The sequence below is a fragment of the Selenomonadales bacterium genome, from assembly GCA_018335585.1.
Classification (GTDB): Bacteria; Bacillota; UBA994; order UBA994; family UBA994; genus UBA994.
This window is the reverse complement of sequence record JAGXRZ010000039.1, coordinates 1-57671: the sequence shown is the minus strand read 5'-3', so window position 1 is coordinate 57671 and position 57671 is coordinate 1. Positions and strand designations below refer to the sequence as shown.

59 protein-coding genes, 1 tRNA gene and 2 riboswitches are annotated in these 57671 nt (G+C 56.5%); of the genes, 6 read left to right on the top strand and 54 right to left on the bottom strand.

Going from position 1 to position 57671, the window contains the following annotated elements; genetic code table 11:
- Window positions 1–58: 58 nt before the first annotated feature.
- The 34 genes from KGZ66_06455 to KGZ66_06290 all read right to left on the bottom strand — a co-directional run bounded on the left by KGZ66_06455 (window position 59) and on the right by KGZ66_06290 (window position 31465).
- The gene (locus tag KGZ66_06455) at window positions 59–364 is read right to left on the bottom strand and encodes a nitrous oxide-stimulated promoter family protein (GenBank protein ID MBS3985226.1); all 306 of its coding nucleotides are present in this window, start codon (window positions 362–364) and stop codon (window positions 59–61) included.
- Between the two features lie 17 nt (window positions 365–381).
- Complete coding sequence (locus KGZ66_06450; GenBank protein ID MBS3985225.1) at window positions 382–756, bottom strand: YbaN family protein; 375 nt, start codon at window positions 754–756, stop codon at window positions 382–384.
- 208 nt (window positions 757–964) lie between these two features.
- The gene (gene thiT, locus KGZ66_06445; GenBank protein MBS3985224.1) at window positions 965–1723 is read right to left on the bottom strand and encodes an energy-coupled thiamine transporter ThiT; all 759 of its coding nucleotides are present in this window, start codon (window positions 1721–1723) and stop codon (window positions 965–967) included.
- Window positions 1724–1780: 57 nt separating this feature from the next.
- A riboswitch (TPP riboswitch) is annotated at window positions 1781–1887 on the bottom strand.
- 259 nt (window positions 1888–2146) lie between these two features.
- Complete coding sequence (gene argR / locus KGZ66_06440; GenBank protein ID MBS3985223.1) at window positions 2147–2614, bottom strand: arginine repressor; 468 nt, start codon at window positions 2612–2614, stop codon at window positions 2147–2149.
- A gap of 520 nt (window positions 2615–3134) precedes the next feature.
- Window positions 3135–4292: a hypothetical protein gene (locus KGZ66_06435; GenBank protein ID MBS3985222.1), complete on the bottom strand. Its 1158-nt coding sequence runs from the start codon at window positions 4290–4292 to the stop codon at window positions 3135–3137.
- Between the two features lie 7 nt (window positions 4293–4299).
- Window positions 4300–5841, bottom strand: coding sequence for a hypothetical protein (locus tag KGZ66_06430; GenBank protein MBS3985221.1), 1542 nt, complete (start codon window positions 5839–5841; stop codon window positions 4300–4302).
- Between the two features lie 82 nt (window positions 5842–5923).
- Entirely contained in the window at window positions 5924–6157 is a 234-nt protein-coding gene (locus tag KGZ66_06425) for a glycine/betaine/sarcosine/D-proline family reductase selenoprotein B (GenBank protein MBS3985220.1), read from the bottom strand.
- 27 nt (window positions 6158–6184) lie between these two features.
- The gene (locus KGZ66_06420; GenBank protein MBS3985219.1) at window positions 6185–7237 is read right to left on the bottom strand and encodes a glycine/betaine/sarcosine/D-proline family reductase selenoprotein B; all 1053 of its coding nucleotides are present in this window, start codon (window positions 7235–7237) and stop codon (window positions 6185–6187) included.
- A 30-nt stretch (window positions 7238–7267) separates the two neighbouring features.
- Window positions 7268–7591 (bottom strand): hypothetical protein, encoded by a 324-nt coding sequence (locus tag KGZ66_06415; protein MBS3985218.1) that lies wholly within the window; start codon window positions 7589–7591, stop codon window positions 7268–7270.
- Between the two features lie 15 nt (window positions 7592–7606).
- Entirely contained in the window at window positions 7607–7732 is a 126-nt protein-coding gene (locus tag KGZ66_06410; GenBank protein ID MBS3985217.1) for a hypothetical protein, read from the bottom strand.
- A gap of 231 nt (window positions 7733–7963) precedes the next feature.
- Window positions 7964–9247, bottom strand: a complete 1284-nt coding sequence (locus KGZ66_06405; protein MBS3985216.1) for a glycine/sarcosine/betaine reductase component B subunit — start codon at window positions 9245–9247, stop codon at window positions 7964–7966.
- A gap of 11 nt (window positions 9248–9258) precedes the next feature.
- A complete protein-coding gene (locus KGZ66_06400) occupies window positions 9259–9576 on the bottom strand; it encodes a hypothetical protein (protein ID MBS3985215.1) in 318 nt (105 codons plus the stop codon).
- 182 nt (window positions 9577–9758) lie between these two features.
- A complete protein-coding gene (locus KGZ66_06395) occupies window positions 9759–10991 on the bottom strand; it encodes an FAD-dependent oxidoreductase (GenBank protein ID MBS3985214.1) in 1233 nt (410 codons plus the stop codon).
- Between the two features lie 14 nt (window positions 10992–11005).
- Window positions 11006–11392: a GrdX family protein gene (locus KGZ66_06390; GenBank protein ID MBS3985213.1), complete on the bottom strand. Its 387-nt coding sequence runs from the start codon at window positions 11390–11392 to the stop codon at window positions 11006–11008.
- Entirely contained in the window at window positions 11367–11651 is a 285-nt protein-coding gene (locus tag KGZ66_06385) for a late competence development ComFB family protein (GenBank protein MBS3985212.1), read from the bottom strand. Before KGZ66_06385 ends, KGZ66_06390 begins: the two co-directional genes overlap by 26 nt.
- A gap of 146 nt (window positions 11652–11797) precedes the next feature.
- Window positions 11798–11899, bottom strand: a riboswitch (glycine riboswitch).
- A gap of 713 nt (window positions 11900–12612) precedes the next feature.
- A complete protein-coding gene (locus KGZ66_06380; GenBank protein ID MBS3985211.1) occupies window positions 12613–13737 on the bottom strand; it encodes a copper amine oxidase N-terminal domain-containing protein in 1125 nt (374 codons plus the stop codon).
- 3 nt (window positions 13738–13740) lie between these two features.
- On the bottom strand, window positions 13741–15813 hold the full coding sequence (locus KGZ66_06375) for a protein kinase (protein ID MBS3985210.1): 2073 nt from the start codon (window positions 15811–15813) through the stop codon (window positions 13741–13743).
- A gap of 22 nt (window positions 15814–15835) precedes the next feature.
- Window positions 15836–17731, bottom strand: a complete 1896-nt coding sequence (locus KGZ66_06370) for an ATP-dependent Clp protease ATP-binding subunit (GenBank protein MBS3985209.1) — start codon at window positions 17729–17731, stop codon at window positions 15836–15838.
- Window positions 17732–17735: 4 nt separating this feature from the next.
- Window positions 17736–18230: a 4Fe-4S cluster-binding domain-containing protein gene (locus KGZ66_06365; protein MBS3985208.1), complete on the bottom strand. Its 495-nt coding sequence runs from the start codon at window positions 18228–18230 to the stop codon at window positions 17736–17738.
- A gap of 69 nt (window positions 18231–18299) precedes the next feature.
- Window positions 18300–18782, bottom strand: coding sequence for an FHA domain-containing protein (locus tag KGZ66_06360; GenBank protein ID MBS3985207.1), 483 nt, complete (start codon window positions 18780–18782; stop codon window positions 18300–18302).
- Window positions 18775–20577 (bottom strand): hypothetical protein, encoded by a 1803-nt coding sequence (locus KGZ66_06355; GenBank protein MBS3985206.1) that lies wholly within the window; start codon window positions 20575–20577, stop codon window positions 18775–18777. The genes KGZ66_06360 and KGZ66_06355 overlap by 8 nt, the downstream gene beginning before the upstream one ends.
- Window positions 20578–20631: 54 nt before the next feature.
- On the bottom strand, window positions 20632–21600 hold the full coding sequence (gene selD / locus KGZ66_06350) for a selenide, water dikinase SelD (GenBank protein ID MBS3985205.1): 969 nt from the start codon (window positions 21598–21600) through the stop codon (window positions 20632–20634).
- Between the two features lie 71 nt (window positions 21601–21671).
- Window positions 21672–22604: a LysR family transcriptional regulator gene (locus KGZ66_06345; GenBank protein ID MBS3985204.1), complete on the bottom strand. Its 933-nt coding sequence runs from the start codon at window positions 22602–22604 to the stop codon at window positions 21672–21674.
- 124 nt (window positions 22605–22728) lie between these two features.
- Window positions 22729–22825, bottom strand: a tRNA-Sec gene (locus tag KGZ66_06340).
- A gap of 1 nt (window position 22826) precedes the next feature.
- A complete protein-coding gene (locus tag KGZ66_06335) occupies window positions 22827–23189 on the bottom strand; it encodes a nucleotidyltransferase domain-containing protein (protein ID MBS3985203.1) in 363 nt (120 codons plus the stop codon).
- Window positions 23186–23617 carry a nucleotidyltransferase substrate binding protein gene (locus KGZ66_06330; GenBank protein MBS3985202.1) on the bottom strand — a complete coding sequence of 144 codons (432 nt, stop codon included), beginning with the start codon at window positions 23615–23617 and terminating at the stop codon, window positions 23186–23188. The genes KGZ66_06335 and KGZ66_06330 overlap by 4 nt, the downstream gene beginning before the upstream one ends.
- A 12-nt stretch (window positions 23618–23629) precedes the next feature.
- Window positions 23630–25531, bottom strand: a complete 1902-nt coding sequence (selB, locus tag KGZ66_06325) for a selenocysteine-specific translation elongation factor (protein ID MBS3985201.1) — start codon at window positions 25529–25531, stop codon at window positions 23630–23632.
- Complete coding sequence (gene selA / locus KGZ66_06320; protein ID MBS3985200.1) at window positions 25528–26925, bottom strand: L-seryl-tRNA(Sec) selenium transferase; 1398 nt, start codon at window positions 26923–26925, stop codon at window positions 25528–25530. The genes selB and selA overlap by 4 nt, the downstream gene beginning before the upstream one ends.
- Window positions 26918–27859 carry a thioredoxin-disulfide reductase gene (trxB, locus tag KGZ66_06315; GenBank protein MBS3985199.1) on the bottom strand — a complete coding sequence of 314 codons (942 nt, stop codon included), beginning with the start codon at window positions 27857–27859 and terminating at the stop codon, window positions 26918–26920. The genes selA and trxB overlap by 8 nt, the downstream gene beginning before the upstream one ends.
- A 116-nt stretch (window positions 27860–27975) precedes the next feature.
- Window positions 27976–28128, bottom strand: coding sequence for a heavy-metal-associated domain-containing protein (locus KGZ66_06310; GenBank protein MBS3985198.1), 153 nt, complete (start codon window positions 28126–28128; stop codon window positions 27976–27978).
- A 69-nt stretch (window positions 28129–28197) separates the two neighbouring features.
- Window positions 28198–28461, bottom strand: coding sequence for a metal-sensitive transcriptional regulator (locus tag KGZ66_06305; GenBank protein MBS3985197.1), 264 nt, complete (start codon window positions 28459–28461; stop codon window positions 28198–28200).
- Entirely contained in the window at window positions 28451–29005 is a 555-nt protein-coding gene (locus KGZ66_06300; GenBank protein ID MBS3985196.1) for a transcriptional repressor, read from the bottom strand. Before KGZ66_06300 ends, KGZ66_06305 begins: the two co-directional genes overlap by 11 nt.
- Window positions 28977–30320 carry a response regulator gene (locus tag KGZ66_06295; protein MBS3985195.1) on the bottom strand — a complete coding sequence of 448 codons (1344 nt, stop codon included), beginning with the start codon at window positions 30318–30320 and terminating at the stop codon, window positions 28977–28979. The genes KGZ66_06300 and KGZ66_06295 overlap by 29 nt, the downstream gene beginning before the upstream one ends.
- 137 nt (window positions 30321–30457) lie before the next feature.
- A complete protein-coding gene (locus KGZ66_06290; protein MBS3985194.1) occupies window positions 30458–31465 on the bottom strand; it encodes a ThiF family adenylyltransferase in 1008 nt (335 codons plus the stop codon).
- A gap of 136 nt (window positions 31466–31601) precedes the next feature.
- On the opposite strand from KGZ66_06290, the gene KGZ66_06285 reads away from it, so the two are divergent.
- The gene (locus KGZ66_06285) at window positions 31602–32906 is read left to right on the top strand and encodes a nicotinate phosphoribosyltransferase (protein MBS3985193.1); all 1305 of its coding nucleotides are present in this window, start codon (window positions 31602–31604) and stop codon (window positions 32904–32906) included.
- On the opposite strand, the gene KGZ66_06280 is transcribed toward KGZ66_06285, so the two are convergent.
- From KGZ66_06280 to KGZ66_06270, 3 genes are all read right to left on the bottom strand, one after another.
- Entirely contained in the window at window positions 32899–34143 is a 1245-nt protein-coding gene (locus tag KGZ66_06280) for an MFS transporter (GenBank protein ID MBS3985192.1), read from the bottom strand. The genes KGZ66_06285 and KGZ66_06280 overlap by 8 nt on opposite strands.
- Window positions 34140–36212, bottom strand: coding sequence for a diguanylate cyclase (locus KGZ66_06275; protein ID MBS3985191.1), 2073 nt, complete (start codon window positions 36210–36212; stop codon window positions 34140–34142). The genes KGZ66_06280 and KGZ66_06275 overlap by 4 nt, the downstream gene beginning before the upstream one ends.
- 66 nt (window positions 36213–36278) lie before the next feature.
- Entirely contained in the window at window positions 36279–36788 is a 510-nt protein-coding gene (locus KGZ66_06270) for a MarR family transcriptional regulator (GenBank protein ID MBS3985190.1), read from the bottom strand.
- 110 nt (window positions 36789–36898) lie between these two features.
- Here KGZ66_06270 and KGZ66_06265 point away from each other — a divergent pair, with 110 nt between their 5' ends.
- Both KGZ66_06265 and feoB read left to right on the top strand, forming a co-directional pair.
- On the top strand, window positions 36899–37144 hold the full coding sequence (locus KGZ66_06265) for a FeoA domain-containing protein (protein ID MBS3985189.1): 246 nt from the start codon (window positions 36899–36901) through the stop codon (window positions 37142–37144).
- 7 nt (window positions 37145–37151) lie between these two features.
- Window positions 37152–39164 (top strand): ferrous iron transport protein B, encoded by a 2013-nt coding sequence (gene feoB / locus KGZ66_06260; protein MBS3985188.1) that lies wholly within the window; start codon window positions 37152–37154, stop codon window positions 39162–39164.
- A gap of 170 nt (window positions 39165–39334) precedes the next feature.
- Here the strand turns inward: feoB and deoD are convergent, their stop codons facing one another.
- Window positions 39335–40042: a purine-nucleoside phosphorylase gene (gene deoD / locus KGZ66_06255; GenBank protein MBS3985187.1), complete on the bottom strand. Its 708-nt coding sequence runs from the start codon at window positions 40040–40042 to the stop codon at window positions 39335–39337.
- Window positions 40043–40170: 128 nt separating this feature from the next.
- Between deoD and KGZ66_06250 the strand changes: the two genes are divergently transcribed.
- Entirely contained in the window at window positions 40171–40938 is a 768-nt protein-coding gene (locus KGZ66_06250) for a M15 family metallopeptidase (protein ID MBS3985186.1), read from the top strand.
- A 51-nt stretch (window positions 40939–40989) separates the two neighbouring features.
- Here the strand turns inward: KGZ66_06250 and KGZ66_06245 are convergent, their stop codons facing one another.
- The 13 genes from KGZ66_06245 to KGZ66_06185 all read right to left on the bottom strand — a co-directional run bounded on the left by KGZ66_06245 (window position 40990) and on the right by KGZ66_06185 (window position 53857).
- Window positions 40990–41184, bottom strand: a complete 195-nt coding sequence (locus KGZ66_06245) for a 4Fe-4S binding protein (protein MBS3985185.1) — start codon at window positions 41182–41184, stop codon at window positions 40990–40992.
- A gap of 14 nt (window positions 41185–41198) precedes the next feature.
- On the bottom strand, window positions 41199–41867 hold the full coding sequence (locus tag KGZ66_06240) for a 2-oxoacid:acceptor oxidoreductase family protein (GenBank protein MBS3985184.1): 669 nt from the start codon (window positions 41865–41867) through the stop codon (window positions 41199–41201).
- Complete coding sequence (locus KGZ66_06235) at window positions 41860–42723, bottom strand: hypothetical protein (protein MBS3985183.1); 864 nt, start codon at window positions 42721–42723, stop codon at window positions 41860–41862. Before KGZ66_06235 ends, KGZ66_06240 begins: the two co-directional genes overlap by 8 nt.
- Window positions 42716–43861 carry a hypothetical protein gene (locus KGZ66_06230; GenBank protein ID MBS3985182.1) on the bottom strand — a complete coding sequence of 382 codons (1146 nt, stop codon included), beginning with the start codon at window positions 43859–43861 and terminating at the stop codon, window positions 42716–42718. The genes KGZ66_06235 and KGZ66_06230 overlap by 8 nt, the downstream gene beginning before the upstream one ends.
- On the bottom strand, window positions 43861–44433 hold the full coding sequence (locus KGZ66_06225; protein ID MBS3985181.1) for a hypothetical protein: 573 nt from the start codon (window positions 44431–44433) through the stop codon (window positions 43861–43863). The genes KGZ66_06230 and KGZ66_06225 overlap by 1 nt, the downstream gene beginning before the upstream one ends.
- Window positions 44434–44559: 126 nt before the next feature.
- A complete protein-coding gene (locus KGZ66_06220; protein MBS3985180.1) occupies window positions 44560–45447 on the bottom strand; it encodes a hypothetical protein in 888 nt (295 codons plus the stop codon).
- Between the two features lie 33 nt (window positions 45448–45480).
- The gene (locus tag KGZ66_06215) at window positions 45481–46911 is read right to left on the bottom strand and encodes a DUF3048 domain-containing protein (GenBank protein ID MBS3985179.1); all 1431 of its coding nucleotides are present in this window, start codon (window positions 46909–46911) and stop codon (window positions 45481–45483) included.
- A 167-nt stretch (window positions 46912–47078) separates the two neighbouring features.
- On the bottom strand, window positions 47079–47963 hold the full coding sequence (gene ftsX / locus KGZ66_06210; GenBank protein ID MBS3985178.1) for a permease-like cell division protein FtsX: 885 nt from the start codon (window positions 47961–47963) through the stop codon (window positions 47079–47081).
- Window positions 47953–48648 (bottom strand): cell division ATP-binding protein FtsE, encoded by a 696-nt coding sequence (gene ftsE / locus KGZ66_06205; protein MBS3985177.1) that lies wholly within the window; start codon window positions 48646–48648, stop codon window positions 47953–47955. The genes ftsX and ftsE overlap by 11 nt, the downstream gene beginning before the upstream one ends.
- Before the next feature lie 29 nt (window positions 48649–48677).
- The gene (locus KGZ66_06200) at window positions 48678–49511 is read right to left on the bottom strand and encodes a DMT family transporter (protein ID MBS3985176.1); all 834 of its coding nucleotides are present in this window, start codon (window positions 49509–49511) and stop codon (window positions 48678–48680) included.
- A gap of 360 nt (window positions 49512–49871) precedes the next feature.
- Window positions 49872–51341: a carbon starvation protein A gene (locus KGZ66_06195; GenBank protein MBS3985175.1), complete on the bottom strand. Its 1470-nt coding sequence runs from the start codon at window positions 51339–51341 to the stop codon at window positions 49872–49874.
- A 110-nt stretch (window positions 51342–51451) separates the two neighbouring features.
- Window positions 51452–52177: a response regulator transcription factor gene (locus KGZ66_06190; protein MBS3985174.1), complete on the bottom strand. Its 726-nt coding sequence runs from the start codon at window positions 52175–52177 to the stop codon at window positions 51452–51454.
- Window positions 52178–53857 (bottom strand): sensor histidine kinase, encoded by a 1680-nt coding sequence (locus KGZ66_06185; GenBank protein ID MBS3985173.1) that lies wholly within the window; start codon window positions 53855–53857, stop codon window positions 52178–52180. It abuts the gene before it with no gap.
- 360 nt (window positions 53858–54217) lie between these two features.
- Here KGZ66_06185 and KGZ66_06180 point away from each other — a divergent pair, with 360 nt between their 5' ends.
- A complete protein-coding gene (locus KGZ66_06180) occupies window positions 54218–54742 on the top strand; it encodes a GNAT family N-acetyltransferase (protein MBS3985172.1) in 525 nt (174 codons plus the stop codon).
- Here the strand turns inward: KGZ66_06180 and KGZ66_06175 are convergent.
- A complete protein-coding gene (locus KGZ66_06175; GenBank protein ID MBS3985171.1) occupies window positions 54637–55395 on the bottom strand; it encodes a Uma2 family endonuclease in 759 nt (252 codons plus the stop codon). The two genes, KGZ66_06180 and KGZ66_06175, sit on opposite strands and share 106 nt — an antisense overlap.
- Window positions 55396–55511: 116 nt before the next feature.
- Between KGZ66_06175 and KGZ66_06170 the strand changes: the two genes are divergently transcribed.
- On the top strand, window positions 55512–55682 hold the full coding sequence (locus KGZ66_06170; protein ID MBS3985170.1) for a hypothetical protein: 171 nt from the start codon (window positions 55512–55514) through the stop codon (window positions 55680–55682).
- Between the two features lie 34 nt (window positions 55683–55716).
- Here the strand turns inward: KGZ66_06170 and KGZ66_06165 are convergent, their stop codons facing one another.
- Both KGZ66_06165 and KGZ66_06160 read right to left on the bottom strand, forming a co-directional pair.
- Window positions 55717–56349: a TetR/AcrR family transcriptional regulator gene (locus KGZ66_06165; GenBank protein ID MBS3985169.1), complete on the bottom strand. Its 633-nt coding sequence runs from the start codon at window positions 56347–56349 to the stop codon at window positions 55717–55719.
- A gap of 81 nt (window positions 56350–56430) precedes the next feature.
- On the bottom strand, window positions 56431–57510 hold the full coding sequence (locus KGZ66_06160) for an ABC transporter permease (GenBank protein ID MBS3985168.1): 1080 nt from the start codon (window positions 57508–57510) through the stop codon (window positions 56431–56433).
- Window positions 57511–57671: the final 161 nt, after the last annotated feature.

The window sequence follows — 57671 nt, the reverse complement described above, 5'->3', positions numbered from 1 at the left end:
CTCCTTTCTCGCAAGGCCAAAATGACTAAGACGCTGCCTAAGGGCGGCGTCTTGACTTTCAGTTCCTAATGTATCCTAACAGGTGCTCTATGGCCAGTATGGGGTGTGTGAGGAGCATGCGCGGACCGGCGTACTTCATGACAGCGCGCATCCGGCGGCGCATGTTCTGGTTGTAACAGCTCGTAGCGCACTTACTGCAGGGCGGCTTGTGCGGCTGATAGCGGCACTTCTGTAGCCGAATGTTGGCGTAATCGTATAGCTCCCGGCATTCAGGGCACAGGGACGTTCCAAAGTGATGGTGTCTTTGGCAGTAAAGGCGAACCATGAGGAAAAGCGTTTTCACTTGGCGATCTAGTTGCCCCACCTGCGCAACCCTCCTCCTTATGGTCGCAGCGTCTTTAGTTTTAAGATGTGCACGCTCACGGCGGCAGCAATGAAAAACAAGGCCAAACGCGCATGCAGAAGCCGCGTCGCAAAAACAGCTGTCACGATGATGCTTGGCCAAAGGAGAGCTAGGGCAAGGATTTTTGCCCGCAAGGGGACTCCTCGCCGCTCTAAGTAATCGCGGATGTATGTCCCAAGGACGGGGTGCTGCATCAGCCATGTATAGAGGCGTGGCGAGCTTCGCGCATAGCACCATGCACTAAGTAGCAGAAAAGGAGTGGTGGGTAACCCGGGCAAAAAAATGCCGACTATGCCCAAAGCAAGCGCGATTGTCCCGCCTACTGCCAGAAGTAATCGTGTGTATTGTTGCATGCTAAATTCCCCGCCTATGCCGTCACTTAGCCTACTAGAATCATTGTATTGCAAATGATAATCATTAGCAATACACGGGCTCCCCTGCCACAGGCGACAAGGGACAAGGGACAAGGGACAAGGGACAAGGGACAAGGGACAAGGGACAAGGGACAAGGGACAAGGGACATTCTACCCTGGCGGCTGGCGCCTGGCGGCCGGTGGCTAATCAAAAAACAGTAATAAGCAAATGCACTATATAGACGACGGCTGGGGGCACGGTTACGAGGAGCAGGCCGCGCTTAGCGGCGGAGAAGTCGCGGCGGAAGGTAAGAGCGTGGTGTGCGGCCAAAAGGCCCCAAAACGCTAGTGCGGCGTACGTTGCAGGCGTTGCTGCTTCTAATGTAAGCATAACAGCCATTGCAGCCAGCGGCACGACAAAGGACACGATTTCGACGAGGTTGCGGCGCAGGTCAAACTCCTGCGAAGCCATAGGCATAACTTTGGCCATAACCAGCGGAGCTACTATTAGCGCAATGAGTATCTCCGGGCCAATGTAGGTGATGTTGTAAACAAACGAATACAAATAGATACTCTGTCCCGCCGGTGCGTAGGCGGCAAAAAAGACTACGCCGGAGAGGAAATGGCAAAGCAGACGCGACAGGCCGCCCACGGTGATGCCCGCGAGCGGTTTATCTTTGAAGAACCCCGCAAGGCCAATCGAGGCAAAGGCTAGGGGGTAGTCTAGCAAAGCTTGGATGGGGTGCACGATGTAGGGTTCGGTGAGGAGCTTAGTTGCGCTAAACAACAGCCCGGCCACCATGCCCGGGACTCCTCCCCAGCGCAGGGCAATGACGAAGATAGGGAGCATGGCGAGCGAAACCGAGCCGCCCTGTGGCATCTCCACGACTCTAAACAAGCTCAACACATAAGCAAAGGCCACCATTACAGCGGTTTCGACTAGCATAAGCGTCTGTTTGTTCTTCATGTACTCGCCTCCGTTTGTTTTACTTCTTAACGCAACACGCGCCCCGGAAACAGGGCGCGCTAGGCGTCGCTGCTTCCCTACGCTGGCGTTACCCAGATCAGGTTCAAAGGGTCAGGGGTTATCCCCTTCTCAGCCCGATTTCACGGGCTCCCCTAGCTGAATATTGAAATGTGGCAGTGAGCTTTGAGCTATGAGCTGTGAGCTGTGAGCTGTGGGGCCATCGTGAATCATGAATCGTGAATCGTGAACTCGGGCTATCCGCTGTCCGCTTTGTGCTTGGGCTGTACGCTGCATGCTCTAAGCTGTAAGCACTTAGCCCCCCGATTCTACGAAGCACGAAGCACGGTCCCCTCTACCAAGAGGCCAAGTGCTAAGTGCCAATTGTGAAGCAAAAAGCTCCGTCCCTTTTGCTTCCCTTTTGCTTCAGCGGCGCGGGGGTAGCACCAACATGCGACCGAGGCGGTCTACAAGTGCTGGAGTATCGCTCGCTTCGCGGGCAATAAGCAAGATGGTGTCGTCACCCGCAATGGTGCCCATAACGCCTTCTAGTTCTAGGCTGTCAAGTGCGGCGGCGGCCGCGTTTCCTCCCCCGGCGAAGGTCTTAAGGACTACTAAGTTGCCGGTGTAATCGATGCCGGTGACGGCGTTACGCAAGATGCGAACGAGCCTGTCTGTAAGGTTATCGCTGCCGTTCCCGGGCGACTGTATATAGACTTGCCGACCGGAGCGGCCTTGGACTTTAATTAACCCGAGTTCCTTAATGTCGCGGGAAACAGTCGCCTGCGTGGCCTTGTGACCCTCAGCCTCTAACAGGCGACCTAACTCCTCTTGGGTCTCTACCTCTTGTCGAGTGACTATCTCTAAGATTCTCGCCTGCCGCTGCTCTTTCACCGCACACCTCCAGCGTCTTTCTGCATGAATATTTTATCATGAGAAGATGCATTTGCATATCGCACTTAGCACTTAGCACTTAGCACTTAGCACTTAGCACTTCGCACTTGGTACCGCGTGGAGGTGGGGGCGGCTGGCTCCTAGCATACAAGAGGCAAGAGGACAGAGGCAAGAGGCAAGAGTGACGCTCTGGGGAGGGCGTATTCGCTCGCCTCTACGTTGTAGGGACGTGCGTTCGCACGTCCGCGGACCTGCCATAGGCACGTCCCTACGCTCACCGCCCGTTCCCTAGTCAGCCAACAGCCCCTTCACCGCTCACCGCTCTACTGACGCCTAACGCCTAAAGCCTAACGCCTAACGCCTAATCCCCGGCCCCGAGTTCACGATTCATGATTCACGATTGCCCCACCGCTCACCGCCCGTTCCCCTCACGCCTAAAGCCTCAAGCCTAGAGCCTCTCCCCAAGCGACAAGCGACAAGCGACAATCCCCTGGCGCCTGGCGCCTGGCGGCACTCAACACTACGCGGTCACGTACCCTGCCTTGACCAAAATCTCGGTGGCGCGGGCAAGGTCTTCTTTGGCGACGAGGATTACGGGGCCGGTGCAACCCATGCCGGTGCTAGCGAAGATACCGGCTTGCCAAACTTCGCGCACGGCTGTTTCGAGGTCGAGAATCTCGATGCCGGCGATTTCTTCGGTAACTACCTTTGCGGGCGGCGGCGCAATGTCCTTGGCAGGCGCGGCTGCCTCTGTCTTTTGCTCCTTAGCCCAGAGCTCCATTAAGCCGGCTTTGCGGGCCGCGGCGAACTCCCCTGCCACCACGTCGAGCAACTTGCCCTGCGCTACATCGCCCGCGAATTTAATCGCGCCTGCGATTACCGGCGCACCTGAGGCGCGCGAGAGAATTAGGACAATCTTGTCGTACCCCTCGCCTACGCCGGGGCCATAGCCGTAGCCTAAGGCTTCGTAGTCGCCGCCGGTGGTGTAGGCCGAAAACACCTTCATTAGGACATTGCCGGTCAGTGTGTCTGTGACCATGACATCGGGCGCGCCGACCAAAAGGTCGTTGCCGCGCATAACGGAACCGCCGTCCTGGCGCACAGACTGGGCGAACTTAAAGCCATAGCCGTTGTCCTTTAGCTTTTGCAGATGCCGCTCTACGGCCCGCGCTCCGTCAAGGTTTAGGATGCCGACCGCAGGTTCGGCAATGCCGCTGGCCTTGGCCACGGCAATGCCGTAGATGGCGTTCTTAACCATGGCCAGGACGCGGTCGGTGTCGGACGTGCCGGTGGTCGTGGCCAAGAAAAGCTCCCTGCCCCGCCCCGGGGTGATGACCCGCCCTACCGTGGATACACCGATGGGGAAGTTGTAGTGCATGGTGACAGCCGCGGCAATGTCGCCGGCGAGCAGCATTTTCTCCATTAGGGCGTGCTGCTCTTTTTCCGTTTGGGCTAACACGTGTGTCAGTTTGCTGTCGACCGCCGGTCCAATTAGCACTACTTCTAAGTTTGGGTTAGCCTGCGCGGCTAGTTCTGCGCCGCGCACGACTTCCGCTACACCGTGTTCACTGCCAAGTAAGGTAATGCCTATGCGCGTGCGTGCCCCGAAAACACCTGTCTCCAGCGCATCGGCAATTTCGTTAAAGACTTTGGCGACCAGCTTTTTTGTCTCTTTCATGGCCGCACTACTCCTGCTCGGTCAGAGAAGTCGCCAGAGCGCGCATCGCTTGGCCGATAAGCTTACGCACTTCGGCTTCGTCTAAACCTGCCGGTTTGGCTTGTGCTAAGCCGGGGTTAGCTTCCATGACAAAGGATACGCCGTCAAAGAGGTTGGTCATGCGGGCTAAGAATAGGCTGCCTTTGCCGATAATCATGGCACGCTTAATCTCGCCCGCCAACATAGCATCGCGCGCAGGCCCGATTACCGGCATACCCGAGGGGATATGACCTTGTGTAGGCGCAAAGCCGGGCATGCCGTGCTTAGCCACAAAGTCCATAATCTGCGCGCGCTCGAGCTCGCCGCGCTTTACGCCAAGTGCGGCAATCATCTTGTAGTTAGCTTCGGGCACATTACCGGCACCCGCCGGAACCGTGATTTCCGGGTTCTGCATTTCCACGCCGTATTGGTCGACGTCGGTAATTTTAAGTTCCTTGCGCTCAAGCGGGTCAGTCACTAGGGCTTGGATTACGGCCTGCGGGCTCGCGCCGGAACCGATGGTGTGGCGCCCCACTATATCTGTCCGCACGACAGGGTTTATGCCGTCGTTTTCGGATACCCATACGGCGAAGCCGCCTAAGACATCCTCCAGCACCGGCAAGTTCTTGTTAACGTGGTCTTTGCCGTTCATGCCGAGCTTAGCGACCGCGCCGCCCGCCACGACGACTACGTTTTTAAAGACGCCAGACTGCACAAGCGATGAGGCGACAATCATGGCGTGAGCAGGTGCCGCACAGAAGCCGCGTGTGTCACTGCCGGTAGCGTTAACGCAGCCCACGACTTCGCCGATAGCCTTGGCAAAGTTGCCGCCACCGCGTTGGTTCATGTCGCCGCAGGCCTCTTCGCTGCACTCGACGATGTAGTCGACTTGCTTCGGGTCAAGTCCGGTCTTTAGGAACAGCTGGCGCATCGAAACGACTGCGGAAGCCATGGCGGAGAGATTCTCATAGATAATGTGCGCGGTTAAGGCTTTATCTGTGTCATGCGCTTGGCGCACACACCCGACAACCTTGTCGCCAAGGCGCAGCGGTTCGGCTACATGGTCAGCGACTAGTTGCGCGATGGTGGCCTGGTCGGAAGTTTTCTGTAGCTTGCTAAGGTCTGTCCCCTGGAAAGCGGGATGCACGGCCAGCTTTTCGCGCACAGCGGCGGCAAAATCTGTATCGAGCAGCACCAAATCGAAGGAGTCGACAAGCTTCATTACGCCGTAGAACTCGTCCTCGGGCATAATTTCGCCGTACTGGGCAAAGCGCGATGCGCCTTCAACGCCGTTTTGGTACCAGGGCTTAGGCAAAGCGTCAAGCTCCCGCACCGGCAAGCCACCGATATACGCCTGGTTTGGCGGGTAAGCAACGCAATCCTCGAAACTCCTTAACTGGGTGGGAAGCTTTTTTAGATACTCGCTGGCGGGGTTTTTCTCGCGCTCTACGGTTTGTGTCGTACCGTGGTCAAGCAGCACGTTAGGGCAATGAAAGAGCGTATACGCTGCACCTTTAATTACTGGAAACATGTTCCTCGGTCACCTCATTCTTGGATGTGGGGTCGCGTGAAGATTAAAAAGCGGGCGGGTTACCCGCCCGCAATCATAGCGGCTACTTGTCGAAAACTACCTGGCCGTGAATCTCGGTCTCGAGGGCGCGGAGGGCCTTCTGCACTAGGCGACGGCGCAGCTCCTTTTCCTCGGCGGGAGGCATCTGAGGATTGCCGAGCGGGTGCGGAATAGACACAGTCGGGACAATCCTATTGGCTCCTACAGTCAACGAAATGGGGACTACAGTGCACATATGCACTACAGGCAGGCCGGCGCGCTCAATTTCCTTTACCATCGTTGCACCGCAACGCGTACAGGTACCTCAGGTACTGGTAAGGATGACCGCTTGCACTCCGTCGTTAACTAGTTCCTGCGCAAACTTCTTGGCAAAAGCGGCGCAGTTGGCGACCGAAGTGCCGTTGCCGACGGTGGTGTAGAAGTAGCGGTGGAGTTCGCCGATTTCACCGGCTTGCTCCATTTCGCGCAGTACATCTACCGGGAGCACCCTGTCGGAATCGAGATTAGCGTAGACGGGGTCGTACCCGCCGTGCGCGGTGGCATACTTCTCCGGTGTTAAATCGGCTACGTCGCGAATGTCGTACTTGCCGTAGTGGCTAGCACTAGAGGACTCAATATGGTCGGGGTTGCCCTTAGGCACGATGCCGCCGGAGGTAACTAGGGCAATCTTTGCTTTCCTAGCGTCGGCAATCGGCATATTGGGGGCCACACGGTCAAAGTGCGGCATGGGGTACTCGGTGGTGAAGGGTTGCGCGTTGATTTTGGCTACCAGCATGTCCACGGCGCGCTTGGCACCGCGCTCAGTGTGGAAGTAATTCTTGCGCAAGCCTTGGGGTAGGTAGGCGTGCGTTTCGGGCGTTACTTCTTCACCTTTGCCGAGCGCCTTAACTAAGTTAGCGATAGCCGGGATAGCTTTGCGCATGTCGGCTGCGCTGTTGCCGGTCTTGGCAATGTAGGCAAAGCGGTGGTACATTTCTACGCCGGGGTTCTCATGGTACATGCCGCTGACAACGGGAATGTGCAGCTCCTCGAAAATGGCTTTAGCCACTGCGCCGCAAGCTACGCCATAGCGGCCGGCGTTAAACGCGGGACCGGTAACGACGATATCCGGGGTGTGGGCCTTAATCATCTTGAGGACGGTGTGCAAGGCTGCGTCAAGGTTCTCGGCGAAATAACCGTCGCCGCAAATGACGGTGGCCACAATCTCGGCCTCGGTGCCAAGCGCTGCCTGCAGCGCCTGTCCCGGGCCTAGCGCCCCCGCGCGCTCTTCCGGCTGATGGTCGGCTTTATCTTCACCGCCGATACCACCGTAGAACTGGTTCAGGTAGTGAACTACCTTGAGTTTCTGGTTGCTCATGTTCTTCCCCCCTTCTGATAGGAGCGACGGTTACTGTCCGTATTTGCTGTGTGCCTTACGCATGCCGCTGACTTCGGCCGTGATGGCGTCGACGTCAAGCACCATTTCCATCATGCTGATTTGCTCGTCGTAGACACCGGCGTCAACGTGGTCTTTAAGTTCGAAAATGTGATAAACTGCGAGTCCTAACTGGACTCCGGCCAAAGGACCTGCGTAGGTAGGGTCGCCGGCGGTAACGGTTTCGGCAGCAAGGCCTGCGGCCTCTGCTTCTGCGCCACCGAGAACCACGATCACGTTCTCGGCGCCGTTCTTCTCGGCAATTTCTTTTACCCTACGTTGATTCTCTAGGTCCATGGCACCTGCGGCCGTTCAGACAAAGCACTCGGTAACGGAAAACACCACGTCCCCGCCGGCGGACTTAACGCATTCTTCGATGGCGGGACCGGGCACTCCGTCGCGGTCACCGAGGATGACCACTTTCTTGCCCTTAAGCATTGGGTTGAACCTCCTTTGTTATACTGATGTCACTGGTCGCTTGTCGCTTGTCGCTTGCGGGAGCCGCCAGCCGCCGGCCGCCAGCCGCCGGGAGCGGCTGTGAGCTTTGAGCCATGAGCTGTGAGTGTAGGGACGTGCCTCTGGCACGTCCGCGGACGTGCGAACGCACGTCCCTACATCGCCGTGGGCACTCTCTACTAGGAGCCAGGAGCCAACTGCCCCCCGTTCTCCCTAAACTCCCTTCGCCGTCAACTTGCTAAAGCCCAGCTCATTCGTCGCGCCGGTAATCACTTGGATTTCGGCAGTAATGGAGCCGTCTGCGGCGAGCGAACCGTGCCAGCCGCCGGCGATGACATCGGCGACTTGCTTGTGCCCGATAACCTTCTGCATCGGCGGGAGAACGATTACCTCGTTGGCGTTGCCGGCGGTTACGACGGCGTCGGCGAGCGGGTCGGCGTCGGCTAAGGACTGCGAAGCGCCGTCTTGTCCGGCGTACTCGTCGGTCACCAATACGGTCTTAATGCCCTTCTTCTCGAGCTTGACGCAGTTCATCATCAGGTCGGCATCGGGGTTGCCGAAGCCTTCTTCAGAGATAATGGCGGCATCAACGCCTAACCACTCGATTAACTTGGCGGTAAAGTTAGAGGAGCGCTCTTTGTCGGAGAGAGTCACGTTCTCGTTGGTGACGACTACGCCGATAAAGTTGTAGTCCTTGCCGTGGCGCGCGAGCAGTTCGTGAATGACAGGGCTGTTCTGGTGGTGGAAAGTCGTGTTCTTGTCGCAGGCTGACACGCAGTTGCCCGAGATAATCGCGCCGTCCATAACTTCCGTCGGATAGATAAAGGTCGGCAGAGTGCGCTTGGCGTCGATGCCATAGACATAAGTATCGTGCAGTAAGCCTTGGCTCTGCAGCATGTACACGTAGGCAACCTTTGGGAGCGTCGGGAACTGCTTAAGCGCCAGCGGTAAGGGCGGGCAATCGAAGACTTCTGTTTGCGTCGGGTTAGCGTGCCTGCCTGCCTCGCCTAAGTAAGCGGCGGCCTTAAGCCCCATGGTGCGCAGTGCCGCCTCGTGGTCGTGCTGCAGCAAACCTTCTACGGGTTCGGCTACAACGACGACGTTAAGCGTTTCCGAGAACGGGGTGTACTGCGCGCCGGGTCCGCTCATGTCGATAATGCCTTCCTGGAAACCGACGATTTTGCCGGCAGTGACTACTGCCACGCCCTTAAGCACGTGAGTTACGCCGCTCCCGACCATGTCGACCTTGCTGACGAACCCCGGGAATACGCCGCCGCTGCCTTCGACTTTAACGCGCGGCTCAATCACGTCCTTCACCGGCACGATGCGGACAGACTCGTTAGGCTTAGCGAGGTCAACATCAATGGAAACCAGGCGCTCGTCTTTGAGATGGTCGACCATCTCTTGTTTGTTGACGTACAGCACATCTCCCTGTACTTCCGTGCGCGCGCCAAAGCGCACGTCTTTAATTGCGATGTTGCGTAATTCCAAACGCATGCCGTCACCTCCTAAATTAGTTCTTTGACTTTTGCTTCGATGCTTTCGGCACTGCACTCGGTCGGTCCGAGCTCGGCAATCTTCTCCCCGCCGCGATAGAAGGCGATTACGGGCAGGCCCAACACCTTCTGGGCAATAGCGAGACGGCGGTTGCCCGAGGTGTCGAGCTTGCAGAACTTAGCTTTGTCTGCGTAGGTCTCCGCGATGCGGGCGAAGTCCGGCATCAGCGCCAAGCATTTCTCGCACTTGGGTCCCCAAAAATCGACGACGATCAGGCCTTCGCTTTGCAGCACTTCTTGGTCAAAGTTATCTTTGTGGACTTCAATCAATTTTTTCACCTCCTTAGAGAAATCGTGAATCGTGAATCTTGAATCGTGAACTAGGTGGGGCGTGAGCGGTGGGCGGAAGGGTGGAAAGGTACAAGGTAAAAGGTCGAAGGGGAACGGGTGCCACTGCGACACGGCTCTACTGGGCACTGAGCACTGAGCACTAGGCACCTTCTCTCCAGGAGCTAGGAGCCAGCAGCCAGTAGCGCCCCAATCGCCTGCTCAATCGCCGCGGCGGTAATCTCTTGGTCGACGAGGCGGGCTGCGACTTGGCCCTTGTGGAACACTACAATCGTCGGGTTCTGAGTGACACCGTAGCGTGAAGCCACGCGGCGGTTGCGGTAAGTGTCTAGCTTCCAGGTCTTAACTTGGTCACCGAAGGCCGACAGCGCCGATTCTATGCCGGGCATCATCTCGAGGCAAGTCTGGCTCATCGGCGTCCAGAAAACGACGGCTACGGGGCGGGTTTCGGCGAGGACAGAATCCTTAAAGCCCTCTTCTTCGATAATATACTTCTCGGCCGCTACCGCCGCGACGGCACCGTCGGCAGCCGCAGTGATGACTTGGCGCAAGTAGGTAACGCGCGCGTCGCCTACGCCAAACACGCCGTCTACGTTAGTTTCCATCTGTTCGTTAGTAATAATGTAGCCGCGCTCGTCGAGGTTCACTTTACCCTTGAGGAAGCCGGTTTGCGGGATGGTGCCGACGTAGATAAACACGCCGTTTGTCTCCATCTCGGTAAGCTCGTTCGTTTTGACGTTACGCAACACTACGCTCTCGACAATGCCCTCGCCGCGAATCTCCTGCAGGGTGGAATTCCACACGAACTTCATTTTTGGGTTGCGGAAGGCACGCTCCTGCAGCATGGGGGCCGCATCTAGCACGCCCTCATCGTGAATGACGATTACGGTCACGGAATTAGCAAACTTCGTGAGGTAGTTGCCCTCTTCAATCGCGGCGTCGCCGTTGCCGATAACCACGATATCGAGGTCGGTAAAGAAGTCGGCATCGCAGGTCGCACAGTATGATACGCCTTTGCCACGCAGAGTGCTTTCGCCCTTCACGCCTAGCGTGCGGGGCACGGCTCCCGGCGCGAAGATAAGCGTGCGCCCATGGTGCTTTGTGCCATCTTTTAGCGTAACGACCTTCTCTTCTGCGTCTACGTCTACTACCTCGCCGCGCAGAATCTCCGCGCCGAACGAAGTAGCGTGGTCTGTAAAGGCCTGCATCAGCCCGGGGCCGGTGGTGCCTTTAGCAAACCCAGGATAGTTCTCCATATCCCAAGTCGTGGCAGCTTGTCCGCCTGTTTTGCCTTTCTCGATTAGCAAAGTCTTTTGCTTGGCACGCGCCCCGTAAATGGCCGCAGCTAACCCGCCCGGCCCGCCGCCCACGATTAAAATGTCCCACATGTCTGTCAATGAAGTCACACCCCTTAACTTAATATGCCTTTTCCTAATGAGTCTAGCGCGCTGTCTAAGAGCGATTTATCGATTAGCTGCAAGTCCGCGCGCACAGCGTCACTGCAGGTTCGATACGGTCGCTCCTGCAGCATGCGGCGCGCGACAGCGATAGCGCCTTCTACCAGTTGTACTGATTGGTAGTCTACGCCTAAGGCGTCTTTGGTAATCACGATGGAGCGGAATGGGTTTTCGTTAGGCTTTAGGCTGCCTGCCAAAGGATGCGTGAGCAAATTGTGACCAAGGTGGATGAGGTCGCGCACTCTCTCAAGCACCGGCAGCACACTCTCCGCGGGCACAAAGCAGTCGTCCGCGCTTAAGGAAACTTTGGGGTTATTACTGACGATCAGTATTTTCTGCATGTCTGGGTGCGCGGCTGACAATAGCTATGGCCTTAGTTAGTTCGAGCATGGTGTCGACAGAAATCTGAGCGTCAAGGGTGCCGGTGCGCGTGATAACTTCTCCGATGTCGGTGACTACATAGCGCGGCGGCAAGTGATTAAGGGCAATCGCGGCCATATCTAGCTGGCAACGCGCGCAGGGGCAAATCTCCGGGTGGCAGCGCAGGATTTCGCCGAGTTTCTCGAACACAATGTCTTGGGTGACGTTTCTAAGTAACACGAGCAGACCGCCTTTCGCACGTGAAATAAAAAATGAACGGCAAAGCCTGCCGCCCATTCTCTGTCCTGACTGACCTGAGAGATTTCGCGGGGTAGAACAGTGCCCGCTTGCTCCTTCGGTGCCACCCATTGGCTTTCCAGAGTGCTGTCCGCTGAGCGGTCCTTTTGCCTGAGAGTTTAGCTGTGCAACTGGCGAGCTGCAAGCGTGCTCCTTCGGCGCCCCGCCGGGGTCTCTTCCGCTAGCTTCATTCAGCAGATATTCGGTTGTTGTGATTAGCATAACATTACAAGAAGCAAGAGGCAAGAGGCAGGAGGCAAGAAGTAGGAAGCAGGAAGTGCGTAGTGCCTAGTAGAATGAGGGGCTGCTGGCTCCTGGCTCCTGGTAGAGGGGGTGCTCAGTGCCCAGTAGAGCGGGGGGCTGCCGGCTGCTGGCTCTTGGAAGAGGGGATCGCACTTAGCACTTTGCACTTTGCACTTTGTAGCCACGTAGGCTGTAGGGACGTGCGTTCGCACGTCCGCGGACGTGCCTGTGGCACGTCCCTACGCTCAAGGGGCGTTCCCCCTTTACAAGAAGCAAGAGGCAAGAGGCAGGAAGCAAGAAGCACTTGGTACCAGAGGGAGTGCCCAGTGCTCAGTGCCCAGTGCCCAGTAGAACGGGGGGCTGCCGGCTGCTGGCTCTTGGAAGAGGGGATCGCACTTAGCACCTTGCACTTTGTAGCCACGCAGGCTGTAGGGACGTGCGTTCGCACGTCCGCGGACGTGCCTGTGGCACGTCCCTACGCTCAAGGGGCGTTCCCCCTTGACCTTTCCACCTTTCCACCTTTCCGCCCGTTCTGCTCAACGCTCACAGCTCACAGCTCAAAGCTGGCGGCTGGCGGCTGGCGGCTGGCGGCTGGCGGCTGGCGGCTGGCGGCTGGCGGCTGGCGGCTGGCGGCTGGTAGCCCTCTCTCCTCTCACCTCTCTCAGCCAGCGGCAGGTGGTGCCGAGCGGGTTCTCGAACCTTGTCGTGGCTTTGGCTCTGGGGTCTCCTTTAGGAAATGGTAAATCAACAGCGTACTGAGTACAGTGACTACCCCGATAACTGCGTAGTCAGAGCGCGCAAAAGGCAGTGCATAGGCCCTCGCTAGTTCTCTGTGCGCCAAGTCGCCAACTGTCAAGGCGCCTAAAGTCGTGGCAGCTAACACGGTAGCCTTCGTACAGGGGCTAACCATTCGCACTAGGAGTAGCATTTTAGGATCGTATGTACTGGCCAACTGCCGCTCGCATGCCTGCAGAACCTGATCCACATTGAGGCGCGGAGCTAACTTAATCGTCTCCCCGTCGGCAGTGGCACGCTGATACTTGTCATTAAGGGAGGCAAGGCCAGCGCGTTGTTCTGTCAAATGGTGCTTTAAGCGCTCCGCCCGAGCGGCGCACGCACTAAGGCCGTTAAGGCAGGCAGCTTGGACTAATGAAGACGCTGCGCCAAGCGCTAAGGTGAAACGTAAGAGGTAGAGCACGCCGTGTACAAGGAGCACGGCTAGCCGCGTAGGCTGACGCGGGCCAGCCCATTCTACGCGCGCCCCGGGGATTGCCTCAACAAGGTTAAGCGGCACCATGGTTTTACCCTCGACTACCTGCGCCGGAATATCGAGCACAACCCATTCATCGTTTATACGGGCACGCTGTGAATTGTTGGTGACCTCTATTAACACGCCTTGAGCTTGACCCGTCACAGTGCCAGTGCTGTCGTCCCACCTTACAGTTGCCCGCAGGGCATCCAAAACACCTCTGATAGAAACAACCGCCCTATTACCGATGACACCTGTGCGTTCCTCAAGCGGAACACTTCTGTTATTGATGGTTACAGCCTCGAGCGGAGCGTCAGCTGTTAGCAGAGGCGGCAGCACAGCGTTTATCCGGTCTAGGATTAACGAGTTATACGTAAAGGTGGCACCTAGTAGCGCGACAAAGAACAACAACGCAAGAACCTGCCGCATTACCGTCAGCTGCGCTTGCAGCTGTCTGCAACGCACCTGCACATCCTCTGCTTGCACGAGTCTGCGATCCACCGCGGCGTATGTCTCAGACAAGAGATCCCTTGGCATGCCCTATTCCACTCTCCCGCTTCCGCTTAGGCCTATGCTGCGGGCATATCCTAGAGGTGACTCGATACCATAAAAATCATACAAGAAGTAAGCATCGGAGCTTACTGCAGTGATACCGGCACGGTCTCTGCCGTCGTAGATGCCTATTGATGCCATGAGGATGTTGTTCTGCAATAAACGCAAGAATTCGTTCTTCATGTCTTCTAACTGCAGCAGGGCCTTGTCAAGCTGCAAGATGCTAGCTGCACCGTCGACCTTTACACTGGAAATATCTCTGCGAACCCTCACGGCCTCGTACCCGCTAAAAACATAGAGATGAAGGTTCTGCTGCAACCAGTACGCAGGTGCACCCCTGCAATACTTAAGGTAGGCCAAATGCACAGCAGCGGTATCCCTGACTGCTTCCTCAAAGAAAATAAATAGGCTTCTGATGCGCCCATGCATTGACGCGTCCTGGTCACTTCTTAGTCGTGTGGCAGTTCCCTCAAAACCTAGAGCGCAGGCAAAAGCAATAAATCGGTCGTCTCGCCACAGGTTGTCGGCAGCGCTGTGCAGTAGCTTGGCGTCGCTCGTCACGTGCGCAAAGACTGAGTCTATGGACGTATGGGCACTTCCCTCTAGTTCATAGACACGGGTTGCGCCCGCGGGCAAGAACATATACATGAACAAGTAGTAGGCAAGGCCCACTGCCTCGGCATCAATCCAGGCTTCTACCTTACGCACTGCGTTAAGCAGTTGTTGTTCTTCTGGTGACCTTTGTTTAGGCTGTTCAAACCTCCAAGAAACTGCCTTGCTCTTAAGCATCGCCATGATTTCGGGCAAGGGGTTTGGCAGTGCCTGCTGCATGCACAAGGCTATACTCGTGAGGCTGTCGTAGTGTATCCCTTGCCAGCACAGAAACAACTTGTTGTTAAGGAAGTAAAGAAAGCGGAACAAGCCAAGATCCTTGTTGTTCGTGCAATCCTTCGTGACGATATCGCTGATGCAGAGGGCTAATTCTTGGTTAATGGGTTGGAAATAGCTCTGTAGCGGGGCGCTTTCATGGTATAAGTGCTTGACACCTTTCTCCCACTGCTGCAAAAAGCGCTCGGCTAATACCTCTGCATCTTCGATTGGGTCGTTTTCGTCGAAGATGTACCCTGTATCGCGTACTGCGACAGGCTCACCGCGGCACCATTTGCCGACTTCTTCCGATCCGAATCTGCGCTCAACGTCCATGGTGGTTAGTCCGCGGATAAGATCTCTCAGGCGTTTGTCTTTCTCAGGAATGTCGAAAGGCAGTTCCTTCTTTACTAGACAGCGATAAATGACTTGCTCGCTTAAGCCTTGCCATATGTCACTACCCTTGTACAAGCTGGCCAGCGTCATGCCTAGCGCAAAGTAGTCGGATTTGGGGTGGGCAATGCCCTGCCCTACTTCGGGCGCAACATAGCCAAGGGTACCACTGATGTTACGGGTATAAGCTACATCTGTTTCGGGGTCGATCATGCTCGAAATACCAAAATCCCCGAGTATTACACGACCGTGATGAAGATAGAGGTTGCCAGGCTTAATATCTCGATGAATAAAGCCACTTACATGGATTTCTCTTAGCGCGGCATTGGCTGCCGGAACAATAATGTTTTTTAGCTGGTCGAAGGTGAAACCACCCTTGGTACTGAGGTCGCCTTCCGGATAGTAAGGTAGGATGTCAAAAAAGACGTCCTCAATCAGGCCGTGGTCAACGAGGGGCATAACGAAGCTGCTGTCCGGGTTCACCCGGGACAGGAATTCCACCAGTCTCTGCCGCCGCTTTTGGTTAACGGAACGGGCTTGTACCATGTATATCTTGGCCACGTACCGCGTTGACGGATTGTCGGCCACATGGCAGAGATAGAGCATGGCCTCGCCACCGTGACTCGCCAACTCATCAACAATGACAAAGTCAGCTTTGTCTCCTTGTAGTACGCTACCTACACGCGATATCCGTGGAGTGTAGGGCCCTTGCGTGGGGTCGTTATGTAACAACCGGGTAGCCCGTGCCAGTGGCTTTGTCTGCGGCGATAAAAGCAACTCAGTTTCTCTTTGGCTAACCATTCTACTCCCCCCTTCATGCACTTTAACGGGGACGGCCGTCTACATGGGTGATAGACAGCTCGTGAAGCTTAGGGCACCAGCATAGCCTTACAGTTGACCCAGGGCTAAGTGAGTTATCACAAATGTATGCGGCCACTGGGTTAATAAAGAGATTCTCGATCATGTTGCCAATTCCTCTGCCGCCTTTATCTCTCTCCTGCTTGGCCTGCTCGAGAAAGTATTCCTTTGCTTCCAGCACGCAGACGTCAATTCTGCGACTTTCCTTAATGGACTCTACGACTTTTTTCATTTTCATCTCTGCTATGTCCATTGCCGCTTGTTCTTGGATGTGGTCAAAGACGACAATATTGTAGTCCCCTATGCGATTCAAAAGCTCTGGGCGCCCGAGCTCAACCGTAAAGTAATCCTTTACCCCCGCAGAAACGACGCGTTCGACAGTTTCGTAGTTGTCGTCAACAGATATGGTGGGTACCTTGCTGACATTGCCGTATTTGTCACGTACCGAGCGGAAGGTTCCTAGGTTGCTGGTAAAGATGATAACGCACTCCGAGAAGTAGACTGTGTTCCCCTGCCCGTCGGTCATCCTGCCGTCCTCAAGTATTTGCAGAAACTTATCCAATATAGACGGATGCGCTTTTTCTATTTCGTCAAACAAGAGGATAGAAAACGGCCGCTCCTTAATGGCATTGGTTAACTGCCCACCGCTCTCATAGCCTATGTACCCGGGCGGGGCTCCCAATAGCTTTTGATCGGAATGCGGCTGCTGATACTCGCTCATATCAAAGCGGATGCAACTTCTTTCATCTCCGAAAAGCCTTTCCGCTAGGGCCTTAGTCAGCTCGGTCTTTCCCGTACCGGTCGGCCCCGCCAAGAACAATACGCCTTTAGGTTTGCTGGAGCTAGAAGAGTGCTGCAAGCCAGACATGCCGCTGACAGCCCGCTTGAGTACATCTACAGCCTTCTTGACTGCGCGGTCTTGGCCAATCACGCGTCCTTTGATGATGGCCTCGCTCGCTCGTATGCGCTCGGTTAAATCTGCGCTCTCCCAAGGGCTTTCCTTGACGCCATACTTGTAGAGCGCAACCGCGTTCTCAATAGAGCCGGGCCCTGTAGCGTTTTCCCCCGCCAGCGAGTGTAACTGCCGCAGCTCTAATGTGCGCAGCCCTTCCGTGATATCCGCCAGACGACCGCTCCTGTATTCGTGCGGGGGTAAGCCGAAATTGCGCTCGATAAACACGCCTCTGGCTTTGCGGTCGGGTACGGGGATAGTGATAATCTTGGCCTGAGGGTTGTTCAAGTAGAACCAAGCGGGCAAGTCATTAACCTTGTCGACAAGCAGGAATAAGGCGCTGCGCAAGCTATTGATTCGTCTTGCCTCAAGACAGGCTACCTGCAGGTTCATAAAGAACTGCGTTTCACGCTCCGACAGATGTGAAGGCGACTGCAGATAGCGCGAAGCGAAGCTCAACACCACCGCGACAGGTCGCCGTTCGGATTCCTTGAGAGCCCGCCGATTACTGGTAAGGGCGGTCTTAACAAACGCGCTTACAGCCAGCGGGTCGTCCACTACATACTGGTAGCTAATTCCCTCGTTATCGCGGCGAGCATAACGCGTACTTTGTCCGGCAAACTCTTTAAGCAGGGGTTCAATGTCTACTTCCAACACTGGGTTGTAGAGACCACTCACGGGGTTGCAGTAGAGAAAATCGTAGCTTGGGTTCAACTCAGACTCATTCAGGGTATCGTAGATGATATGGCTAAGGGGTGAGAAGCCGCTTACGGCATAACCGTGTTCGGTTCGCGTAAAGCGAGGATAGATATCGTGCACGTTACCCTCGATTAGGAAAAGGCTCTTGATGCCGCGATAGATTCGCAGGTCTTTTTGCCATTTGGCAATGCTATCCTCGGTGTACATCATCACATCACTCGCTTCTATTGTGAATGCCGACAGATATAAGGCGATTATTGTAGTATACGTTTTGCACCAGCCTGCCGCCGGCTTCGTAAGTTGCGTACAAATCCCTTAACCTTGCGTCCGTAATCCATATGCGCTGATTGCCGGAACCGCGAAGTACACACTTGTTGTCGTTCAGTTCTTCAACGTAGGGGCCATCGATGAGTACATCGACATAGCCCAGAATTCTTTGGCGCAGGTCGTCGTTCTTAATCTCTTCTCTGTAGAAACCAGTGTATAAGAGAATGTCGTCAAAAATGGGGCGGCAAAGCTTAAGGAACGCGAGCAAATCCTTGGGTTGCTCCAGGGGGTCGCCACCGGTGATCGTAAGGCCGTCTACGGGATGATGACGCACTAGTTCACGCACCATACCGTATAGCACGTTCACATCTATGTCCTTGCTCGGGTCGTGTGGCCAAAGCTCTGGGTTGGCGCAGCCGGGACAGCGCTTGCTGCAGCCCATAGTCCATATAACCAGACGCCTGCCTGGTCCCAAACTGGAAATGGGATATATAAGTCTATCTATTAGCATTTAGATGATTTCTATGTCAAACTTAACATCAGCTATTTGCAGGATGGATTTTGCCGTCAGTTTGGTTGCCTCAGTGCCGAGCCTATTGCCGTTTATATAAGTGTGGTTCATGCTGCCTAAGTCCCGCACATACCAGTCTCCCTGGGTTATGTACAGCCGACAGTGTGTACCGGAAACGTGCGGGCATCTAGCAAAAAACTGCGGGTCTAAATCACCATGGCGACCGATTATTCCGCCGGACGGAGGCACCATAATTCTGTGTTTTTGGTGGAGCTCCACTAATGTAAGGGTCTTATTTTCCGGGGGAGCGCTTTCAGCTGGGACGGACTGAGCCGGTGGGGCCTTTGGCACGAACCGCCCGCTCATAATTTCTGTATTGCCGCAGTACACGCACCTATTCAGGGCGTGAACGCGGCTTTCCACCGGGTTACGCCCATCGCACTCCCCGCAGATGCGGTAGGCAGACGTCTCCTGGTCACTCAATGTACATCGCTCGCTTTCTGTCGTAGGCTTTCAGCGGTGCTCTCGACTGACTTGAATCAGTGTGTGTTCTAAGTTTTATCTTGCGCGAAAAGCTAATATCTGGCGCTTTATGATCTAGAGCCGAGAGCACAACGCCCCGCCTACACAGGGCCGACCGTATCGTCGCATACACACTGCAGAACTGGCGCTGTTTTTCTACCATGACTAGTCTTTCATTATGTGTCATATCGGTCGTCTGCCCGGTAGCCACTACCTCTAGCATGACGGTTCCTTGCTGTGACTGGTAGACGCTAATGGCACTGCCCGCATCAAACTCGTATAACTGCCGCATGCCTTCAGGAAGCGCCGTAAGTACTTCGCTGAGAATGACGTTGTAGCCATGCTCCTGCATTACCTCATCGACCTGTTGCCTAACGTAGTCCTGCGTCATCTTGTGCATGGCCTTTGCTCTAAGCCCTTCTACTTCCAATGTGAGTTCGTCCAAAGAGGCAAACCCACTTGCCTGCTTGCCGTTAATGCCAGCCGCCGAACACTCTACCAAGTACTCCGTATACTTCTCAGCGAAGGCCTCTTTTCTGCTTTCTATGCGCTGGCGGAGGAAGGCAAACATTCCCTTGACCCTGTTTAGAGCGCGGCGTTGTTCATCCGACGTCCTAGTTTCGTCCCTAAGAATGAAATCCTTTTCGCGCATGATGGCCTGCAGTTCCGACTTATCCTCAGTGCTAACTATGGTGTCAGTCAAGTATTGGTCGAGCTTATCCTGCAGCAGGCGCATCTCTTCACTCAAGGGCTGCGAGTCGCCGCTCATACCACCGCCAAAGACAAGCTCAGCTAATGGTTCGCACCTTTGGGGACTTACAGCAATGCGCTGTATATGCTGCTCGTGCCGCTCCAAGACTTCAGCTGAAGCAGAGAAATTCTTTAGTCTCTCAGTTGCAGCAAGAACTTCTCTGCGGGCATTCTCCCTAACCTGTGCCATCTCATGCATAAGCCGACCTGCTTGCGCCAACATCGCGGCGGGCTCAAGCGGTAAGGATTGGGCACACATTTCGTCTAGGTATGCCCGCCATTTCTCCTTGGTGGCAACCAAGGCTACGTGTGAGCGCGAACAGCCGACTATAGTGATAGCCTGCTCTCCGCCCGCGGCATGGGCCTTAAGCTCGTTAGATAAAGTAAGGGTCTCGCCTCTTACGGAGTCCATTTTCTGTAATAGATCCTCACTGTCATTTGGCAGAGGCCACGCGAGAATGCGGGCGAGCTGCTCTATGCGGTCTGCCGCAGGGGGCAAATCCATGTAGTCACCGGCAATCTCAAGCTTATAAAAGGTTGAAACGGTTTTTAGGGTGTCTACTAGAGCGTCGTTTAACATTTTCGCTGCAAGCGTTAACCTGTGGACATCGATTCCCCTTCTAGCCTCGTCAAACGATGTCCGTATGCTATGCAAACATGACTTTAGCTGCCGCGAAAACCCCACCAAAGCCTGATAAACCGTCGGCATGGGAATGTCTGCCAACCGGTCAATCTCCGCTATCCAGTCTGGCCTTTGGTCTGCTATATCAAGCAGGGCTTTCTGCAGTGTAGGGTCATTCAAGGTGGCTTTGATGCTTTCGACGGGATAATTGGCCATAGCCTGCCGCAATGATAAGACGTCTCTTAGATTTTGATTAACGACATCTTGCTCCAGCACTCTGAGCAATTCGTGCCTGTGTACTTGCAGTTGCTGCTGGCGTTGCTGTCGAATCCACTCCATGGCGGCCGGAGACAGCGTAATGCCGTCGCACTTAGGACCACTCATTGATACTACCACCCCCATTTTGCTAGTGCTCAGTGCCCAGTGTCCTCTCACCTCTCACCTCTCACCTCTCACCTCTCGCCTCTCGCCTCTCACCCTTCCCGCTGCGCCGGCTTCGCAGCGGCCGACAATTGCCGCAGGAACGCCGGCTTGCCGGAGGGCGGCTAGGGCACGCGCGGCCTCGGCGGGCGGCAGCGTAAAGAACAGCCCGCCGCTCGTTTGCGGGTCGTAGAGGGCGTCGACTAGAGCTTCGGGGATGGCCGGGTCGATGGATACGGAGCTGCCGAAGTACTCGGCGTTACGGTAAGCCCCGGCCGGGATTAGGCCCATGGCGGCGTAGTCAAGCGTGCCGGGGAGGAGTGGGATGGCGTCGGCGGTGAGCACAAGTTCTACTTTGCTGGCGCGCGCGACTTCAACGGCGTGTCCGAGCAGCCCAAACCCGGTAACATCTGTGCCGCCGTGCACGGTGTAGGCAGAGAAAACCTCCGCGGCAGTCTTGTTAAGCTCGGCCATGCTGTTAAGTGCGGCCTGCAGGTGCGTATCATCAGCCAGCTCGGCCTTGTAGGCTGTCGTAATAATGCCGGTCCCGAGGGGCTTCGTGAGGATAATGCTGTCGCCAGCCCTGGCCCCGCTGTTTTTTACTATCTTCTTTGGATTAACGGTGCCGGTGACGGCTAATCCGTATTTCATATCGGCATTCTCTACCGTGTGGCCGCCTAGGATGACGACACCAGCTTCCGCCGCCTTATCCGCACCGCCACGCAGCACCTCGCCCATCAAGGGTAGCGGCACGCACGGCGCGTAACACGCGATATTTAGAGCGGTAAGGGGCTTTCCTCCCATGGCGTAGACGTCGCTTAAGGAGTTAGCTGCGGCAATTTGGCCAAACAGATAGGGGTCGTCCGTCAGCGGAGAGAAGAAATCTAGCGTTTGGACTAAGGCGCAGTCGTCGCCGAGCAGATAGACGCCAGCGTCGTCACTGGTCTCAAGCCCGACGAGAATGCGTGGGTCTTGTGGCTCAGGCAAGTTGGCCAAGAGGCTACTTAGGGCACCCGGCCCTAGCTTGCTGGCTCAGCCGCCGCCCGACGACAACGCAGTTATTCTAAAGGCCACAGCCCTCTCCTCCCTTCTATGGCTTGCCGCGCTTCCGCCGAACGCAACACGGCGGCGGTTTCTGCCACGGCGCGGCTTAAATAGCGATTGTTGGTTACTAGATAGATAGGGCGCAACATTGTCAACCCAGCGAGGCGTCGCGCAACAACTGTGTTCTGCCGCAGGGCGCCTTCCGCGGCAAAGACAGAGACAAGCGCAACCCCAATCCCCGCCTCGACGGCGTTTACCGCCGCTACGGCCGAGCCTACCTCCACCACAGCATGCAGGCGGCCGGGGATTATGCCTGCGGCGGCTAACTCGCGCTCGTAAACAATGCGACTGCCGGAACCGGCTACCCGGCCGACAAACGGCTCGCGGTAGAGCGCCTCGCCGCGCACTGTCTTTTGCAGGGCGAGTGGATTGGTGGGATGCAGGAGCAAGACAATTTCATCGGTGTAAACCGGTTCGGCGCGAAGGCTCGCACTTTTTGGCTGGGCGCCCACCAAGGCCAGGTCGAGCTCGCGCCGCTCGAGCTTTTCGAGAATGCTGGTGGTGCTGTCCACTATCAGGCGCGGGCGCACGCGCGGAAACCGCTTGATAAGCATGCTAAACAAGAGCGGACAGAGCTGCTCGCCCGGCACGGTACTCGCACCGAGCAGTACGGGACCGGCAATTTCTGTAGACATCTCGTCTATCTGCTTGCGCGTCGCGTCGAGCGACTCGACAAACAGGCCGATATTCACCGCAGCCTCTTCCCCGGCCCGCGTCAGTTCGAGGGTACGCCCCTGTCGCTCAATTAGTTTAGTGCCGAAGTAGTCTTCGAGGGCCTGTATCTGCATACTTACAGCCGGTTGCGTCAGGCCTAGCTGCCTGGCGGCGGCCGAAAAGGACCCAGCCTCAATCACGCAGAGAAACGTGCGAAAGTAGTTGACGTTCACGCGTACCCCTCCCTTGCACTTTAAGTTTCTCCACAGACAGGCCCTTTCCTGCCGTGCAAAAAAGAACAAAAAGCCCCGAGCCGCAAGGCCCGGGGTAGAGCAGGGGGATGACAGGATGCTCAATTGGCGGGAGTATGTGGGAATCGAACCCACCGCGGCCTGTTCTAGAGACCGCTGACGGATTTGAAGTCCGGAAGGCACACCAGAACCTATCTACTCCCGCTACAAGTCTACCACGCTTGGGTTGCGGCTGTCAAAAGCGGCGGGGGCAGTTTCCTGCGGCAGTAACACGCGGTCCTGCCCTATAGCCTCTCGAAAACTCGCGGAAACAGCACGCCAATCGACGACATCTACCGTGTAGGGAAGGCTTGACTCCTCGAACTGAATGCTTAGCTGTGTCGTTTCGCCATGGGTTAAGGGGCGTCCGGCATCAACGACCAAGTCCAAGTCCGAGAATGCGCGAGCCGTCCGCTTAGCACGTGAGCCAAACACCCAGACAACTGCTTTGGGGGGCAGGACGGCTCTGAGTATTTGCCAGATAATAGCCAGATCAATCGGCCGAACATCAACAGACTCTGCATTCATGCTTGGCCCTCCTGCCTTTTCGCGATTTGCGCCGCCAAATACCTCGCTTCGGTAAGGAACTTGGGGATGGACTTATATACCTCTTGTGCTTTTGCTTCGTCATACGTATGACTAGTGGTCCCCCGGTCCTTGCGAAACTGCTGCCAGTCCGCTAGCTCTCTGCTTACGAGTCCACGCTGGGCACCTAGGCGTATGAGGTCATTGAAGCTCATTTCACTGACTGCTGAAGGGTTGCTTTCTGTCATCTCCAGAAATCGGCGCAGCATTTTGACCGCAAGCTCGTAAGTAAACTCAAACGCCTGAATGGCACCAGCTCGCAAATGAAAGGCAAGGCGTTGGTCTCGGCGTGCTAGCTCAGAATCGCAGTAAGCTAGGGCTTCCACTAATTGGGCTATAGCCTTATGCAGCGAAGATAGGTCTAGTTTCATCTCATATCCTCCCTAATGCAGCCTGCGTGTTTCCCCGACACGGTAGGTGACGCGCTGTTGGTCGAAGTACTCAAGCAGCGGTAGAGCGTATTTGCGGCTGCTGTCGATGTAGGTTCGAAATGCGGCAAGGGAGAGTTCCCCCTCAGTGCCAAAATGCGCGATTAGGAGCTCGCGCGCGCGGCTCACGGCCGAGGCGTGAAAGTACATGCCTTCCGCCACCTTAACTATTTCCTGTGTATCTGCCAGGGCGTCTAGGAGCTCCTTCATGTCTTCCGGAGACAGACGCAGTTCGGGTCTTAGCTCCTCAGGCGAAGGTGGGGAGAACGGCTGCGCTAAGAGCGCGGCGATAACTGCCTCGCGGGCGCGACTCCACTTGCCCGTAAACTCCACGCGAAAGTCAGGCAGGGCCACAGATTTTGTCGTCAGGTTTAGGGGTGACTCCGCTTGTAGCTCTAGGAGTACAGCAGCAAAGACTCGACTACTAGCACCGCTTAACACCCTATGCCTGAGCTCCTCGCGCGGTATGCCCGCGCGGAGTGGGAAGCGGCGGTGGTATTCGCCGACTGCGGTTGCTACTTGGTCGGTTAAGGACTTGAGGCGAGCGCGATGAAACAGGTATTCGGCATCGTCAGCGTGTACGCTGACTACGTAGTCGTCGGTTAAGAGCTTTTCTAGCGCTTCCTCGCAGTCCGCCCGCGTAATTACGCGCAGTAACGTCTCGCGCGTGTAGAGCTTGTCGCTGTGCTCAAGCAGATACTGACTTACAATCTCCTCCGTACTGCCGCTTTCTAGTACGGCTAGCTCGGCTAGGCCACGCTCGCGAAACCGCTTGCGCTTTTTTGGGTTCGGGTCGAGAATAGTGCCGCCGCCTAAAGTGACCAGAGGTGAATACGAGCGCAAAACAAACCTGTCGCCCGCCAAAACAGCCGTCGGCGCCTCCAGGCGCAGCTGCGCGTAAGCGCTTTCGCCCGGGAGAAGCTCATCGCGGTCAAGCAACACGGCGCGGCAGAGGATTTCTGCCGTGCCGACATAGAGGCGCAAACGCGCGCGATTAGCCAGCAGCTTGTCGACATCAGGCAGGAGAGAGAGGCGGACATCGAGCATCATGCTTGGCGAAAGATACCCCTTGGCCGCTAATACGTCGCCGCGCGAAATGGCGTCGACAGTAACGGACGCGAGGTTTAGCGCCACGCGCTGTCCGGCCTGCGCTGACTCAACTTGCACTCCATGCACGCCCACACCGCGCACGCGCAGCGGCAATTCGGCCGGATAGAGCAGAACCTGGTCGCCTACCCGGGCAGTGCCGGAAAGCAAGGTGCCGGTTACTACCGTGCCAAAGCCCTGCAGTGTAAAAACGCGGTCTACGGGCAGCCGAAACGGCAGGTGGGCGTCGCGCTCGGCCAAATCCTCACCTAGGCGGTCGATGGCCGCGGTTAGTTCCGCCAGACCCTCGCCTGTATGGGCCGAAACCGCAATCACCGGTGCATCGGCCATGACCGTGCCGCGCACCTTCTCTTCGATGTCGAGCATCACTAGATCGAGCCAGTCGGGTTCTACTAAGTCGGCTTTGGTAATTACGACAATACCGCGCTTTACCTGCAAGAGCGACAAAATGTGCAGGTGTTCGGTGGTTTGCGGCATTACTCCCTCGTCGGCGGCCACGACCAAGAGCACCAAATCCATGCCCCCAACGCCGGCTAGCATGTTCTTGATGAAGCGCTCATGCCCGGGGACATCGACAATGCCCGCCCGCCTGCCACTGGGCAAATCAAAGTAGGCGAAGCCGAGGTCAATGGTGATGCCGCGCTCCTTCTCTTCCTTGAGGCGGTCGCAGTCGATGCCGGTTAGGGCCTTAATTAACGTTGTCTTGCCGTGGTCAATGTGGCCGGCGGTGCCTACAATAAGATGCTTCATGCCTGCCGGTCCCTGCAAGCGCTGTGTGCTGCGGCTAAAGCGGACAATATGTCGTCCGCCTCGCCGGCTAGAATTGTGCGCATGTCCAGCCATACTTCATCCTGCACCAAGCGCGCGATGACCGGGACGGCGGCGTTGCGCAAACTCTCTTCGAGCTGTGTGGCGCTCAGTTTGTCCGAGGTGATAGCCACCGCCACGCTTGGTATCTCCTGTGTGGGCATGGCGCCTCCGCCCATCTGCCCGACTGAGGCTACAGCTTTCGCGCGCAGGCAATCCATGCCGTTGATGGCCGCCACGAGGGATTCTGCCGCAGTTTGCAGCTCTGCTGTGCTGCGTCTGTACATGCCGAGGAGCGGCACTTGGTCTTCTGTTTCGCTGTAGCGGTAGAGGCGCAACGTCGCCTCCAAGGCCGCTAGCGTGAGCTTATCTATGCGCAGCGCACGCGCGAGCGGATGCCGCTTGATAACTTCGATATGCGCGCGCCGGCCTACAATAACCCCCGCCTGCGGTCCACCCATCAGCTTGTCGCCGCTAAAGGTGACGAGGTCTAGCCCTTGCGCCACCGCGTCTTTGACTGTCGGCTCGGCAAAGTCGGGCACCAGAACCCCGCTGCCAAGGTCCCAGATAGCGAGGAGTCCGTGCGCGCGCGCTAAGGCCACTAGGTCCGACGCCTCTACTGCCGCAGTAAACCCGACGATGCGGTAGTTGCTGGTATGTACCTTAAGCAGTGCCGCAGTCTCGGACGAAATTGCCCGCTCGTAGTCGCAGAGATGCGTTTTGTTAGTAGAGCCCACTTCTTTAAGCCGGGCGCCGCCCTGCTCGATAATTTCCGGAATCCGAAAGGAGCCGCCTACCTCTACAAGTTCGCCCCGCGACACTACGACTTCGCGCTTAGCGGTTAATGCCGACAACACTAGGAGCACGGCGGCGGCGTTATTGTTGACGACGTAGGCGTCTTCGGCGCCGGTCAGTTCCGTAAGGAGATCGCGCACGTGGTCTTGGCGCGAGCCGCGCTCCTTTTGTTCTAGGTTGTACTCAAGTGTCGAATACCCGCGCGCGGCCTCAACAATTGCCTGGATAGCGCTAGGGGCTAAGGGAGCGCGTCCAAGGTTAGTGTGAAGCAGGACGCCTGTGCCGTTAACTACCCGCCGCAGGCTTTGGCGCGCGTGCTTAAGAATCCGCTTTGGCAACGCGTCTTTGAGATTATCTATAGCGAGCGCAATGTCGCTAGCCTTAGTCTTACCTGCGGCAATAGTTTGGCGCAAATGCTGCAGCTCCTCCCGCAGTGCCTGTTGCACAGCCGAACGGCCAAACTGCGCGCTGAGCGCGGCAAAGGTCGGCGTGCGCAGCACTTCGTCAACCTGCGGCAGCAGACGATACAGCTCGTCACCCATGGTTAGGTACTCCGCTCAGGTACTTTTCCACGCTATTAGCGGCTAAGGCCCCGTCCCCTACTGCTGTCGCTACCTGACGCAGGCCTTTGGGGCGCACGTCGCCGGCCACAAATACGCCCGGAACCGCAGTCGAAAGGTCGTGTTCGTTAGCCAGCAAATACCCGCTTTGGTCTTTAGGCAGGCTATCGCGCACGAACTCGGCGTTTGGCACTAGCCCGATGTAGACAAACACCCCGTCGGCAGCGATTGTCTCTGTGGCGTTCGACTTGACGTTGCGCACCATAACACTCGTCACCGCTCGCTCGCCGTAGATGGCTTCGACCACGGTATCGTACATTACTTGGATTTTGGGGTTACCTAGCGCACGCTCGACAATAATCGGGGTAGCGCGCAAGCGGTCGCGGCGGTGGACAATCGTCACCTGCGCGGCGAAACGCGTTAGGAACGATGCTTCCTCCACGGCTGAATCCGCGCCGCCTACCACCACCACGCGCTTGCCGGTGTACAGCGCGCCGTCACAGGTCGCGCAATAAGAGACACCCGCGCCGATAAATTTCTCTTCCCCCGGTACACCGAGGCGGCGCGGAGATGCGCCTGCGGCTACGATAACCGCTCGCGCTTCATATGTCCCTCCGAGGCCGCGCACAACTTTGACGGGCCCGCTAAGCTCTAGGCTTTGCGCTTCGTCATAGACAATCTCGGCATTAAAGCGCTCGGCTTGCTCTAGCATGCGTAGCGAAAGGTCTACCCCGTTCAGGCCTTCTGGAAAGCCGGGGTAGTTTTCTACGTGCGCGGTAGTCGCCATTTGGCCGCCCGGGGCTAAGCGTTCGAGCAAAAGCGTACGCAGCCTAGCGCGCGCCGTGTAGAGTGCGGCGGTGAGGCCGGCCGGTCCGCCGCCGATAACAAGCACATCATATACCTCAGGCAGAATAATTCCCCCTACTCATTTAGTAGTCTGAAACAAAAAGAACCGTCCCTTTTGTTCTGGTTTCTGTTTCTAGAACAAAAAGAACCGTCCCTTTTGTTTTGACGTCCCCTTTTGTTTCTTTCCTAGGCCTCGGCTTCGTAGCCTGCGGACGAAATAGCGCCGCGCATGGCCGCTAAAGACACGAGCCCCGGGTCGTAAGAGACGGTCACTTTGCGGTTAGCTAAATCTACCGCGACGGTTCGTACACCAGGTAACGCCGATAACGCTCGACTCACGGCCGCTTTGCAGTGGCCTCACGTCATCCCGGTTACGGTAAAGATTACTTCCTGCATGCTAAGACCTCCCTATTTCATGAATCTTTCCAGCGCGTCTAAAAACTCGTCAATGGCTGCGTCAGACTGACCGGACTGCACGGCGGCGGTGAGACAACCGCGTGCGTGTGCGTCTAGCACCTCGACGCCTACCTGTGCTAGGGCCGCGCGAATGGCGGCTAACTGCGTCAAAACATCGATGCAATAGCGGTCTTCCTCCACCATGCGCGCTAGGCCCCGCACCTGACCTTCGATGCGGCGCAAACGGCGCAGAACCGCGTCGCGATTAGCTTTCATGCTTGTCCCGGCAAGCGTGGCAGAAGCCAAAGAAGCGCAAGCTGTGGTCAACTATTTTGAAGTTCTTACTGGCTGAAATGCGCTCCTCTAGTTCTTCCAGCAAGTCTTCGTTAAACTCAATTATGTCGCCGCAGCCTAGGCAAAGCAGGTGGTGGTGGTAATGCTTTTCGCGCTCCCCGGCGAGCTCGTACTTTCTGCCGCCCTCGCCAAAGTCTAAACGCGAGAGGATGCCTAGCCCCGCAAATAGGTCTAAGGTGCGGTATACGGTGGCCAGCCCAATTTCGGGGTTCTTGTCGCGCGTCATCTGGTATATGTCTTCCGCGGTCAAATGTGTATCTTTATGGTCAAGCAAAATCTTAAGAATCGCTTCGCGCTGCGGAGTCAGCCTAAACTCGCGTTCCTTTAGGATGTCGCGGACTTCCTCCACCACAGAGTGTTCGAGCAATACGGCACACCTCAACTTTTGTTTGATGTACTTAGAATGACACTCTCGTTTAGCGCTGTCAAGTCGCGCGTCACTCTTCGCCGCTGACGGCCGCGGCATGGAACTTGCTCGCCTTAGCGCGCGACAGCAGCTGCCTATACAGGTAACCGAGGTGTTCCGCACATGTCGAAAGGTCGACCGGTTTCTCTAGTTTGGCTACCGCCCCGGAAGCTACGCCGCGCAAAGAGTCGTCAAGCAGGAAGCCTAGCAGAATAACCGGCCTACCCGTCCTTGCCCAAGCCAAAACGGCTTCGCTGTCGACGGCGCGCGTCTCTGTGTCTATAATCAGCACAGCCGGGCAGAGACTCGTCGCCTCAGCTAAGGTGTCGCAAATGCGCACCGTAAAGCCATGGCGCCTAAAGATAGTGGGACTGACCACCCTAAGCACCGGGTCGTCCGTAACGAGTGCCGTCGGCGGTAAGGACGAGAAATCCGGACGCTCAGCCGGGGGCGCCTCCTGCCCCTCTCCCGTGCCGCGCAGGTCCTTAATATAGATGCTGTGCGGAATCTGCTTGCCGGCGCGCTTAAGCTCTGCGGCAATCTCGCCAATCTCCCAGTGCGACTCAATCGCCCGACGCTCGTTCGTAACTACGGCCAGGCTGATGGTGGCGACGGTGTGGCGGACTGCCTGCCCTTGTCGATTGACGCCGGCAATATAGCCGCGCGCGCGGTCGAGGGGATGATAGAGAAAAGGCACTTGGGCCGTAAACAAACGAATAATGTGTTGGCAGACCGCATCTGCTTTGTCGGGCGTGGTACAGACGACAAAGTCGTCTCCGCCTACGTGCCCCACAAAATCGTAGGGGTGGCCAAACCTACGCACGGCGTCAAGGAGAATCGCCGCCAGCAGTTTTATCCCTTCATCGCCCTGCAGAAATCCGTAGGCGTCATTGACGGATTTAAAGTTGTCGATGTCGGCGTAGATTACCGCGAAAGGCTTCTTGGCTGCCACGAGTCGCTTAAACTCGGCTTCAATAGTGACATTGCCGGGAAGCCCGGTCAAGGGGTTAAGGGAGCGCTCCTGACAGGACCGCCTAAGCTGCGACTTTATCCTGGCCATTAACTCACACAAGTCGAAGGGTTTATGTAAGAAATCGTCGGCGCCGGCGTCGAGTGCTGCCACGACGTCTTCCGTCGTGCTGCCGGAGGCGAGAATCATAATCGGCACATGGGAAACAAGCGTGTTGCGTCGCACCTCGCGCACAACCTCTAAGCGCGAGGTTGCCGGCAGCAACCCGTTAAGGATAATGAGGTCGGGGCGCTCGCGCATGGCGAGGCGGAGCGCACTTGGTCCATCCTGGGCGTTAATTAGCTCAAAGCCCGCCGCCTCGCAACTAGCCCGCAGAGCATCAAGTGTCAGCGGGTCGTCGTCCACCAGAAGAATGCGCTTAGCGATGCGTGTTCACTCCTGACTAGGAAAAATCAAGCCGAAGGCATTACTTGTTCTTCTTCTGCTTGAATACGCTAATTCCTGCTATTTTAGATGTAAAATCTATGGACGCGCGCACTCGCTCAAGTACCTAGGGCAGCCTGAAAAACGCGGCGGGCCTCGTGCACGTCGCTAGTCCCGTTAACTAGGGCACGTCCGTCGGAGAAAACAATCACCTCGCGTTCCAGAAACTCAACGCGCAAGCTATACTTCGTCTCTTTAACCTCTAGCCCTTTCGCCGCCAACACGCGGGAGAGTGCGGGCAAATCTACTTCGTCCGTGCCGGAGTAAAGAAGCACGCTGTTGCGCCCGCAGATGACGCTAGTCTGGGCGGCGGAGTCGTCCGCCAGAAACAGGCGCTGGCCGCCTTGGCAAGCCGGACAGGCTGCGTCACGCTTTAGTGAGAATGTGTGGAAACCACCTTGCCACACATCAAACTCGAGCACGTTCCCCCGCACAAGCTCCGGCGCCACAATCAGCTTAATCGCTTCCGTCACCTGCAGCGAGCCTACAATGGCGGTGACCGAGGCCAACACGCCCGTAAGTTCACAGCTGTCGCCTGCTCCTAAGGCCGGAAGCTCGCTAAAAAGACAGCGAAAGCATGCGCCGCCGGGGCGAAACGTGGCCGTCATGCCGCGACTGCCGAGCGCCCCGCCGTAGGCCCACGGTAACCCTAACTCCAGGCAAGCGTCGTTAATGGTAAAACGCGTGGCGTAGTTGTCCGTGGCGTCAATGACGGCCGTGCTCCCGGCGAGCAACTTTTTGGCTTTACTGCCGCTAAAGTCGGCTACGACGCCTAAGACCTCGACTGAGCTGTTAATCGCCTTAAGATGCGCCGTCAAGGCTACGGCCTTAGGCAGTCGCAGGGCGGCATCGCGCTCGGTGTAGAGCAGCTGCCGCTGCAGGTTCGAGAGCTCGACGACATCTCGGTCGATGACCTGCACACAACCCACTCCGGCGCGCACCAAAAGCTCGGCTGACACGGTGCCGAGGGCTCCGCAGCCGACTACCGTAACTTTTGCCGCGGCGAGCTTCGCTTGGCCTTCTGGCCCAACGAAGGGCAGTACGATTTGGCGTGCGTAGCGTTCCATGGAACACCTCCTATGCTCTGGCTATGGCGCAAAGGCGCGAAATATCTTATGATAGCGGCGGATAGTTTGCGGACGTGCCAAGGCACGTCCCTACACACAACGGAGAGGTAACGGATCATCGACTAGGAGGCACATTATGGAAGATATACAGAGGCGTCTCCCGCCGCAGGTTACGGAAACAGATGTAGAGCGGCTGCGTCAAGGCTATTATACCGACGCTTACTTTTCCAACACAACTGCCATTTTAGCCGAGCTCGCGCGCGCAGGCTACGACTATAACGGCGTAGCTGTCGGGGATATCGAGGTGGAAATGCAGTTTTTCCCTCGCCGTCAACCTTTTGCCGTGCTCGTGGGAGTAGATGAGGCAGTACATATCCTGCGGGAATGCACAGGTTTTTGGGACTTAGATAGAGGCTTTGTCAACATGTTTCGCGAGCTCGAGGTCGAGGCAGCGCACGATGGGGCCTTAGTGCCTTACGGGGGCGATTCCAAAGATGTCACACCCGTCCTCAAAGTGCGCGGCAAGTATCGCTACTACGGCCAGCTGGAAACGCCTATCTTAGGCCTACTCACCGAAGGCTCGCGCATCGCGACTAATGTCTACAACACTCTTGCGGCCGCACGCGGCAAGGATATTTTGTTCTTCCCTGCCCGCTTTGCCCACTATAAAGTGCAGCCGTTGCACGGGTATGCCTATAAAACGGCGGTGGACGCCTATAACCGGCACCACCGCACAGAAGCGCGCGTCTTCGTCTCGACCCATGCCCAAGGCGCGTATTTTGGCGGCAGGGGCGGCGGCACCATTAGCCACGCCAGTATCGCCTGTTTCCTTGGCGACACGGTCGAAACCATGCTGCAGTTTTGCCGCATTATGCCTCCCGACGTGCCGCGCATCGCCCTGATTGACTTTCACAATGACTGCGTAGGCGAGGCCCGCAAAGTCCTGTCAGCCATGTTCCCGCTATATTTAGAGGCGGTACTCGGCGGCGACGAACAGAGAGCAGAGATGTATCGCCTCTTTGGCGTGCGTCCGGACACCGCCGGCAACATGCGCGACGTCTCCGTTCCGGAAACGGGCGACAGAGAGGCAGACCTCGGGGTTAACCCGCGGCTGGTTAGAAACATTCGCCAGGGACTCGACACGGCGCATGAGAGCTGGGACATCCCGGCAGAACACAGGCACTTAGCCGAAAGCTACTGCCGCGGCGTAAAAATCGTGGTGACAGGCGGCTTTGACGTGGCCCGCATCCGTCGCTTTGAAGCGGAAGGTGTGCCGGTCGATATGTACGGCGTGGGGTCGTCGCTCCTTGAGAACTCCCGTGGCAACACCACCGACTTTACCGCGGACATTGTGCGCGTCAAAGTGGGCGGCGTCTGGCAGCCGTTAGGCAAACAAGGGCGACAGCCAAACGATAACCCTCTCCTTGAGGCAATTACATAGTAGCCGAAACCCGCTTAGTCTTCTCCGGGTAAGCAATTATGCTCCGCACCCCTAAGCCAAGGAGGCCGCCTACGGCGCACAGCACGCCGGCACCGGCAATCAGCCAGACCGGCCCGACGGAGTCGACCAGCGGGCCTGCCATTGCTTGCCCCATCGGTCGCAGCGCCCCGCTCACGGCATCACGCGCGGTAAAAGCCCTGCCTCTTAGTTCCTCGGGCACTTCACGTTGCCAGATAGTGCGTGAGGCGACATTCGCCACCACCAAAACAAAACCGACAGCAGCGCCGCCGAGCAGAAGATGCGGCGCTGTATTTGCGCGCGCGATAACCACCGTAAAGAGACCTAAGGCGATAAGCGAAAGAATCATTACTTTGCCGGTAGCCGCAAGCAGCGCGGGCTTAGCCGAGAGGAGCAGGGAAGCAACAAGCACACCGCCTGATTGGAAGCTCCCAAACAAACCGAGAAGCTGTGGGCCGCCCCGCAGCACGCCCGTCACCAAGAGCGGCATAGAGACGCTAATTGGCGCAAGGCAAAGGTTAATTAGCGCGGCGTATAAAAGCATGGGAAACAGCAGGCTGTGTCCCAAGATAAACTTTGCGCCTTCCTTTAAGTCGCGACCGAAAGAGCGCTGCTTTACAACGCGAAGCTGCACCGGCAAGCGAATTAAGAGCAGTGAAAGAGCGGCAATGAAAAAGGAGATGGAGTTGGCAAGAATTGCGACTCCTACACCGGCGAAGGCAATTACCACGCCGCTAAGCGCCGGCGCAAGTAATCCGATGACGCTGTTTGCTGTCTGCATAAGGGAGTTTGCCCTTACTAGCTGGCTCTTCCCCACGACCGTCGGGATAGTCGCCTCGTAGGCCGGGCCATCGAGTGAAGACGCTGCCCCAAGAATGGCGGCGGCGCCAATAATGAGTGGTAACGAGAAGTGACCGCGCCAGAACAGAATTGTCATGCCTAGCGTTATAACCCCAAGCAAAGTGTCGGCAAAAAGCATCATGCGGCGCTTGTCTACTCTGTCGACGTACACGCCGACGATTGGCGCTAGCACCAAGCGCGGCACGGATGTGGCCAGCGCCACAAACGACACCGCGACGCCGCTCCCCGTTTCGCTCACTACCCACCACATTAGCGCGAGGCTAAACAGCGCATCGCCTAGCATGGAGACTATCTGCCCGCCCCAAAGGATAAGAAAAGTCCTGTTCTTTAGCACCGGCACATCGTTTGTCGCGCTCACTCAAATAGTCCCCCTACCTCGTGTTCTCTAATAAACCGCTCTACCACGTGTGGGTCAAATTGCCAACCTGCGCAGCGCTTAAGCTCGGCTAGAGCCTCGGCCGGCGCAAGCGGGTCGCGGTAAGGCCTGCCTGCGGTCATAACTTCATAGGCGTCGGCCACAGCTAGAATGCGGCATTCCAGCGGAATCTCTGTCTCCTTTAACCCCAGTGGATAGCCGCTGCCGTCGTAGTGTTCGTGGTGCGCGAGAATCAGGTCGGCTACCGGGGCCACTTCGGGGAAGGTATAGGCAATGCGCAGGCCCCGCTCAGGGTGCTGCTTAATCAACCCATACTCCTCTTCGGTGAGGCGCGCGCGGCTACTCATGATGGCCGGACTCACGCCGACTAAGCCTAGGTCATGCACATCGGCAAATAGCGCTAGCGCTTCTAGCTGCTTCGCAGAGAAGTCGAAGCTCTTACCTAAGCGCAGGCAGGTTTCCCTAAGGCGCATAGTGTGGCCCACGGCTCCAAAGTCGCGCTCCGCAAGTACTCGCAGCAGAGCGTTAAGAATGTTGCGGTGCGCCAGAGAGCGTTCCGCTAGTTTGTCGCGGTACATGAGGTGGTCGGCAAGTTTGTAGACATCGTCGAGCATAATGCTCGGGCTGTTAGCGGTGGCCACACCGATGCTTAGGCTCATGGGCAGCACGCAGTCTTCGGAGCTAAAACTCGCGCCCGCCGCGCGAACACGCGCAAGCACACCCGCGGCTGCTTCCTCCCCCGTCCGCGGCAAGATAACGGCAAACTCGTCGCCGCCCACGCGCGCCAAGATGTCTGACTTACGCAGCACGCTCTTAAGAACATCTGCGCAGGCCTTAAGGAAATCGTCACCCTCGCGATGCCCGAGCACGTCGTTTATTAGCTTAAGGCCGTTAGCGTCAGCCACAATTATGGAAATAGGGTATTCGCGGCTGCCTTGGAGGCGCTCAAGCTCCGTAGAAAAGAAGGCGCGGTTATAGATATCGGTAAGCTGGTCGTGCAGGCTCAGGTAACGCAGCTGCTTCTCTGCCAAGAGCCGCTCGCGCACATCTCTCACCACCGCAAACACGGCCTCTTGCCCGCGCCACTTGCCGCGCGTAGAGCGGGTTTCGACGTCAATTAATGTGCCGTCTTTAGCCACTAAAGGTATGGAGCGGGTCGTAGGTCTACCTAAAAGCACTTCCTGCACGTTCTCTTCCGTCTCCTGTAGCAGGTCGGCGGGGTGAAGCTCGACGACGGCCCTCCCCAAAAGCTCGGGCGCGCTAAAGCCTAAGGTGGCTTCAACAGCGCTATTCACATGCAGAATCCGCCCCGTCGCGTCGAAAATAAACAGCATGTCCCCCATGGTAGTAACAAGTCGCACTAAGTCGTCGTAGTTCTCCCACGTTTGCTTTTCGGCCTGTAGTTGCTCGGTAATGTCGGTGTATATACAGGCGAACTGCAGCGGCCGCGGCTGGTAAGCTTGTACTTCATAGTATCTTCCGTCATGCTCCCGTGTAAAGCGCCGCACGACACCTCTAAGTGCTACGTCGACGTAATCATCAAACTCCTTAGGCCAGTCGGCCTCATGAACCCCCGCTAGCTCACGCCACGTTTTCCCGATTATCTGCTCGCGCGTAAACGCCAGTATCTTTTCGTAGGCGGGGTTGACCTCAAGAAAGCGATAGTCCCACGGCTTACCGTCAGCGTCAAGGATAAGCTCGCGCACGGCCACACCTTCGCGCATGCTGGCGTAGAGGAGCTGAAAGTGCTGCAGCCTGTCAAACGTGTCCTTGACGACCTGCTCGATGTGGAGGACGGCACTACCTCTTGTTCGCTCCCCAAGCGGCGTAGCAGTGGCGATAGAACTGCGTGAGATAAAATCCGTGAGGCGGTGAATAGGTAGGAGTACGTAATGGTGTAGGGAAGAGAGCACCACCACCATAAACGCGCCATACAGCGCGACAAGAAGCATTCCCTGCGGCCAGAGCGGCACATCGCTCGCGAGCAACAGAGCAAGGGCTACCGCTGTGTAGCCAATAAAAAACACCGTGGTAATCCGGCGCAAAGACACAACTTCCCCTCCACCGCTCTCTCTGCGTCTAGTAGTTCGCCCACTTCTAACTGAATTCCTGCATTCTTAGCTAAATTGACGACACTTCTCGTAAAACATAGCCAAAATGTCCGGGTGCTGCCGCAAAAACTCCACCCATTGCTTAATCAAAACAAGCGTATAGGCGCTGACGTGGTGTTCGATTAACTCGGTTTCAACGAAGCGCGACTCTTCCACACCAAGTAAGCGCAGGAAGGCGTCTACGGTGTTGTGCCGGTCGAGCAGAAACTCGCCCGCAGTGCGCCCTGCCTCGGTAAGCGTAATTAAGCCATAGGGGCTGTACTTAATAAAGCCTAGCGCCGCAAGCTTCTTGACGGTGCGCGTAACGGAAGGGGCGGCAACACTAAGTTGCTCCGCCAGCCCTTTGCTGCGCACGTAGGTTTCGGCTTGGCACTGCCTATAGATCATTTCTAGGTAGTCTTCTTGGCTAGGAGTCAGCACGGCTTGCCCCTCTTGCCTGAGCAAATGATACCCCCGATAAGTGTGAAACTGCTGCCCCTTCTGCGTAATGCCGCCTCCCTCCCCTATCTGCACCACTTTACCCGCGGCTTCATATGTTAGCCCAAGGCAACTCTGCTACCCCGAGGGTAGCTTGCCTACCTCTAGCCTATGAGAGTAGGTCGAGGCAAAGAACAAGGAGGGTGACCATGGGAGCAGAACTTATGTCACTGGCAAAACTAAGTGTGGGTCAGCGCGCGAAGGTGGTGTCTCTGGGCGCAAAAGACAGGCTGCGGCAAAGAATGCTTGACTTCGGTCTCACGCAGGCCACACAAGTAGAGGCTCTGCACGAGAGCCCCGCACACGACCCCAAAGCCTACTGCATTCGCGGGGCCGTCATTGCCCTAAGGTCGGAAGATGCCAATACAGTCATCGTCGAGCTTGACTGCCGGTGAGGGCAAAATGGGACTGACCGACGCCTTCATCGTGGCACTGGCCGGCAACCCTAACACGGGCAAGAGCACTATCTTTAACAGCTTAACCGGGCTAAAACAGCACACCGGCAACTGGCCCGGAAAAACCGTAGTATCTGCGGAAGGCCGCTACAGCTACAAACAGGCCAACCACTTAGTAGTTGACCTGCCCGGCTCATATTCCCTCTATGCCGACTCCGCAGAGGAAGAAATTGCGCGCAACTTTATCCTGCAGGCCTCGCCCGACTGCACGGTTGTCGTGGTGGACGCTACCTGCTTAGAGCGCAACCTTTACTTGGCTTTGCAGGTGCTCGCGCTTACCCGCCGCGCCGTAGTCTGCGTTAACTTAATCGACGAGGCCAAGCGCAAAGGCATTGTTGTCGAGGTAAAGGAGCTAGAGCGGCAGCTCGGCGTGCCGGTTATCGGCACTGCGGCGCGCTCCGGCGTCGGCCTAGAAAAGCTAAAGGACGCCGTACTTAGCGTAGCGCAGCAAGAACTAGAGACCAATCCCCTACAGGTGCGCTACGACGAGCGCCTCGAACACGCCCTTGCTCTTACGGGGGATTTGCCGCGCTTTAGCGCGCTCGACCTCTTGTGCAGGGAGCCGAGCGCTGACGGCGAAGCGTCTCCTGTCGCTTTGGCGAGGTCGTATCTTTGGGAAAAGGGAATCGGCCCCGCGGACTGCCGCAATCTCGTCGCCGAAGGTACGGTAAAGTGCGCCGAAGCAATTGCTGCCGCAGTAGTGACAGAGCACAGGACGGCACCGCACGCCACAGACCGCAAGCTAGACCGCATTTTAACAAGCAGGCTCTTCGGTCTACCTATTATGTTGACCCTGCTTGGCGCCGTATTTTGGCTTACTATCGCGGGTGCTAACGTGCCGGGGGAGTTAATCGCTACGGGCCTCTTTTGGGTCGAAACCCAATTCTCTCTCTGGATGACCGCGCTCGGAGCACCGGCTTGGCTCTACGGACTCCTGGTGACAGGCGTTTACCGCACGCTAGCCTGGGTAGTCTCGGTCATGCTCCCGCCCATGGCCATTTTCTTCCCTCTCTTTACCCTGCTCGAGGACTTAGGGTATCTGCCGCGCGTGGCGTTTAACCTCGACGCCCTGTTCAAGAAGGCAGGTGCCCACGGCAAGCAAGCGTTGACCATGTGCATGGGGTTTGGCTGCAATGCCGCGGGCGTTATCTCGGCGCGAATTATTGAATCGCCGCGCGAGCGGCTGATTGCGACTATAACGAACAACTTTGTCCCCTGCAACGGTCGCTTCCCCATCTTAATTGCGGTTTCGGCCATGTTTTTGGCCGCAGACAACGGGGCCTTTGCCAGTGTTACTGCCGCACTAGCCGTGCTACTTAGCGTCGTACTCGGGGTAGGTATTACGCTCGCGGTCTCCAAACTGCTGTCTGTCACCGTCCTAAAGGGCCTGCCGTCCTCGTTTACGCTCGAACTCCCTCCCTATCGCCTGCCGCAAATAGGGAAGGTAATTGTGCGCTCCCTCTTAGACAGAACTCTGTTTGTGTTGGCGCGCGCCGTAATGGTAGCCGCTCCGGCGGGCGTAGTGATTTGGGCGATGGCGAATATTACTGTCGGCGACGCTTCACTGCTTAATCTCACCGCCGGCGCGCTCGACCCCCTGGGGCGCCTGATGGGGCTCGATGGGTTTATCCTGATGGCCTTTATCTTGGGGCTACCCGCGAACGAGATAGTGATCCCGATTCTGATTATGAGTTACCTGCGCGCGACAACCATGCTTGAGCTTGACAGCCTAGACGCGCTGCGGCAGCTCTTCGTAGCTAACGGCTGGACTTGGCTCACCGCCGTGTGCACCATGCTCTTTGCCCTAAATCACTTTCCCTGCGGCACCACGCTCCTAACCATCCGCAAGGAGACGTTAAGCTCCAAATGGACGTGGTTGTCCTTCCTTGTGCCGACCGTGACCGGGATAGTTGTGTGCGTGATAGTGGCGCAGGGAGCGAGGATGCTGGGGATAGTGTGAAGGCGAGGGCGCCAGCCGCCGGCCGCCAGCCGCCAGCCGCCAGCCTTGAGCTGTGAGCTGTGAGCCGCGGAGCAATCGTGAATCATGAACTGCAGGGGCAGGGAGAGGGCTGTTAGTGGCTCTACTGGGCACTAGGCACTGGGCACTAGGCACTGAGCACTAGGCACTTTCTACGCCAACTCCAGCGCTATCTCCACCATCTGTTCAAACGACGTTTGGCGCTCCGCGGCCGTAGTGGCTTCGTGCGTGACGAGCGAGTCCGACACAGTGAGAATACACAAAGCTTCGACGCCGGCCCGCGCTGCATTCATGTACAGCGCGGCCGCTTCCATTTCCACTGCTAGCACGCCCATTTTGGCCCATTGCTTCCACGCGTCAGGGTTGTCATCGTAGAAAACGTCGGAGGAAAGGATGTTCCCGACTCTGACATTGATGCCTTTACGCTCGGCCACTTCGACTACCTGTCTTAGCAGGCGCCACGAAGCGCTAGGAGCATACGTTCCCGGCAAGTTGTATTGGCGCGCGTAGTCAGAGTTAGTGGAAGCCGAAAGGCCAATGACCACGTCGCGAATCTTTACGTCGGCTTGAAATGAACCGCATGAGCCGACGCGGATAAGCTTCTTGGCACCGTAGAAGTGAATGAGTTCGTAGGAGTAAATCCCAATTGAAGGGATACCCATGCCCGAACCCATAACTGAAACGGGCTTCCCTTGATAAGTGCCGGTGTAGCCAAACATGTTGCGCACGGCGTTAAACTGCACGGCTCCCGTAAGAAACCGTTCCGCGATATGCTTGGCACGCAGCGGATCACCCGGCAAGAGGACTGTCTCGGCAATGGCTTCGCGCGTGGCGGCTCCGATGTGTGGCGTTGGCTTCATGACCAAATCACTCCCGATCTACTATTTGACTGTGGACACTAAGTTGACTACGAACACTAAGCGGGCTATGATGAAGCTAAGACCTGTGAAAAGAGATGAAAAAAGATGATGCATACATGAGGAAAATTGTGGCTTCTATTACTGGTGCAGGTCTTCTGGTAGCATCGGTGATTTGGTTTAGCGGCGGGGCACCTCTGTGGCCAGAGCCGGCCAAACCACAGCCGCAGGAGCCTGTCGTAGCGGACAAGCCTGCGCCTCACCCGTTGTCGTTCGAAATGACCACCCGCCTTGACGAGGAAGGGCGCCAAGTCGTCACAAACCCCGACCATATCCTAGTATTAGTTAACAAAACAAGAAACTTGCCTGCCGACTTTGTGCCAGAGGACTTGGTTGCGCCACAAGTACCCTTTCCATTTACGGCACACGAACCGCGCAGGTTTATGCAGAGAGAGGCAGCATTAGCGCTAGAACAACTGTTTGCCGCCGCACAAGCCGAGGGACTTCGCCCCTATGCGCTCTCAGGCTTTCGCGCTTTTGAAAGGCAGTACGCTATTTTTGCCGCTCAGGTGCAACGTGTAGGTGAAGTCGAAGCGAACCGCACTGTCGCGCGCGCCGGGCAAAGCGAGCATCAGACGGGTCTGGCCATGGATATTACCAGCCGCGAAGTTGGGTTTTCGCTTACGGTAGATTTCGGTGCCACTGCCGAAGGCAAGTGGCTTGCAGCTAACTCCCACCGCTTTGGCTTTATTGTCAGGTACCCGGAAGGCAAAGAACATATTACCGGCTACAGCTACGAGCCTTGGCATATCCGCTATGTAGGTGTGGAAGTGGCGGAATATCTCTTTACGCATAACATCACGTTAGAGGAGTACTTTCAGCAAAAGTTCGGGTATTGATAGTAGAGGCTGAAAAAAAGCGAGGGGGCAGAACGCCCCCTCGCTCTTTATCTAGGCATTGCCTACAGCCAGCGCGTCTTTGGGACAGACAGACACGCACAACCCGCAGCCCTTGCACCGGGCAGGATTGACAGCGACCTTCTTCTTGTCCTTGATAAACGAAAAGACGTTAGGATCCGGACACGCAAAGATGCAGAGCTTGCACCCGATGCACTTAGGTTCGTCGACTTTAGCGGTTACGTACACAGCATCTAACCTCCTTAGAACGTGACTTCCTTAATGGTCGGCCCAGCTGCCCGCATGACAGCCATGTTTTGTTCGAGCAACTGGCTAATCTTATCGTACTTGCTCTTTAAGGCATCGTCAAGCGCCGCGGTGGTAGCTGAAGCGACGAATTTGCCGCCGCCGCCAAAACGTTCGGCTAAGGCATCGGTAATTCCCTTCCATGACACGATGCCGGTAACTTCCATTAGGCCGCCTAGCATGGCCATGTTGGTAGCGAGGTCTGTCCCCCCGACTTCAAGCGCTAGCTTGGTGGCCGGGAAGTAGTACATTTTGGCGTCTAGGCGCTTTAAGGCCTCGCACTCGTCGGCCGACAGCTCGGGAGCGGTCTCGCCATTGACAAGCATTAGGCCGCCAGGCTGTAACCCGGCAAAGAAAGGCATGGTGTAGCACTTGCCGAGTGAGATAACGTGGGGGTGGAAAATCATAATCACGTTTGGGAAGAGGATTTCTCCCCGTTCAAAGATGCGGCTAGAGCTGATGCGCACGTAGCTCTCGGCGGGTGCCAAACGCTTTTCCGCGCCAAAGAAGGGGTTTACCGTGCTGACTAAGCCGTCGCGCGTGGCTGCGGCGCCGAGAATATGCGCAGCCGTTACAACGCCTTGTCCGCCAAGGCCCGACATACGAATGCTAGTCTTCTTAGTCACGCTTGCCACCTCCCTCAACTGCGGTCAAGTAGGCTTGCGCCTCCGGGGTAATGAACTCGCGCAGCGGATAGGTAAGGTCTTTTTCTTTTTGTTTAGCGCGAGACAAAGTCTCCTGCGGCTTAAACTTGTAGTTCGTGGGACAGGGGACAAAGACCTGCACATAAGTCGGCCCAACTTCCCTCGCCACGAGGATAGCGCGGCGCACAGCCTTTTCGAGCTTGCGTGGTTGTACGGGCGTCACGGAGGCGACATAGGCGCAGCCTGACTCGCGGGCAATTTCGGGCAGGGCAATCTTTTTGAACTTCTTGCCCGTGGGGGCCATGTTCAGCACGCAACCTTCGGGCGACATGCCGCTCTCTTGGCCGCCGGTATTGGCATAGGCTTCGTTGTCAAGCATGATCGTGGCGAGCTTTTCGCCGCGGAACCACGAGTGCATGACCATATCTAGGCCGATGTCGGCTGTCGCGCCGTCGCCGGCAACTACCAAGACATCTTTGTGCTTATCCGGGAAGCGTAGCTTGAGCGCGCGCTTAAGGCCCGAGGCTACGGCATTTTGGTTACCGAACAGCGAGTGAATGTTCTGCAGCGCAATTTGCGGGAAAGCGAGCGAACTGCAGCCGGTTGAGCCGACTACAACTGTATCTTCCGGTGTCGGCAAAGAAGCTATAATCAAGCGAACAGCCAGTGCCAAACCGCAACCGGCGCACAGAGGATGCTCCTCAATTAACTCCTTGAAGCTGCCTAAGTCGGCTACCCCATAGCCCTTGCCAAAGGGGCCCGACTCCACCAGCTCCACATACTCTGCCGGCATGACATCGGCAAAGGCTGTGGTCATCTTAAGCATACGCTTACTCACGTGCATACCTCCTGATTTCGGCCAGAATGAGGTCCGGAGGCATAGTCATGCCGCCGAAGACCCGGGGGCCTGCCACGATGCGATCCGGGTTCTGCACCACATTGCGGATCTCACGGCTGAGCCAGCCGACGCGGTTAAACTCCGGCACAATTACGGCCTTAGCCTTAGCTGTTAGGGCTCTAATCTCGTCCCCGGGGAATGGCCGTACGCTCTTAACCTTAATAAGCCCGACTTCGATACCTTCCTCGCGCGCTGCGGCCATGGCCTCGCGGCTTTGACATACGGCCGTGCCGCCGGCTACCAGCAAGATGTCGGCGTCCGGGTTCTCGACCTCAATTAAGCCACCGAGATACTTATGGATGAAGGGGCGGGCGCGCTCTGCGGCCGCTAGCACTTCCTGCTGCCAAGAGGCATGGGCGGCGTAGCTCACGTAGTTGCTCTTCATTACGAAGGGGTCGCGCATTTGTCTAAAGGGGACATTTTCCATGTCCATGACCGGTACGGGTGCGCTGTAGGGCAGGTACGGGGGCAGCTTAATGTCGACTGGGGCCACGCGCACTTTGTCGCGGGTGTGAGTAACAAAGAAGCCGTCCGCAAATACGCCGACAGGAATATGCACTTCGGTCTGCTCGGCGATAATAAACGCCTTGAGAATCATGTCGTAGAGGTCTTGCGCATCTTCGGCGTGCAGCATAATCATGCCGGTATCCAAGAGATGGGCCATTTCGATGGTGTCGGGCTGGATAGTGAGAGGAGAGTTAATGCCGCGGGTAAAGAACGCGCAGACAATGGGGAGCCGTGCGCCGACCCACGTCGGGAACATCTCTAGCGCGCGCATCGTGCCCGGGCCGCCGGTGGCGGTAAACACGCGCACGCCGCCCATGGCCGCACCGGCGACAGAGGACATAACCGCGAACTCGTTTTCGCCGCGGTAGTACTCTTTTACGTACCCTTCGGCAAAGATGTCGCCGACAAGGTGCATGCTCTCCGATTGCGGCGTAATGGGGTAGGAAATTGCCATGTCCACATTGGCACGCTTGATGGCCTCGCGCACGGCTTCGCTGCCGGTAATAAACTGCTCTTCGCGGGGCGCCTCCCCAAACATGAACTCAGGAGAAACTACTCTTTGTTCCGGCATCAGCTAAGCCTCCTTCGCTCGGCTACCATAGCGGTTAGAGCCTCGATTTGGGGAATACCGGCATTGCGCAGGGTGATGTTGGCATCCTCGTGCCCTGCCTCGCCGCAGATAGCGATGGTGTAGCAGTCTGTGCCGCCGCGGATAATCTTTAGCGCCACGTTAGCGTAATGGCAATGTACGCCGGCAAACACACAGACATCTATTTTGTTGTGCCAGATAGTGAGGTTAGGATGGTTTGGGTTAATTTCGATGGCTGGGTTAATCATGGGGTACTTAGGACGGTAGTCAGGCATTGGAATTACGCGTGCGCCAGCGGTGTCGGCTAGTTTACGCAGGGCAGCGGCTTTCTCCGCTACGCCTTCTTTCCACTCCCACAAGAGGTTTGGCCCAGGGAAAAAGAACGGCCGTTTAGCGCTCAGGAGCTTGTCCACGATGGCTGAAAGCGCTTCCTGTTCGGGAACGTGACGCCCCTCAATCAGCGCGCCTCCAACTTCCGGCAGCGTAATGCCCACACAGGCCGCCGCCGGCGGCAGATACCCTTCCGGGCCTGCCAATACACGATACTTCGTCAAAATCATCCCCCCGTTGAATTACATTAGAGACATACGTCTTGTATCATTTCGTCACAAACACAAAAAGTCCTGCTGTTTTTTTGTATTCAGTATTACGAATTAAATACCAAAACCTGAAATTAGCGGCTACGGGTTACAATGCGCGCACCAACGCGGGTCGGCTGCACTGTGGGTTAGGTCTGCCTCGTACGTTTTGTGCCCACAACGCGAGCAGCTATGCTCTACGCCCTGTACTTGTTCGGTAGCTTCCCCGCACAGACCACAGGGTAGTCCTCGAACAAAAGTCTTGGTTCTGCCCGGATAACCGCATGCGGGGCACAGGTTGTACACCTTGTCGACTAAGTTCTGTGTAGCGGCGGCAATGCATTTCATGCGCAGCGGGTTGAAGTGCGCCCGCATGTCCGTTTCGACAAAAGTCTGGCCTGTGGCAGACTTATCTAAGGCCAGCTGCACGGCCTGTTCTAAGCGCGCTTCTGTGTTAAGTCCCTTGGCGAGGTCTTCCGGTTGATTGTGGAGCTCATGCGCTTTAATCACCATGCCGTGCGCCGGGAAACCTGCCTGATAAGCAAACTCTAAGGCCTCCGCAAAGCTCTTTACTGCGCGCCGCGCGTAGTTTGTTTCCGTGGTGGCCGCTTCCCCAATCAGCTCAAGTCGCCTCTCCCGGTCGAGCAACAAGACTAGCTCCAAATTCAGGGTGGCAAACGGCAAGAGCGGATGCGGGCTAAAGGAGCCTTCGCTCGCCACTCCAATTGTGAGGGCACATTGCTCGGCTGCCGCTAAAGCTTTGGCCCGTAACGCTTCGACCTGATTTCCGGCGCGCGGGATATCACCGGTAAAGGTGCCAAACCGGTCGGTGTTAAAGCCCTGCGGCACCTTAAGGGTAATGCCTAAGGCCGGGCAGAGAAGCGGTGCGATGACCTGCTCTTTGCCGTGCATAGTGGCCAGCACACCCACGCGCCCCGCAAAAAAGGCGTGAACGGCTTGGCGCGTTTGGCAGTCCTCCACTTGACCCATGTACCTACTCCCCCGCAGTCCCCGGTTTGCCGCTTACTCTGGTCGCACTATCTGCACCCAAGTCTGGCCGAAAATGCGCTCTACCGGAGTCCCGTCCGCGTAGTAAAAGCGCGTGGGCGACTCAGGTGAATCTTTCTGCCAGGTGCCCGTAAAACGCTGCCCTAAGGCGTAATAATGCATCGTGCCGCTCCCCACTAGCTGTGGTGTGGGGCGTCCAAGGAGGTCGGTACGGTGGGGCACAAACTGCACGAACACGTTTCGCGCCATAATCGTCGCGCCGCTCGCGTCGCGGTGCACGGTGCCGTTAACGTAGCGCCGGTAAGCTCCCTGCTCGGGTACATATACGTAGGATACAGCATGCTCCCTGGAATACGCAAGTTCGATGCGCAGAGCCTCTTCACCTGTAAAGGGCAAATAAGCGGGACGTATCTGGACGTCGTCTGACGGCGCTCTGCTGCCTAGCGTCGCCAAATTCACAAACAGGTTGTGCGGCGCGCGTCTGGCGGCATCGCGCGTGAAGCTAGGGCTGCGACTGCGAATAGCGTCGGTGCCCGTTACTTCCCACTGCCGCAATAGGTCGAGAACGTCGGCGCCGCCGCCCGAGTACACGAAGTGTGCGCCGTTCTCAAGTGCTAGCATAGCGCTGTGCGCGCGCGCACTGCGCACCGGGCCCACGCGTTCCGGCAATGTGCCAAAAATCGCTAAGTAGCGGGTAATGCGCCCCTCTACTTCGTACTCGTAAATCATGCCGGCCTGCGCAAGGCCCCACTGCGGGCGAGCTTGGGCGATGTTGTCAATGACCACGCCGTAAACAGGCAGGCGCTCGGCGCGCGGCGAAACAAGGGCGAGGTCACCGGCGAGCTTGGCACGTGCCCTCTCTAAGAGGCGCGCCAGCTCGCGTTTTTCGCTGGCGAGGTTCCGCTGCTCGGCCGCGCGCTGCTGTTCGAGGCTCGTAAGGCGCTGCTGCTCTGCCTGCAGAACGCGCCGGCTCTCCCGCAGTACTGTCTGCTCGGCCCGCACGGAGTCAATAAGTGTGGCATCGTGGCGAAACAGCCGCGCCATGTAAGCAAGGCGAATAAAGAGGTCGCCAAAGCTCTCGGCGCGCAGCAAGAGGGAAATGTAAGAAGCTCCGCCCCGCATATACACCATGCGCACGCGTTGCCCTAAACTAGCTGTTAGAGACGCGAGCTTTGCTTCTGCTTGGCGCTCCCTCGCGCGTGTATATACTAGTGTGTTTCGCACCCTTGTGAGCTCATTGTCAACCTCCCGCACGCGTTCTTGCCGTGAGGCAATCGACTCTTCCATAGCATTAAGCGCGGCCTCAAGTTCGCGCACTTCGCGGGCCGACTGCTCAGCCCTTTGGCGCGGGTCGAGCGGGTTGCCAAGCGCGCGCCTAGTCGGCTCGCCTGCAATAGACAGCATCAGGAAAGCGACTATTATTGCGCATAAGACGACTTTTCTCATGTCACACCCTCCTAGGGGTTTTTGTGCACAGTGCACAGTGCTCAGTAGAACGGTATCGCGGTGGCGCCAGTTCCCCTTTGACCTTTTACCTCGTACCTTTCCACCCTTTTTTCTCACCGCTCACAGCTCACAGCTCAAAGCTCAAAGCTGGCGGCTGGTGCCCTTCCCTAGTGGCGCAGGTATTTGCGGACAGCCAAAAGGCTCCCCAACGCGCCAACTAGCGTACCTAGGACAAGCATCGTGCCAAAGACGGAGCCGAGCTGTACCACACCTGTGACAGGGGTAAGTAATAGCGGCAAGGCCATTTCGCCGAGGCTACCGACCAGAGAGCCGTAAAGTGCCCACAGGGCAAAGCTCGCGAGCAGCGCGCCGCAAAAACCCATCACCGTGCCTTCGAACACAAAGGGAAGCCGGATAAAGCCGTTGCTGGCACCAAGGTACTTCATTACGCCGATTTCCTCTTGCCGCGCAATCACCGACAAGCGAATAATGGCAATCACGAGGAAGATGGCGCCTAGTCCAAGCAGCGCACTAGTGGCCACAAGCAATCCACTCACCCAACGCGTAAATGCCAGAAGCTGCGTTATAAGCTCCTCGCCGTAATCAACCGCGTCTACTCCGTTGATGGCGCGGATAGCGTCGGCTACGGAGCTAACTTGGTCTGCCGCTTGTACGCGGAGTCTAAAGACATCCGGCAGCGGGTTGTTCTGTGCTGTAAACACTTGGAACAGCTCCGGGTCGCCTAGCGACTGCCCGAGCTCCCGCAGCCCTTGGGCACGCGGGACAAAGACTATCTCGCTTACACCCGGCACTTGGTTGAGTTTTGCCCTAAGCGCGTTAACGTCCGCATCCATGCGGGCAAATACGGCTATCTCTACATTGGTTTCAATCGTACGCACCATCTGGCGCACGTTAGCCGAAAGCAGCATAAACCCCCCGAGAATAGCGAGCGAAACGGCAACCATGCTGGTAGTGACCAGTACCAACAGGGCGTTCCGCCGTAGCGACACCACGCCCTGCCTGAGGCTGTAGCGCAAGGAGTTAATGTTCACTTCCGTAACCCCCTCGTTTTATATCGCGCACGACCCGTCCCTTCTCGAGCTGCACAACGCGCCTCTGCAGGCGGTCTACTATATCTGAGGCATGGGTGGCAATAACTACGGTAGTACCGGCTCGGTTGATGGCGGCAAACAGCTCCATCAGTTGCCAGGCGTTGTCTGGGTCGACGTTGCCGGTAGGCTCATCGGCTAGTATTAGCTGGGGCTTGCGCACCATAGCCCGCGCAATGCCTACGCGCTGTTGCTCGCCACCCGAGAGCTCCGCCGGAAAGGCCTGCGCACGGTCAAGCAGCCCTACCTCCGCGAGCGCTTCCGGCACTGCTTTCCGTATAGCCTCCGGCGACTGGCCGACTACTTCCAGAGCAAAGGCGACGTTTTCAAAGACGGTCTTTTGCTTAAGGAGGCGAAAGTCCTGAAACACCATGCCAATCTTGCGCCGGTAGCGCAGCAGCTCTCCCCCGCTTAAGCGCGCGAGATTTCGCCCACGATAGGTTATGACGCCGTTCGTCGGCAGGTACTCGCGAAACAGCAAGCGCAAAAGTGTGCTCTTGCCAGCGCCGCTCTGGCCTACGAGGAACACGAACTCCCCATTTTCAATCGTCATGTTAACGCCACAGAGCGCGGTCTCTCTGCCTCCGGGATAGCGCTTGCTTACGTCGATTAGGCTAATCAAGGCCAAGTCCTCCCATGCTGTCAAAGAATGTTGTGCTAGGCAGGGGCAGCCTCTTTGGAAACGAAAACATGCCGCATCGTAACCGAGGCTAAAACGACAAATCCTCCGAGGAGAGCCCACTGGCCGGGAGTTTCGCGCAGCAGCAGGAATGCCCACACAGGGTTAAGAAGGGGCTCCAGGACGGGGATAAGAATGGCGTCTAGCGCGCTGACGTGCTTAATGGCGAGAGAGTACAAAATGTATGGAATGCCAAGCTGCACTACGCCGAGCACAATCAGGGGCAGCCAATCGGCAGCGGCCGGTGGGCCAAAGGCTACGAACGGGAGGCCGATTAAGGCTGTCAAGGCGTTACCCAACAAAATAGACAGGATAGGCGAGCCCTCTTTCTGGTAGCGCAAAAATATGACGAGGCAGGCAAAGCTTACGCCGCTCAGCAAGGCAAAAACGTTCCCGAGCATGCCGGCGGGACTGAGGAAGTCGACAAAGAACATGGCAATACCCACAAAGGTAGTGACAATGGCTACCCAGTCGAGGGCCGAGTTCTTCTCATTGAGAAACTTTTGCGCGAGGAGCGCGACATAGATCGGGGCGGTAAACTGCAACATAATCGCATTAGCCGCCGTAGTAAGCCGATTGGCGGCCACAAACAGCATGACCGTCGCCGCATAAGCAAGCGCTCCGCCTAGCTGCGCCTTACTCCACGTGAACTTCGGCCTGCCGACAAAGCCCCAGATAACCAAGAGGGCAATGGCGCTACGGGTGCCAGCGATGGCCAGCGGGTGTAGCTCCACAGATTTAATTAAAACCCCCCCCAAGCTCCACAGCACTGCGGCTGCGGCTAACATGAATACGGCGGTGTTGCGCTTCATCGTTACAACTCCATTCTCTGCTGACAAGGGTAGCTAACTATGTATAATTCGCCGCGCGGGTATGTAGTACCTGCCGACTTAGAGAAGCAAAAGGGACGGAGCTTTTTGCTTCACGTCGCTACCTGCTCACGGCTTACAGCGTACAGCTTACGGCGGAGAGGCTGGCGGCTCGTAGAAAGGAGCGTGCTTCGTGCTCCGCCCGTTCCCCTCACGCCTACAGCCTCAAGCCTAAAGCCTCTCCCCAAGCGACAAGCGACAAGCCACAGTCCCCTGGCGGCTGGCGCCTGGCGGCCGGCGGCTCAACAAAAAGAGCCATCCCGCCATTGCGGCGAGACAGCCCTTTTCACAGACCGAGCTAGATTAGCAGAGCTGACTTGGTGGCTTCGGGCCGCTGGCCGCAAGCCCCGGCTCTATCGGCATAGGAGCGAACTTGACATACATAAAGTACGCTAGCGCTAGGACAGCTGCGAGTGCACCAACCGGGTAGGAAATGGAGGTGGCCAGCCCGAATCCTTCGGGAGCTTGTAGGATATAGGTTATGGACACGGCAGTCATAAAGGTAGCAGGCGCGGTGCAGATCCAGTGGAGCTTACCCATTTTCTTAAGGTAAACTGCCGCGGCCCAGAGCATGAGCATGGCTAATGTCTGGTTAGACCAAGCGAAGTACCGCCACACAATCTGAAAGTTGATGGTCGTCAGCCAGTAACCGACAGCGAATAGCGGAAGAGCAATGGCGAATCGGTTAACAATTGGTGTCTGGTTGATCTTAAATACATCAGCAATCGTCAAACGGGCGCTGCGGAAGGCTGTGTCGCCGCTGGTTATCGGGCAAGCCACGACGCCAAGTACTGCTAACACTCCGCCGAGGGCGCCAAGTAGTTGTACGGAGACATGATGCACGACACCGGCTTGCGCACCAAGTTGACCAAGGCCAGCTTGTAGCTGAGGCGTGCCGCCAAAGAAGGTGAAGGCAATAGTCGCCCAAATAAGGGCAATAAAACCTTCAGCAATCATGGAGCCGTAGAAAACGCGGTGCCCATACTTCTCGTTAGTCATGCAACGCGCCATCATCGGCGACTGCGTGGCATGGAAACCGGAAATTGCGCCGCAGGCAATAGTAATGAACATTAGGGGCCAAATCGGCAAGTTGCGGGGATGCAGGTTTGCCAGTGTCATCTCCGGAATAACCATCGTACCGGCTAGGTGTCCCCAAATCATAGCACCACCAATTCCAACGGCCATAAACAAGAGGGCCAAGCCAAACACTGGGTAAATCTTAGCTATGAACTTATCTATGGGCAGCATGGTAGCCAAAATATAGTACGCGATAATTACCCACACCCACACGGCAGGGGTAAGTCTCTCAGGGGTAAGCCTGCCTAGTAGATTGGCCGGGCCTGTAATAAACACAACACCCACAAGGACAAGGAGGATGACGGAGAAAACGCGCATTACCTGTTTGGCTACGTCGCCGAGGTAGAACCCTACGAGCTCCGAAACAGAGGCGCCTTTGTGCCGCAGGGACAGCATGCCTGAGAAGTAGTCATGCACCGCTCCGGCAAAGATACAGCCGAAGACAATCCAAAGAAGCGACACCGGCCCCCACAGCGCGCCTAGTATCGCACCAAAGATAGGGCCGAGTCCGGCAATGTTAAGAAACTGGATAAGGAAGATGCGTTTCCATTCGATAGGAGCAAAGTCGACTCCGTCGGCCATCGTAGTCGCCGGCGTTGGGCGGTTTTCATCAATGCCAAAGACTTTCTCGACGAACGCGCCGTAGACTACGTAACCACCGATTAGCAGAGCTACCGCCAGTAGAAATGTAAGCACTATTACCCCTCCCCTTTTAAGATACTTAAATATTATGCTTATTTTTCTCAGGTGTGCATAATTTGCGGCTAAGCAGTCAAAAAACAGGCCTGAATGGCCTGTTTTGGCGTCTAGATACCTACGCGCAGTCGAAACTCCTTCACCTGTTTGCGGCTTACGGGGACATCCGCCGCAAAGCCCTCTAGCTTGAGCACGTAGCCGCCGCTAAACCAGGGAGAAATCTCCTTTATTTTGTCTAAGTTGATGAGGTAGCCGCGGTGACACCGGAAAAAGTTGTGGGTGGCAAACTTATCCTCGAGCTCCTGCAGGGAAAGCTCACTCCTATATACCGCCTGCTTAGCGCCGACCAGTATGTCGCGCCCGTCGGCAAAGGCTAGGGAAATGTCTTCAAAGGGCAAAATGTAGACCTTCTCATCTCGCCGCACGGGTAATCTGTCCTTGGCGGGACGCGCGACCTGCGCTTTCCCTTTGTCGAGTGCGACTCGCGCCTTGTGCGCAGCCTTGAGGACGCGGGCTTCGTGGTAAGGCTTAAGAATGTAGTCCAAGGCGTTAACTTCAAACGCCGCGATGGCGTAGCTGTCGTAAGCGGTGGTAAACACCACGTGGGGCTTGTCCGGCAGCTGGGCTATTTCCTTAGCCAGCTCTAGACCATTGACCCCCGGGAGCTTAATGTCAAGAAACACGAGCTCGGGGCAAAGGGCGAGAATTACGGCCAACCCTTCGTCAGCCGTCTCGGCCTCCCCTACTACTTCGAGCCACCCAAGCTGCCTAAGGAGGAACGACAGCTCTTGGCGCGCCGGCTGCTCGTCGTCAATAATGATTGCGCGAATGGCCACCTAGGCCACCTCGCGTCGCGGAATACGCACTTGACACGTCGTCCCGAGCCCAGGTACTGACTGGATGTCTAGGCCAAAATGTGGCCCATAGAGGCTGCGCAAGCGCTGGCTGACGTTGCTTAGCCCAATGCCGTTACCGCTGTAGACTGCGTTGTTAACGTCAAACCCTACGCCCGAATCTTGGATAGTGACGATGTGACAGGCGCCGTTAGTCTCGGAAGCAATATGCAGCACACCGCCGCGCGGATGTGGTTGGATGCCGTGCCGCACGGCGTTTTCCACCAGAGGCTGCAGGATAAACGGCGGCAAGAGAAAGTCTTCAGATTTAAGGTCATACTCTACCTGCAGCTTGCTACTAAAGCGCGCTTTCTCGATTTCGAGGTAAGCTTCTACATGCTCAAGCTCTTTGCTGAGCGTAACCATATCCGGGGGATGCACAAAGTTTTGCCGCAACAAGTCTGCCAAGTTAAGGAGCAGGCGCCGCGCCGTCTCGGGCTGCGTGCGACAGAAGGACACTACCGTATTTAACGCATTAAACAGGAAGTGCGGGTTTATTTGCGCCTGCAGGGCCCGCAGCTCGGCGCTCGCTAGTAGCTTCTCTTGCATGTCCTTCTCAGCTAGCTCTAGCTGCGTGGAGAAGAGGCTACCTAACCCTTCGGCTAACTGCCGCTCCACCGGTGTAACTGCTTGGCTCTTGGTGCGATAGAGCTTTAATGAACCGACTACGGCTCCCTTTAGCGTTAACGGCACGATGATTGCAGACTGTAGCGGACACCCCGGATGCGGACAGCCAATCTCGTGCGCCATCTGCGCTTCCTGCCGCTGACCGGTGCCCAGCACTAGCTCGGTCAAATGGGTCTGAATTTCTTCGCCCACGCGGTGATGGTCCGCGCCGGCACCGACGTGCGACAGTATCTCGCGCCCCTCGGTAATAGTAACGGCGTCGACCTCGGTTTCGGCAAAAATAATCTTGCAGGCCGCGGCAGCGGTGGCACTACTAAGCCCGCGCCTTAAAATGGGCAGTGTCTTGTTGGCAATTTTAAGCGCCAACTCCGATTGGTAGGCCGCTTCGCGCTCGCGGTCGCGGTAAATAGTCTCCTGCAAAAGCACAAAGAGCGCCACACCGACGGCGTTCATAAAGATCATGGGCAGACCGATTTTTTCTACCAGGGAGACGGCCGCCGCAAACGGGCGGGCTAGAGCCAAGATAATTAGCATCTGCATCGACTCACCGATAACAGTCGCCCAAAACCCCACGACGGCGCGATGTTTGGCCCGAATAAAGTAGCGGTGCGCGAATGCGCCGACAAGACCCTTAACCACAGTAGCCAAGCCGCAGGCAAAAGCCGTAAAGCCGCCGATGTCAATGGCGTAACGATGGAGACCCGCAATTAAGCCCGCGCCGATGCCGACTGTCGGGCCGGCCCACAAGCCTGCCGCGACTACCGCCACAGCCCGGGAGTTGGCGATGGCCCCGTCTACCGGAAACCCATGGTAAGTTCCTAGCACACCGAACAAGCCGAAGACGACCGACAGCAGGATTGTGCCCCGCAACGTCTGTTTGTCGCCGTACATGGCGCGGCGAAAGGGCTTGGCGTTAGACAACAAAAAGGCGATAACGAACATCAAGGACAGGCTGTTAACCAGCCCAAGGATAATCTTGATGTGGATTTCTGACATGGACTTCGCCTCCGCTAGGGGATTGTCGCTTGTCGCTTGTCGCTTGTCGCTTGGGGAGAGGCTTTAGGCTTGAGGCTGTAGGCGTGAGGGGAACGGGCGGTGAGCGGTGGGGCAATCGTGAATCATGAATCGTGAATCGTGAACTGCAACCGCGGAGTGGCTTTCCGCTTTCCGCTGTGAGTTGTGAGTTGTGAGTTGTGAGCGTGAGCAGCAGCCAGTAGCCAGCAACCCCTAACACAATTATACATCACCTGCCACGTGCCCGCCACAGCCACGCCACAGCTTGTCACGTTCCGATAGAATAGCGCGCTAATCACATAAGCTACATTAAAGACCAATCGTGTGAGAGGGTGATTACCCTTGTTGACGTTTGTCCGAATCACCGAGAAAAGTCTGGCTGTGTTTATCTGCCGACATTTGTGGCGCCATAACTTCGTTCGACGCACTTCCAATGATATTCTGCGCTCGCCGCACTACGCCATATATGAGGAAAACACCCTCGTGGGGTGGATTGGCTACAGGAGGGTCGGTAAAAGGCGATATGAGATAAAGCATTTAACAGTCCTGCCGGAAGCGCGACAGCACGGAATCGGGAGAGCCGCTGTTACTTACGTCGTCAAGCTGTTACGGGAAAGAGGGGCCGATAGCTGTCATGCCTACATTCGCCCCATCAATATCCCCTCAATTAGGCTTTTCTTTGGACAAGGCTTCCGGTGGACCAAGGGAAGCCGCATGCGGAAATACACTCTTTATCTGTGCCTGCCTGCCCCCTCTGCCGCTCAATCTGGCGGGCGACGCCATAGTGCCGCGAGCGCGAGCTTTAGCTTCGGCAAGCTTGGATGCACTAGTTCTTCGTCATCCATACCGCCGACGACAAGTGCGTAGACCCCGTCAGTTAGACTAAAGCATTCCATGGTCTTTTCTTCGGGGTCAACAATCCAATAATGCACTACACCCGCGCTTTGGTAGATGCGCATCTTTTGGAGCCGGTCCTTGCGCCCACTAGATGGCGACAGAATTTCTACAACCAGGGTTGGTGCGCCGTCGACCCGCGCGTGCAAGACCTGCTCCCGCTGCCGTGAAGACACATAGAAGATGTCTGGCTGAACTACTGTATAATTGCCAAGCGTGAGGTCTAGCGGAGCATTAAACACCTCGCCCGCCGGATCTGTCGCTAGGAAATAGTCCTCTAACATGCGTTGCAGGCGACGCGACACGCGTTGGTGCAACACGGTAGCAGATGGCTCTTTCACCAAGAAGCCGTCGAGCACCTCAAAGCGAACTCCCGGCTCTTCGGGTAGTGAGCAATAGTCTGCGTACGTCAATTTCTTAGGTAAGTCTCCTGCGTATTCCGTAGCCCGCTCATGAACCTCGCTGCTTAACGCGTTGACAACTTCAGACAATCGGTATCGGTACTGCCTGCCACTAAGCTCAATGAATGGAATCCTCTGCTCCCGCGTGTAGCGCCAGATAGTCTCAACCGACAGATTAAGCTCCCTCGCCAACATGTGCGCGGTGATCAAACTATTATCGACCATTGCCAACTCACCTCAACCAGATAATACCGCTGACTGCTGCTTGTGTCAAGTTAAGTTAACTAGGACGCATGTCGCACTCCTCCGTCCCTCAACGCCAGCCCGACCAGACTCTAGACATGACCATCAGAGCAAATCGGCAAGCATATCTAGTGCAAGTTGAGGGCAGTTCTGCGCTCAACGGCGTGGAGCTCGCGCAGCACGATGCGATGGAGATTTTAGATGAAACAATCGTGATCAAGGCTTGCAGCCAGTCGCACTATCCTTTGATTGAAATGCCCAAGGCGTGAAGCAGAAGCAATAGGAGACGGGTCTTTTCAGTCCTTAGCGACATAGCCCCGTGCGACACAAATCAAGATACTTTCGCAGCTCGATAATTATCTCGTAGTGAAGCTCGCTTAGCGGGCGCGGATTAGACCGGTATTTCTCGATGTTTCTAGCCCTAAAACCTTCGACGACAAAGAGCACTATGTCGATAGCTTTGGCAGGATCAAGGTCTGGCCGCAGATCAGAGAAGTCGATGTTCTGCACTAGGATTTGCAGATATCTTTCCACGTTCACCTTCTTCATCGCTGCGATTTTTTGCTCGACGTCTGGGGGACAGTCACACAGCTGCTGTGCCAAAAAGCCGTATTCGAGGGGATGTTGGTCCGTCAAGGCCCACTTCCGCAAGGTAAGGGTAACTATGCGGTCGAAGATTGTTTCACGCTTCAGTTCAAGCCCGTGCAAGAAACTATCGTTGAGGACTTGCGTGCAGTGCTCTGTGAGGTAAAGAAATAGACCCTTCTTGCTGCCAAAGTAGTAAAAAAGTAATCCTTTGGCTATGCCGGCCTCACTGCACATAACATTTGTCGATGCACCGCTGTAACCCGCACGCGCGAACTCCCTAAGGCAGGCGTTGCGAATTATTGCTTGCTTGCTCGGGTCGAGGTTACCGAATGTGCTCGCTGTACCCACACCTGCGGGCTCCTTTCAAAAGAGAATGTAGGGGTATGCTGTCATAATAGCATACCCCTTGCCCATTTACGAAAAATCCAGCTACTGAACGCGCATTAACCTAGAGACCGCGACCCCGCCCCACAGCACCATGGTCGCCGCGAATGCCGCCAACAGGGCCAGAGGCTGCCAAACATCGGCGAAACCGCCGCCCTTGAAGAACACAGCGTGTGAAACCTCCATCATCCAAGCGAGCGGAAACAGCTCGCTAAGGGATTGTAGCCACGTGGGGAAAATCGCCACTGGGTACATAATGCCTGAGAGAAACATCATCGGCATCATTAACGGCAGGCCCGCCACAATCCGAAAAGTGCGTTCGTCTTTAACGTAAGCGCTGATGGCGTAACAGAGGCCCATCAGACCAACACCGGTAAGAAGTGCCGCTAGCACGAGGAGCCAGAGCGAGCCAGTGGGAGTGATGCCAAAAAGGTAGACCGCAATGAGAACCGTCATGATAGTTGACGCCAAAATCAGGAGGGTGTTAGCTACAAGTTTGCCTAACACGACCCAGAGGCGGCTAATCGGGGCTAACGCCAGAAAATAGATAGTACCGGACGTCTTCTCCGCGATTAAAGTAAATCCGCTGAACACAAAGGCGTTTGACAATACTACCATCGCCGCTAGTCCCGACCCAAGCAGACGCAACAGATAAGTCGGGTCATTCATGCCAAGACCCCATGCCTCCTCTATAGCGAAGGCTGTGCCGTAAGCGTTTTGCCCGCCCTGTAAGGTGTCAAGCACTGTAGTGGTGATGTTCGCGAGTGCTGCGCGCGCTGCCGCCCCTTGCGTGTCGTCAAGCAGCACCGTTATCCTTTCTGTGCCTGCAGGAGCATATACCATCGCTATAATTCTACCCTCTAAGACAGCCGCCTTTGCTGCGTCTGCGTCGGGGAATACTACGGCTGCTACTTTCCCTGAGGAAAGCATGGTTTGGGCGATAGGGCTCCCTTCGACGACGCCAACCTTCAGATGGTTCATGGGTTGCGCCTGAAGGCCAGCCAAGTAACCCCACAGAATCACGACTAGAATGGAGTTTATGAGTGACATCACAAACAGCTTGGTCTTTAGTTGCAGCAGCATCTCATTGCGCATGATTCCTAGGAGTGCTGTCAAGTTCCTCACTTAGTAAGCTCCTTTCCGGTTAGCTTTAGGATTACTTCTTCTAGTGTTCTTTCACCGTTGGCCTTAAGCTCTGCCGGTGAGCCGTCAGCGATTATCCTGCCCTTGTCAATCACTATTACCCGACGACAGAACTTTTCTGCTTCCTCGATGTAGTGCGTGGT

Coding starts and splice junctions, on each gene's coding strand:
- KGZ66_06330 (MBS3985202.1), bottom strand. CDS start 23,617: ATGAAACTAGACCTATCTTCGCTGCATAAGGCTATAGCCCAATTAGTG.
- KGZ66_06200 (MBS3985176.1), bottom strand. CDS start 49,511: ATGAAGCGCAACACCGCCGTATTCATGTTAGCCGCAGCCGCAGTGCTG.
- KGZ66_06170 (MBS3985170.1), top strand. CDS start 55,512: ATGACCATCAGAGCAAATCGGCAAGCATATCTAGTGCAAGTTGAGGGC.
- KGZ66_06450 (MBS3985225.1), bottom strand. CDS start 756: ATGCAACAATACACACGATTACTTCTGGCAGTAGGCGGGACAATCGCG.
- selA (MBS3985200.1), bottom strand. CDS start 26,925: ATGGGTGACGAGCTGTATCGTCTGCTGCCGCAGGTTGACGAAGTGCTG.
- KGZ66_06265 (MBS3985189.1), top strand. CDS start 36,899: ATGGGAGCAGAACTTATGTCACTGGCAAAACTAAGTGTGGGTCAGCGC.
- KGZ66_06215 (MBS3985179.1), bottom strand. CDS start 46,911: ATGAGAAAAGTCGTCTTATGCGCAATAATAGTCGCTTTCCTGATGCTG.
- KGZ66_06390 (MBS3985213.1), bottom strand. CDS start 11,392: ATGCAGAAAATACTGATCGTCAGTAATAACCCCAAAGTTTCCTTAAGC.
- KGZ66_06175 (MBS3985171.1), bottom strand. CDS start 55,395: ATGGTCGATAATAGTTTGATCACCGCGCACATGTTGGCGAGGGAGCTT.
- KGZ66_06305 (MBS3985197.1), bottom strand. CDS start 28,461: ATGAAAGCTAATCGCGACGCGGTTCTGCGCCGTTTGCGCCGCATCGAA.
- KGZ66_06220 (MBS3985180.1), bottom strand. CDS start 45,447: ATGGGTCAAGTGGAGGACTGCCAAACGCGCCAAGCCGTTCACGCCTTT.
- KGZ66_06230 (MBS3985182.1), bottom strand. CDS start 43,861: ATGCCGGAACAAAGAGTAGTTTCTCCTGAGTTCATGTTTGGGGAGGCG.
- selB (MBS3985201.1), bottom strand. CDS start 25,531: ATGAAGCATCTTATTGTAGGCACCGCCGGCCACATTGACCACGGCAAG.
- KGZ66_06410 (MBS3985217.1), bottom strand. CDS start 7,732: ATGCTTAAGGGCAAGAAAGTGGTCATCCTCGGTGACCGCGACGGAGTG.
- KGZ66_06405 (MBS3985216.1), bottom strand. CDS start 9,247: ATGCGTTTGGAATTACGCAACATCGCAATTAAAGACGTGCGCTTTGGC.
- KGZ66_06430 (MBS3985221.1), bottom strand. CDS start 5,841: ATGTTTCCAGTAATTAAAGGTGCAGCGTATACGCTCTTTCATTGCCCT.
- KGZ66_06335 (MBS3985203.1), bottom strand. CDS start 23,189: ATGAATGCAGAGTCTGTTGATGTTCGGCCGATTGATCTGGCTATTATC.
- KGZ66_06285 (MBS3985193.1), top strand. CDS start 31,602: ATGGAAGATATACAGAGGCGTCTCCCGCCGCAGGTTACGGAAACAGAT.
- KGZ66_06415 (MBS3985218.1), bottom strand. CDS start 7,591: ATGGACCTAGAGAATCAACGTAGGGTAAAAGAAATTGCCGAGAAGAAC.
- deoD (MBS3985187.1), bottom strand. CDS start 40,042: ATGAAGCCAACGCCACACATCGGAGCCGCCACGCGCGAAGCCATTGCC.
- KGZ66_06290 (MBS3985194.1), bottom strand. CDS start 31,465: ATGGAACGCTACGCACGCCAAATCGTACTGCCCTTCGTTGGGCCAGAA.
- KGZ66_06370 (MBS3985209.1), bottom strand. CDS start 17,731: ATGATGTACACCGAGGATAGCATTGCCAAATGGCAAAAAGACCTGCGA.
- thiT (MBS3985224.1), bottom strand. CDS start 1,723: ATGAAGAACAAACAGACGCTTATGCTAGTCGAAACCGCTGTAATGGTG.
- KGZ66_06300 (MBS3985196.1), bottom strand. CDS start 29,005: ATGCCGCGGCCGTCAGCGGCGAAGAGTGACGCGCGACTTGACAGCGCT.
- KGZ66_06185 (MBS3985173.1), bottom strand. CDS start 53,857: ATGTCAGAAATCCACATCAAGATTATCCTTGGGCTGGTTAACAGCCTG.
- KGZ66_06435 (MBS3985222.1), bottom strand. CDS start 4,292: ATGAAAGAGACAAAAAAGCTGGTCGCCAAAGTCTTTAACGAAATTGCC.
- KGZ66_06380 (MBS3985211.1), bottom strand. CDS start 13,737: ATGCCAAGGGATCTCTTGTCTGAGACATACGCCGCGGTGGATCGCAGA.
- feoB (MBS3985188.1), top strand. CDS start 37,152: ATGGGACTGACCGACGCCTTCATCGTGGCACTGGCCGGCAACCCTAAC.
- KGZ66_06420 (MBS3985219.1), bottom strand. CDS start 7,237: ATGAGCAACCAGAAACTCAAGGTAGTTCACTACCTGAACCAGTTCTAC.
- KGZ66_06355 (MBS3985206.1), bottom strand. CDS start 20,577: ATGAGTGGTCCTAAGTGCGACGGCATTACGCTGTCTCCGGCCGCCATG.
- KGZ66_06425 (MBS3985220.1), bottom strand. CDS start 6,157: ATGGTAAAGGAAATTGAGCGCGCCGGCCTGCCTGTAGTGCATATGTGC.
- KGZ66_06365 (MBS3985208.1), bottom strand. CDS start 18,230: ATGGGCTGCAGCAAGCGCTGTCCCGGCTGCGCCAACCCAGAGCTTTGG.
- KGZ66_06375 (MBS3985210.1), bottom strand. CDS start 15,813: ATGGTTAGCCAAAGAGAAACTGAGTTGCTTTTATCGCCGCAGACAAAG.